Source organism: Streptomyces sp. NPDC097129 (genome assembly GCF_055668065.1).
Genome location: NZ_JBVOQE010000014.1, coordinates 54799 through 112469 on the forward strand (window position 1 = coordinate 54799; position 57671 = coordinate 112469).

Consider the following 57671-nt stretch of genomic DNA (forward strand, 5'->3'; position numbering starts at 1 on the left):
TGGACCAGGTTCCAGCGCTCGGTCGCGGGGTGCTGAAGGTACAGGTGGCCGTTGAGTTGGATCGGGGCGTACGCGTCGACGATCACTTGGTAGTCGGGCGGCAGCCGTATGCCGAGATCGGCGTGGAGGCGGTTCCATGCCGACTGTTCTGCATAGCGGTTCTGGGTCGGTCCGAGCATCGTCATGGTGGCGGCCAGGTAGTCGGTCATGGGATACCTCGTCGGTACGGATCAATGCTGAGTAACAGGCCAGCGACGGGGGGATCGTCTGAAATCTGCGATGGGATCATGTCACTCTGCTGTTCTCGCCGGTCAGGGCCACATCCGGCACCACCAGATCAGGGCGGCTGCGGTCCGTGTGAAGGCCAGGAAGTGGTCGGCCTTGAGTTCCTAGCGACCGCGCAGGCGCCCGCATCCGGCCAGGCGGTGCAGACCGAGGTGGATGCTCACTACCAGGGGGTCTGGCGGTTCCGGACCCCGAACGCTGCCGCGTACAAGGGGCTGGGGCAGGCCTACGTTGACGGCCCGCAGTTTCGTTGGGCCTACGCCACAGTCGCTGCCGGACTGGCCGAGTACCAGCGCGATTCGATGGTCCGCCTACGCCGATGCCCAGCTGAGCTGAACCGACTGCTCACCCCGCCGGGGTCCTGCAGCCCCCGGCCCCTCGGGGGGGGGGGGGGGGGGGGCGGCGTCACACGTCTTCCGCTTCCCGTCCCCCCAGCGAGCGTGCCCATCCTGCCGTCATGCCTGCCCGACCCCCTGTGGGAGCAGTTCCTGGCCAACTCGTGGGCGCACGTGGTGGACGGGGGAGGCTGCGGCGTCGGTGATCTCAGCGAGAAGGGCCGGCACCCTTTGAGAGGGCCGGCCCTTGCTCTCCGCTCCGCGGAGCAGGCGGCGACGGTCATGCTGCCTGCTGTATCACCGGTTCAATCCGTGCCGACTGCCTGGGTGTTCTTGTGCTTGATCAGCAGGCCCAGCATCTTGTCGAACTCTTCGGGCGGCATCCGATGGATCAGGTAGTGTGCTGCGTCCGCACCGTCGTGGTAGGGGAACTTCTTCAACTGCCGGCTTTCCGCCCCAGCCGTTGCTTCGCTGCTGGTGGGCTGTACGGGCACCGACGGTGTGGCCGGCCCTGTTGCGGTGGCTGTCCTCTTCGGTGCCGGGGAAGGTTCCGTGTTCCCCCTGTCGGTGATTACGGCGTAATCACCGACAAGAGGTGGGTCTGACGCGACACTGTCGTGCGCGATGCCACCGCCGGGGGACTGGGTGATTACGCCGTAATCACCAGCGGGACCAGCTTCCGTGCCCTCTGCCCGGCCCTGCGCGGTGTTTTCCTGCTGAGCCTCGACCGGGCGGGTCCTGTTCTCCTCCTTCCTGGCGCGCTCCTTCTTCAGCTCCTTCAGTGCTGCTTCTTGCTGGTCGGCCGGTTTGTTGCCGACCGCGCGCAGAAGGTCGATGGGTTCCTCACCGATGCGCGCCTGCAGTGCGGGAGTCAGATGGAGCAGGGCCAGGCGCTGCGACACCCAGCCCTGCGAGCGGTGAAGGCGCTTGGCCAGGGCTCGCTGACTGCCGTGAATGGCCAGCAGCCGTTGAAGGGCGCGGGCTTCGTCGATCTCGTCGAGATCTTGCCGGTGGATGTTGGCGACGAGGGCGGACTCGAGGAGTTCCTCGGAGGTGGCCCCTTGGTCGTCGCTGACCATCACCTTGATCGTGGCCAGTCCGGCTTCACGAGCGGCGGCGAGGCGACTGCTGCCGTCGACCACGACGTGGGTGGTGTCCGGCTCGAGTGCGTCTTCCTGACGGGGATTGGCTTTGACGTAGGCGTCCCGGTTCATCACCGTGATGGCCTGCTTCTGCCCATGGGTCTTCAGGCTGCCGGCGAGGTCTGTCAGGTCGCCGAGGGTGGAGCGGGGATTGTCGGGGTTGAGGCTGATGCGGTGGACGGGGAGTTCTGTGGGGGCTGCGACGCCTTCGGTGGGGACTCCAGTGGCAGCGGCCACCGCCTGGCGGCGTGCGCTGACCGTGCGTACTGCCCCGCCGAAGCGGCCGGCGCCCAGCTGGTCGGCCTTGCTCACAGGACCTCCCTGGCGAGGGCTCGCATGGCGACGGCCTGCTGCGACTTGGGCGCGTAGGACAGCAGGGGCCTTTTCACCCGTACCGCTTCCTTCTGTTCCTTGAGGTCGCTGATGAGTCCGACAACCCGTGGATCCTTTATGTCGACCCACCCCTGGAGTGAGGAGGTGGCGATGTAGCCGCGGCGGGAGTCGTAGAGGTTGACGACGATGCCGAGGTAGTCGATGTCGACCTGCAGGTCGCTGCGGAGGTCGTCGATCTGTGTGGTGAGCAGTTCGTAGGCGTCTGCGGAGCTGTCCTCGGCCTGGACGACGATCAGGGCACCGGATTGGCCGGGCTTCTCACCGTCGCGACGCCGGCCGTAGTAGGCGGCGGCGTCCATGCTGAGGCCCAGGCTGGGCGGGCAGTCGACAATGATTACGTCGTAATCACCCTCCAGCGGGGCGAGAGCCCGCTCGAGAGCCGCCTCCCGGGCGCGCACCGCGGAGAGGCGAACGTCGAGCAGGAACGCGTCGTTGCAGGCAGGCAGAAGGTGCAGCCTGCCTCCGAAGTTGTCCTCGTCGACGGAGACGATGAGGTCGCGAAGGTCGCCCTTGGGGTCGCCCGCCATGTGGTTGGTAAGGCTGTCGCCGTGCATCGGCAGCGGTGCGGCTCCCAGTTGGTTGGTGAGATGGCACTGCGGGTCGAAGTCGATCAGTAGCACCTTCAGACCCGGACCGGGCAGGTTCTCGACCTCGAGCGGGTCCTCAGCCGAGGACGCTTGTGCTGCCGGCGTTTCGCTGTCCCTCAAGGCCTTGGTCAGTGCCCTTGCCACGCGCACGGGGTGCAGGGCGTCGGGGGACTCGGCCAGCGCCTCGCCGAGCCCCGCGGTGATCGCCGTCTTGCCGACACCGCCCTTCTGGTTGCAGACGATGATGCGGCGGGTGATCTCAGGCCGTTCGACTTCCGGGGCAGGGTTGGCGTCGAGCCACAGCTGGACGGACTGAGCCAGTCCCTGAATGAGCGAGACGCCTCGGTCGGCTGCGATCCGACGGAACTCGTCCCACTGCCCAACAGGCAGGAAAGTAGAGAAGGAATCGGAGCCGACGGTGTCGATGGCGGCCACGGAGGAGGCCAGGCTGCACCAGTCCCTGATGCCCTGCTCCACTGCGGTCTGGATTTCGACGCCGCGTTGGGCGGCTCTGACTTTGAGGTTCTGCCGGAGCCATCCCGGCAGTTTGGAGACGACCTTCTCGCGGTCGTTGGAGGAGGCTGGCGAACTCATGGGGACACCATACTAACGTTCGTGATCATCCGTCTCATCGACGCGTTAGTTAACAAACTCTGATGACCCGTTGGCTCGAGTGCCAGGTGATTACGTCGTAATCACCTGGCACGTCCTGACACTCCGGGACGGGGTGAGAAGGGTGATTGCCGCAGACGCGCCCAAAAGAGACGTCTAGTACGGACCACCGCGGAACAGCATGCTGCCGTGGTGACGCGGGCGGTCGCCTCGTTCGTGGGCTGCGTCGGAGCGGTCCGCGGGGGTCTTGAGCTGGGCAAGGGCCCGGAGGGTTGCCAGGCCGGCCAGTACGTCGTCACGACGCTTGAAGGACTTCATCCAACTCGGCAGTCGGGGGAACATCGCCCTCGTCGGGGAGGCGTAACGCTCACGCAGGCGGGCGCCCACGTAGGCATCGAGGGCGTCGATGTGGTCTGTGTTGTAGGCCCACAGAATCCGCCCCGCGCAGCGGGTCTGAAGCCAGAGCGGCCGCCGGAAGAAGGGGTCCTCGGTGCCGCCGGGTACCGCGCCGACCAAACCGGCGCCCCGCATCTCGGCCGTCCAGTTGTCGACCGCACCGCATCCGTCACAGGCGAGCCGGCGGGGCTGAAAGAGCAGGGCGCTGAAGTACTTCGGTTCCGCGACGCCCGGCAGAGGTACGACGAGCGCGCGGCCACCGCACCTCGGGCAGACAACGAGCACCCGGCCGGTGAACTGGACGAGCCACTGGCCGTGGTCGCGGTGGCGCACCGGATGAGGGTGCGCGGGCTCAGAGTTCATGACGGACACCCTGCCAGGCGCGATCCCGCCCCGTCGGCAGGGCTACTTTCCGTTGCCGCGCAGTGCGCCGCGGGACTCACTTGAGCCCCGGCGACACCATGCCGCGGTGGGCGCCGCTCGGCTCTTTGCGGGCCGGCTGAGCGACCCAGCGATGACTGATGGCGTCGCTCAGCCGATGATGTTCAGTCGGCATGTTCAGGCGGGTCGTCGAACCCTGTGCACAGTCACGGAACGCGGGTTACTCTCAATCCGGGCCCGGCACCGTATCCCCCGTCGGTGCCGGGCCCGAATTCCGAACGACCGGGCGGCACATCCTTGCCGGCCGAGGACTACCCGGCGCGGTTCGATTCCCCTCTCTCGTTCCAGGTCGCCGGGCGTCCTTGCCACACGCGGTGGTCTTCGGGGAACCCCATGGCCACCAGGCAGTTGATCAGCATGCCGTGGGCCATGAACGTGGTTGTCTCATCGATGTCGGCGCCCAGCGCCAGGTGGACCGTGTCCCACAGACGCATCCATCCTGCGCGCACGGCCTCACCGAATTCGTGGTCACCTTCGGCTTCGGCGGCTGCCACGGCGAGATACAACTGCATCTGCATCATCAGCCGCTCGGGCTGCTCGGCGATGACCTTGACATAGGCATCCGTCATCGCCTGCAGGGCCTCGACGCCGTGCAAGCCTTTTGAAGCCTCCTCGAACGTGGTCAGGGTGTCGTCCACGCAACGTTCCGCCACCGCCAGGAAGATGCCGCGCTTGCCGGGGAACAACCGGAAGAGGTACGGCTGGGAAACGCCGACCCGTTTGGCGATCGCTGCCGTCGACGTGCCGTGGTATCCGCCTCGCGCGAATGCGGCGGTCGCCGCACGGATGACGCTCTCGCGCCGCTCTTCTGCACTCATCCTGGCCATAGCGAACAGTTAGTGAGCCTGCTCCTCACAGCGTCAAGGGCTTCCCAGCCCTCCCGCTTCCCCTTCGGTCCGTCGCCGGCGCCGTTCACGCGGTGCCTGGGCCAGGCGGCACATGCCCGGACACGGGCGTGACCGGGCATGTTCGTGCTGCGGAGGAGGGCCTGCCCGGCCGGCCAAGTGAGCACGCAGAAAGAAGCCCGTCAGCGCCGCACTGACAAGTTCGGTAGGAGCAGACGAGTACCGGCTGGGGCACATCGGGGGCGGGGCGTGCGTCCCCAGGGGCGCGGGTCGGCTACGGGATGCGCCGGCTCAGGATGTGGTCGGCGGCCTGAGCGACGTCGGCGGCAGCGTGGTCGTGGTGGGGGAGGGGGACGTCGCCGCACGACGCTTCGTCGCGTATCCATATGGTCCGCAACCCAGCCTTGTGGCCGCCGGTCAGGTCGGTTTCCGGGTCTGCTCCGATCATCCAGCCGCCGGGGCCGAGTTGGGTACCGCACCGTGCGGCGGCGAGTTCGAACAGCCGTGGATCGGGGGCGCGGACGTCGATGTCGCCGGAGACGGCGATGCCGTCGACGAGGTCGGTCACTCCCGCGGCCTGAAGTTTGGTGCGCTGGAGATCGGAGGGACCGTTCGTGACGATCCCGGTTCTCCAGCCGGCGGCCTTCAGCTGTACCAGAGCGTGTAGGACTGTCGGTGAGGGGCGCAGCTGGGCTGCAGTGCGTGCGAGGAACGTGCGCCACAGATATTCGGCGTCCTCGGTGACGGGGAAGGTCGTGCGCAGCCGGTCGAAGTCGTTTCGCTCCGCTTGGTCGGACAGCTCTGTCAGCAGCCACCCCTCGATGTCAGGACCGTAATCGTGGTCGCGGCTGAGCGCCGTCAGGGCCTTGCGGACGAGCCCGCGCTGGACGAGGGTGCCGTCGAGCCCGAAGAGTGCCAGTTTCATGTCGCGGTTCCTCCTGCGGATGGTCGGTGGATCACTGGTGGAGTGCGAAGTTTGAGAGCGCGGTGCTCTTGGGGGCAGCTTGATCGTGCAGAAGGTGTGCCTGCGCCAGGCGTCGCAGGCCGGCGAGGAGTACGTCGCCCAGCACGGTGGTCACGACCAGGGCCTCGTTGGCCTGGCTCGTGGTGTCGCAGGCGGCCCTGAGATCGGCTGCGGTCGAGGCCTCGGCGGCTCGCGCATAGGCATCGATGTGCTCGGCGGTGCCGCCTTGGCCCAGCCCGCGCAGGGCACCGAGCGCCCCAGCCGCTGTGACGACCGCCGGAGTGTCGAGGGAGACGCGCCAGCCCCACCGGCGGGCCAGGGCGACGATCTCCGACAAGGCGGCCTCGTGATCGGCCTCTTGTTCCGAGGGCGTCCCGTAGCCGGCCGGGGGCACGAGGCCGGTGCGTACCAGTTCGCCGGGCGTGAGATCGGAGGTGTCCAGGGCTGTCAGCACGTCCTTGACCACCTCGACGGACAGGCCGCCGACGTGGATCAGCGCGCGGATGAGCCGTAGCCGGTGCAGGTGGTGCTCGCCGTAGCGCATCTGGTTCGTGTGGACACGCTCACCCGGCTTGAGCAGGCCCTCGCGCAGGTAGTACTTGATCGTGGCGGTGGACACGCCGCTTGATTCACTGAGTTGCGCAAGTTTCATGCGCGGTCCCTTCTGTGGGAAGTCAGCATGTGGGAAGTGGTTGCCACCCGGCCGGGATCCCTAGCGTGACGGGAAGCACGCACAGACCTTGACCGGAGTCGGAACCTGCAGGAGAGCTCATGGACCACGGGCACGGAGTACACGGCATGAGCGGAATGGGCGGCATGGGCAGCACAGTGTCGTCCCTGGACACCCTGGGCGCCGTCTTCTTCATCGGCTGGGCCGTCGCGATGTGGGCAGCCGTTGTGGTGCTTGCCTTCGGCAACCGGGGGCAGGTGCGCCCCTGGCTGTACAAGACCGCGATGGCCCTGATCGGGCTCGGAGTGGTCGGGCAGATCGGGCACTTCCAGGAACATGTGGCCCAAGTCGGGTACTGGGTGGCGCATCCGTACTCCCCGGCGTGGATGACTCCCTGGGCGAACGGTCTGTCCCGCGGCATGGGCCAGGTCGACCCCAGCAAGCCCATGCTCGGCATGGAGATCCTCCACCTGGTCGGCAACTTCATCTTCCTGGCAGGGCTCGTCGGCATCGCGCAGATCACCCGACGGGCCGCAGGAGCGCTCAAGTCCCGCAAGTGGGCGAAGATGGGCGTGTGGATGCAGACCATCCACGGTCTGGAGCACGTGGTGCTGACCCTGTCCGTCGCGCTCGGCGCCAGCCGCGCCATCGGGCTGTCCACGTGGTTCGGGCTGATCGAGCCAGGCCCGGCGCTCGTGACGTATCGCGTGTGGTGGCACTTCGTCGCCAACCTGATCGGCACGGCCATCATGGCCATCGCGGTCTACCACCTCTGGAAGGAACGGCGCGCGGTCAAGGCCGGGTACGAGCCCCCTGTGGCCGGGGCGGGCGAAGCGAGTGGAACTGCGCCGGCTTCCCCCGCGGAGGACGCCGGATCCGAGCAGGACCTGGTGCCTGAGCCCATCCCGGCCGGGCGTTTCTGACAGTCCCCGTCCGCGCCGGCCTCCGAGGGGGTGGTGCCCCCCATGTCGGGCAAGGCGCGGCAGCGCCAGCACAGACCGTGCGGGGTGGGGCGGCCGCAGGCGCCGCTCCTTCCCGGGCAGCGGCTCCCGTCCCCCGGCTCGGTGGGAACCGGGCCGGGGCGGCAGTCGCGGCAGAGCCCGAAGTGCCCCGGACGGTGCGGGCGTTCGCACCCGGGGCAGCAGATGCTCATACGGCGCGCGGGGGCCGGTTCTGGGGCGGCGGAGTCGGAGCTGTTCGGTCTGCCGTTGCCCTCGGCCGCCCCCCGGCGCGGGCGAGGGACGCCGCTGCGACGAGCCGCCGCACGCTCCGCCACCACCTCCCGGCAGACAGGGCAACGCGCGCCGGTGGACCACAGGACGCCCGTTTCGCAGTCCGGATGCGCGCAACCCCAGCGGGGGAGTGCGACACCCAACAGCCAACGGCCCACGTCGCGGACATCGGCGAGGACGGTCTGCGCGAGGCGTTGGGTGAGTCTGTCCCGCAGGCGTGCCACGGGCGTGCCGTCGGCGAGCTGCCGGGCGATCTCCTGGCCGATCCGACGCTGAACGTAGGTGTTGACCTCACCGAGCAGGAAGCGGACGGGCTCCAATACGGCGTGCAGCCGGCCGCTGAACGTCAGCAGTGGTCCGCGGTACGGCTTCTTTCGGATGGGGGAGGGGCGGGGTTCGTCATCCGCGCGCAGCGCGAGCACACCTGGTTCCCGCGAGGCAGACCGGTTCTCGAGCGGAGCTTCGACGGGTTCATCCACCGTTACCTCGCCTACGGCGGATGAGACAGGCGCAGCGTCGTTCTCAGGTCGGTCAGTCCTCAGGTCTTCCTCATACGCGAGGGAACGCTCATCAGCGCCGGAACCCGATGAGTCGTCAAGTAAGGCGGAGGCCAAGGCCGGTTGGGCGTTGACGGTGAACCGGTGGCGCCCTTGGAACCCGGCCCGGCGAACCACACCGATCCAGCCCGAGGCCGCCAGTTCGTCGACGATGCGGCCCGCCGCGTCGATGGTGATCGCTTCGCCGGCCCGGGGGCCGGAATGGTGACGCAGGAAGCCTGCGAGGATGCCCTCGGTCAGGGGGATCTTCTGCACGACGGCGTAGGCGATGACGGCGTACGCGCGCAATGCGCGCGGCCGGAGGTGTTCGCTCGCGGCCACGGGCAGCCAGATGAACCGCTCAGTGCGTTGCAGCGGGCGTACCCGGCGGCGGGCGGTGGTACCCCGGCCGCCCGGCAGTGACCGGCGAGTGCTGGAGGGGAGTTCGATGACACCGTCGGGTGCCGGGGCCCGGAGCTGCGCCAGGCTTCGCTGGACCGTCGAGGCCGAGAGACCGAGGTATCGGGCGAGGGTGGCCACGCCTGCTGTGCAGCCTTCCTGACGCAGGCCGAGGGCCTTGACCTTGATGTAGACGCTGAGAGCTGCGTCGGAGTAGTGAGGCGATTCGACGAGCCGCATCGGCACCTTCACCCGTCCACGAGGCAGGGAGACGGCGCCGGAGTGCGGGGAGGCAGCCGGGCAGTCCCTGGGGGAGTCGGTGGCATGGAAATAGCCTCCCGCCAAGCAAAGTTGCTCGGAGGGCTGGTGAATGACGGAACTCTGGTTCATCATGGAGAGGTCTCTGTGCAGAGGCATGCGGAAGCCGTCGTTCGGCGGCTGAAGGGTTCGGGCAGAACCTGGCATCGCGCGTTTCTGGGCTGGCACCCAGAAACGGGCCTTCGCCCGCCGAGTTGGCAGCTCGACGGGCGGTGAGAGAAGACCGCGGACCCCAGCGTCGGCACGCTGGGGGACGGTCAGCGACAGTCCCCTGGCAGGGCACGAGTCGCCGTTCTCGCTCTACATCATTCCCCCAAATGTGAGCGTGGCGTACCTGCGGAAGCGGTGGCCCCGGGCCTCAGACCGAGGCGGCGTCCGCCAGCTCTGCTGTCGCGGTGAAGGCGAAGGAACCTTTCTGTCTGGCATTCACGCGCATCCCGCGGCGCATGCCGGATGCAGTGGACGTGGTCGGTATCTGCTCGGCCTCGATCCAGCAGGGCTCGTCGAACTCGACGTAGCGGTTGAACGAGACATCCAGCGACACGGGCAGTACCGCGCCGGCCTGTGCGGGGTCCATCGCATGGCCGGCCTGCCGGACGGCTTCCAGCAGGAGCATGCCCGGCACGTGGTCCACGGGGTGGTCGAACAGCACGGGATGGCTGGTGTCGACGCGCAGTTGCCAGCAGCTGCTCTGCTCGGTCGGCGACAGGACGATGTCCTGCTGGCGCAGGCGGCCGACGGCGGCCCGCGAGACCGGCTCGAGTGGTCCCGGAACGGCCGCGAAGATCTCCTCGACGTTTCGGCCCGCCCGCAGACGCTGGTAGACCGCGGGGGAGTGGCTGTTGAACCGGATGCTGGCCATGGCCAGCAGGGAACCTGCGCGAACGGCCTCGAGGTGCATGACCATGGTGCGCGGCACTTTGCCCTGGTACTTGATGTCCGAGCAGGTCACGTGCAACTCGACCTCTGCGGGCGTCGGTTCGATGCGCAGCGCCTGCGGGTTGAGCGCGTACTGCAGGCGCGACCAGCTGATCTGGTGGCCGAACGGCATGTGGTAGCCGACATGCATGAGCAGCAGACCGCACTGCCGCACCGTCTCACTCAGCAGAAGCGGGTCGTACAGGCCGTGCTCGGAGCTGTAGAAGCTGTGGCTGCGCGGCCACTGCGCGGTAACCGTGAAGCTGTCGGGCCCCCCCTTGCTCCAGCCGGTCAGGAACACTTCCGACACTGCCGCGCGGTGCACGTACTCCCGTGCAACGGTGGTGGTCAGCACGGGCTGTCTTACCGCGTCGGGTCGTTCCGTGGTCGTGAGCATGCCTCTCCCCCTGCGCTCGTATGCGGAGGCCCCTCTCTACCGATCTAGGGGGGCCGACATGTAAAATAAGGGTGTTCGTTTTTTTTGTCGAGAGAGTCGGGGCAACATGGCCGAGCCAAAGCAAGAGAGGGCAGTACGAACGCGAGAAGCGATCATGACTGCGGCCGCCGAGGTCTTCGACGAGTACGGGTACAGCGGCGCGAGCATCAGCAAGATCATGAATCGCGCCAACGTCACGCAGGGCGGAATGTACTTCCACTTCAAGTCGAAGCGGGAGCTGGCCCTGGCTGTCCTGACCCACCAGCAGGAGTTCGTCGCGCCCCCGTCCGGGGATTACGGCCTCCAATGTCTTGTTGACCTCACCTTCTTCACCGCGCACCAGTTGGTCAACAACGTGCTGTTCCGGGCGAGCGTACGACTCGCCGTCGAACAGGGCGAGTTCGGGCAGCGCGACGACACGGCCTATCAGGAGTGGGTCGAACAGGTGTACGTCCACCTGCGTGCCGCGCGCGAGCAGGGGGAGCTGCTTCCCGACGTCGACGAACGGGAATTCGCCAACGTGCTGGTGGGCGCCTACACCGGAACGCAGATCTTCTCCAACATCTCCAGCGGGTACGCCGACCTTCCCGGACGGCTGGCCTCGTTGTGGCGCTACCTCCTCCCGGCCATCGCAACTGCCCAGGGCCGGGCCCGGGTGAGCCTGCCCGCGGACGCCACGAGGCTCGCCGCATGAGACCCAAGCGCATCGTCCTGACCGGGGCCACCGGCTTCATCGGATCGGCGGTGCTGCGCAGGCTGGCCCGATTACGGGACGACGCCGGCGGGCCCGCGGGCCTTTTCGTCCGTGTGGTCGGCAGACGACTGCCCGCCGGCACCGCCGCGCTGGTCGACGAATGGACGCCTGCCGACCTCGCGGAGCCCGGCAGTCTGCGGGGAGTCTGCGAAGGGGCGGACGTGCTGCTCCACCTCGCGGCCTCGCAGAGCTCCGACGAAGGGCACAGTAGGGCCGTCAACGTCCATGGGTCCGCCGCGCTGATGGGTGAGGCGGCACGCTCCGGGGTCGGGCAGATCGTGCATCTGTCGACAGCGGCCGTCTACGGGCCGGGGCCGCACAGCGGCACGGGCGTGGACGAAGTCGTCCCCGCCCCACTGTCCGTCCCGAGCCGCACCCGGCTGGCCGGTGAGAAGCACGCACTGGCAGCCGGGGCCTGCGTGCTGCGTCCCGGCCTCGTTCTGGGACAAGGAGACCGGTGGGTCGTGCCCGCCGTCGCTGAACTCCTCAGGGCCGTACCGGCCTTGTGGGACGGCGGCCGCGCACGCGTCTCCATGGTCGCCGTGGACGACCTCTCGCGCCTCGTCACGCACATCGCCACGGTGTCCCCCCTGCCCGGACCCCGCGTCTGGCACGCCAGCCACCCCGAACCCGTCGTCACACGCGACCTGCTGGCGGCCCTGTCCCGGCACCTCGGCCTGCCGGCGGTCTCGGCCGATCTCGCCTGGGACGAGTGCCGGGCCCGGCTGCAGCAGTCCGCATGCAAGCTGAGCGAGCGCCAGTTCGCGCTGATAGCGCGCGATCACTGGTACGACAGCCGCGCGATCTGGCGTGCGGCGCGATGCGACCCCGGCCCGGGTCCGCTGACCCGGCTGCCGCAGGCCGCATCATGGTACCGATCGCTACTCGCGCTCGGACCCGAGCACGACGGCTGACGTGCCGAGGCCGGCCGACTCCACCGGGGTCACGCGCACAGGATCGCCAGGCGCGTTCGCCCGGGCGTCGACCGCGACGCCCGCGATGGCCAGCTGCCAGAGCCGCTTGAGCTGAGCCACCGCGCTCTCGAACGCCGCGTCCGAGCCCACACCCCCGCGCAGGTAGGCCTCCGCCCCGCTGGTCAGGTACTCCACCAGCATCGTGACGTCCGCGGGCAGAGCAGCCGCACGAAGTTGACCGGTTTCATGCGCCTCATCCAGGAGTTCGCGCACCGCCGGCAGCCAGACCTCCGACCACGGCACGGCGTGCGGCAGCTCGCGGCTGAGCCGGATCGCGGCGCGGACGGAAGGCTCCCGCTCCATCAACCAGGCCAAAGTCAACGTCAGATCGACCACCGCGCGAAGAGCGGAACGGTACTCGGCCAGGACGCCGTCCACCGCAGCCCGGGTCACCGACCGTCCCACCTGCTGAACCGCGTCCGCCAGTTCACTCTTGGACGCGAAATGAAAGGTGACGGCACCTATGGACACGCCGACCGACTTGCTGACGCGCGACAGTGACGTACCGTCGTAGCCGGCCCGGTCGAACTCCGACGCCGCCGCCTTGACCAGGGCCTCACGCGTTCGCAAGGCCCTCTCCTGCTTCACCATTCCGTCTCCTGAAGAGGGCTGCCGGCCGCCGGGATACGCGCGGGCATGCTCCGCGAGCAGCGCGCCGCTGTGCTGTCCGTGCCCGAGCCGAAGATCGCCTCAGACCACCACCTTTGCGCCATGCGCCGACTTCGGGCAACCCGTAGTTGCCCAAGACGCGTGAGGAGGCGGTCACGCCTGCGGAGTTGACGGCTGTGCAGGTCAGAGCCGCTGCCGCACACGCCGTACCGAAGGCTGGGATGCCGCAGCGGTGCGAGAGCGGCATCCGTGTCGTACGACGCGGCGGGGGCCGACTTGGCGAAGTGCATCCGGGGACTCTCCTTAGTCGCGAAAAAAAGAGGGCGTTCGCTATTATTTTAGCGTGGCCAGCAGTCGCCGGCCGATGTCAGGGAGGGAAATTGCCATGGTCACGCACGCTTTGAAGGCTCCACAGGCCTCACTCCCCGTCTTCGCGGAGAGCGTCTTCGAGTGCCTGCCGCGCAGCGACCAACGACGCTGGGCGCAGACCTACGTGGAGGGCCTGCTCGTCACGGAGGGCAAGAAGTCGGTCCGGCGACTGGCCGCGGCAGTCGCCGGATCACCCGCCGCCGCGCAGTCACTGCACCAGTTCGTCAGCGCCAGCCCCTGGGACTGGATGCCGGTCCGAGCCGAACTCACCCGGTGGGTGGAGCCGCGTCTCGTCCCGCGCGCCTGCGTGGTCAGCCCGGCGATGCTGCGCAAGCGCGGGGAACACTCCTGCGGAGTGCACCGCCGCTTCCTGGCCTCCAGCGGCCGCTCGGTCACCTGCCAGGTGGGCATCGGTATGTTCCTGTCCTCCTACGACCGGGCCATGCCGGTCGACTGGCGCCTGCTACTCCCCGGCTCCTGGGTGAAGGACCAGGAACGCCGCACACGGACGCGGATCCCGGCCGAGGTGGGCCCCCGCTCCGTGGAGCAGCATGCCCTCGACCTCGTGGACACGCTCGCCGGCAACAGCCGTACCGCAGCTTTGCCGGTCGTCGCCGACGTGGAAGCCGCCGGCGGAACCCACGCCACCTCCCTGATCCAGGGACTGGCCCTGCGCGGGCGCGACTTCCTGATCGCCGTCCCGGACCGTCTGCAGGTCGCCGTGGGCCGACGCCTGCGGATGCAGAGCCCGAACGGCGAGGACGGCCAGGGCCTGGTGCTCGCGGCCCGCAGCCTTTTCGAGTTCGACGCCGGCACCCTCACCCGGATGGAGAGCGTGGCCCCCTGGAACGGACGCGGCCGGCACATCACCGTCATGTCCGCCTTCGTACGACTGCCCAGGACAGGCCAGGGCGGCGAGCGCATCGACCGCACCTACCGCCTGTTCGCCGTCCGTCCCGAGGCCGGACGCCGCCCCTTCCACCTGTGGCTGACCAGTCTCACCCACACCCGCATGGAGTCGGTACTGGCACTGACGAGCACACTCGCCCAGGCGGAGAGGTCCGTGCGCGCGATGTCGGACGACTGCGGTCTGCTCGACTTCGAGGGGCGCTCCTACCCCGGCTGGCACCACCACATGACGCTGGTGTCCGCCGCCTACGCCTACAGCCGCCTCGGCCAGCCTCCCACCGACGGCGGACAGCGCATGCGGATGGCGGCCTGAACTCCCCGCAAAAACCCTGACAGTTCGCCAAGTCCAGTACCTTCACACAACCCACCCGTGCCTAGAGTGATCGCATGCTGAGACACACGTACGAGGGACAGGACTGCAGTCTCGCCCGCTCCCTGGAGGTGATCGGGGAACGCTGGACCCTGCTGATCATCCGCTCCGCGCTCCTCGGCACCACGCGCTTCGACGGGTTCCTGTCCCACCTGGACATGGCACGCAACGTGCTCTCCTCCCGGCTGAACCGGCTGGTGGAGCACGGCATCATGGAACGGGTGCCCTACCAGGACAAGCCCGTACGCCACGAATACCGGCTCACCCCGGCAGGCCGGGACCTGACCCGGGCGGTCGTCGCCCTGATGCAGTGGGGGGACCGCAACCTGCCGCAGGAGCTCGGCCCGCCGCGGCGAGCCGACCACCGCGGCTGCCAGGGCACCGTCGAGGTCGAGCTGCACTGCTCACACTGCGGGCGCGCCGTGCACGACGAAGAGGTGAACGTCCGCCCCATCCGCTGACCCGGCGCACAGCGCACGGACGAAGATGCCTGCCTGGAGCCGGGTCGATGACCATGGCAGCCCCGCCGCCGGTAAGGGAGCGCGGCGCTTACGAGGAGGCGTCCGTGCCGGCACTGGGAGCGCTGCGCAGGCTTGTCATGGCTCCGTCCCTGGACGAAGTCGGCTTCGCGCGACGAGGGTTCCGCGTCGAACCCACCGAACGCACACGACAGCTGGAAGCCGTACCACAGGCGGTGGTGACCGGCTTCGAATGGGGCATCGAGGACCGGGACACCGCCACCACCGAGCGCCGTCTGGCGCTTCTCGACCCGCTCAACCGTGGTTTCGCCTACGAGGGCGCCACCATGGCCTGCGCGATCCGCGACGCGATGGGCCTCAGCGGCCACCGCACCGCCGATCTGCTGCGCGGCGGCGGCAGGCCCCACATCTTCCTCAACTACATCGGCATCGGCTTCGCCATGGCCAAGCTGCCCAGGCCGCTGTGGAAGAAGCTCGTGCCGAAGTTCGACGAGCCCGAGCTCTACCCGGCGATGAGCTGGCTGTGCGTCGACGGCTACGGCTTCGACCGCGCCTACTTCGACACCCGCACCTGGGTGGAAGGACAGCGCCTCGACGCCCCCTACGCCTGGGACGGCACCCCCTCCTACTGGCATCGCGCCTTCGACCAGGGCATCGGCCGCGCACTGTGGTTCATCCACGGCGGCCACGTGCGCAACGTGTCCGCGGCCGTACGGGCGTTCGCCGGTGACCGCCGGGCGGACCTGTGGAGCGGCGTCGGCCTCGCCGCCACCTTCGCCGGCGGCACCACGGCGGCCGACCTGAACACACTGCACACAGAGGCGGGCGACCTCGCCGACCACCTCGCACAAGGCGCGGTGTTCGCGGCCAAAGCCCGCGACCACGCCGGCCACGTCCCGGAACACAGCAGTGCCGCCGTCCACGCCTTCACCGGGCGCACGGTCGAGGCCGTCGCGCGCCTCGCCGACGACTGCGCCGCCGCCGCACCACAGGACGGCATCGGGCCCGCCTACGAGGTCTGGCGCCGCAACGTGCGCCGGCAATTGAACACAGCCGTTGTTTGAGCACATCTGGAGTAGACGCCCCTCCGAGCCCCCTGACTACATTCGATTCGCTGGCGGATTTCAGGGATTCGAGAGGGGCGGTTCACTGCGGTGTCCAATTTCTTTGGTGCGTTCAGGCGTCGAATGCTCACACCTCCGGTCTCCGAGACGACCATGGAGGTACGCGGATTTCACGTGAAGAACGCGGAAGCAAAGCAACGCCTCGAGTACATCGGTGAGGTGTTCCTGAAGGGGTACGCCTACGCGGTGGAAGCGGGCTCACCCGCCGAAGCCGAGGAACTGCTGGAGAGCGTCCCGCGGGACATGCGCGGCTTCGCCTACGAAGGCGCCGGCATGGGCGCGGCGGTGTACGACTCACTGCCCGGACACGGCGGCCGCCTCCAGGGACTGCTGGCCGGCCAGGGCCGCCACCACGACTACATGATCTACGTCGGCATCGGCTGGGCGATGGCCCGCCTGCCCAAGCCGCTGTGGCCCGACATCCGCTCCACCGACCCGCTGCTGCGCTGGCTGGCCCTGGACGGTTACGGCTTCCACCAGGCCTACTTCAAGACCGACGCGTACGTGCGCACCCCGAACGGGCAGCACCCCTTCCGCTGGCGCGGCGGCCACAACCACTACACGGCCAACGCCATCGACCAGGGCATCGGCCGCGCCCTGTGGTTCGTCGGCGGCACCGACCCCGACGTCGTCACCGACCTGATCCGCGCCTACCCCGAGCGCCGCCACGCCGACCTGTACGCCGGCGCCGGACTCGCCTGCGCCTACGCCGGGGGCGTCAGCGAGGACGAGCTCGCCCACTTCGTCGAGGGCGCCGGCGAGCACCGCTGGGCGCTCGCCCAGGGATCCGCGTTCGCCACCGAGGCACGCGTCAAGGCCGGCACGGTCATCGACCACACCCACCTCGCGGCCCGCGTCGTATGCGGCACGACGGCCGACGGCGCCGCGCAGGTGTGCCGCGACACCCGGCCCCGGTCGCCGAAGACCCCCGGACCGTTCCCGGCCTACGAGGCCTGGCGCCACGACATCGCCGCGCAACTCGCTTCCTCGTCGCTCGTTTCGAAAGGTGCTGACCAGTGACGGTCGCAAAGAACTGGATTCGCAGAAATTCGCCGGGAATCGTCGCCCTGGCCCTCATGGTCGGCACTTTCTACGGCGTCCGGCTGCCTGAGTCCTCGGCCGCCGAAATCGACAACCTGGCAAAGAACTTCTCGTTCGAGCCGATGTCCATCGCCGAGCCCGCCGGATTCAAGAAGCAGGAGGTCCGACAGGTCAACAAGGCGTACAAGCACATCGAGGCCTGGATATCCTCGGTCGGTGCCGGTATCGCCGTGAACGACCTGGACGGGGACGGCCTGCCCAACGACCTCTGCGTCGTCGACCCGCGCATCGATCAGGCCTTCGTCACCCCGGCGCCGACGCGCAACAACGGGTACGCGCCGTTCGCGCTGAACCCGGCGCCGCTGGGCACCAGCACGACGATGGCCCCGATGGGCTGTGTGCCCGGCGACTACAACGAGGACGGCAAGACCGACCTCCTCGTCTACTACTGGGGCCGCACGCCGGTCATCTTCCTGAACCAGGGCCACAAGGGGCAGCCGCTGACCGCCCACTCCTTCCGGCCCACCGAGCTGCTGCCCGGCAAGTCCGGCACGACGTACACCGGCCCGCTGTGGAACTCCAACGCCGCCGCCGTCGCCGACTTCGACGGTGACGGGCACGACGACATCTTCATCGGCAACTACTTCCCCGACAGCCCCGTCCTGGACCCGACCAAGGACGGCGACGTCACCATGAACGCCTCGCTGTCGCACGCCACCAACGGCGGCGGCGGCCACTTCTTCCGCTGGACGAAGAACGGCTACGAGAAGGTCGACGACGCCATCCCGCAGGGCCTCAACCACGGCTGGACGCTCGGCGCCTCCGCCGCCGACCTGGACGGCGACCACCTGCCGGAGATGTTCCTCGCCCACGACTTCGGCACCTCCGCGCTGCTCTACAACAAGTCCAAGCCGGGCAAGATCAAGTTCGCCGAGGTCAAGGCCGTGCACAGCGGCGCCGTGCCCAAGTCCAAGGAACTGGGCCGCAGCTCGTTCAAGGGCATGGGCGTCGACTTCGGCGACCTGAACCACGACGGCCTGTACGACATGTTCGTCAGCAACATCACGACGTCGTTCGGTATCCAGGAGTCGAACTTCGCCTTCGTCGACCAGGCCAAGAGCAAGGCCGACCTGCGCAAGAGCTTCCAGAACGGCGAAGCGCCGTTCAAGGACAAGTCCTCCGGCCTCAACCTCGCCTGGTCCGGCTGGGGCTGGGACGTGAAGATGGGCGACTTCGACAACAACGGCGACCTGGAGATCACCCAGGCCAACGGCTTCGTCAAGGGCAAGACCAACCGCTGGCCGCAGCTGCAGGAGCTCGCCACCGCCAACGACGCGCTCGTGCCCAACCCGCAGTGGTGGCCCAACGTCCGCCACGGCGACGACCTGGCCGGCAGCCAGCGCATGCGCTTCTACGTCAAGGACCCCTCGACCGGCAAGTACGTCAACCTCTCCGAAGCCCTCGGCATCGGCGAGCCGACCCCCACCCGCGGCCTCGCCACCGCCGACGTCGACGGCGACGGCCGCCTGGACCTGGCGGTGGCCCGACAGTGGGGTGATCCGGTCTTCCTCCACAACGTCAGCCCCCACCCCGGCGCCTCCCTGGGACTGACCCTGACCCACCCCGACGGCGCCCCCGTCGTCGGCGCGGAGGTCTGCGTCCAGCTGCCCGACGGCACCAAGCGGATCGACCGCATCGACGGCGGCGGCGGCCACTCCGGCAAGCGCAGCACCGACATCCACATCGGCCTCGGCAAGGGGATCACGGGCCCGCTGCCCACCCAGATCACCTGGCGCGACCGCAACGGTGACGTCCACGAGCAGGAGCTGACCCTGAAGCCGGGACGGCACACCATCGAACTCGGCGACCTGGCCAAGGAGAAGTGACCATGTCCCCCCAGACCAACGCACCACGCCACAACCCGAAGGTCATCACGGCCCTGCGCCGGTTCGCGATCTCCATCTCCGTCCTGAACATCTTCGGCTACACCGTGCTGGGCTTCGAACAGCCCTGGACCTGGCCGCTGATCGCCCTGGCGACCGCCTACTCGCTCGAGATCGGCCTGGAGATCCTGGGCGCCCGCGCCGAGGGCCGCACCGCACGCTTCCGCGGCAACGGCCCGCGCGGAGTCATGGAGTTCCTCTACCCGGCCCACATCACCGGTCTCGCGGTGAACATGCTGTCGTACGTCAACGACATCGTGTGGGTCATGATGTTCGGCGTCGTCGTCGCCGTCGGCACCAAATGGGTGCTGCGCGCCCCGGTCAAGGGCCGCATGCGGCACTTCATGAACCCCTCGAACTTCGGCATCGCCGTCATCCTGGTGCTCTTCCCCTGGGCGTCGATCGCGCCGCCCTACCAGTTCACCGAATACCTCGACGGCGGCTTCGACTGGCTCGTGCCCGCCATCATCCTCTCCCTCGGCACCATGCTGAACGCCAAGCTCACCGAGCGGATGTGGCTCATCCTCGCCTGGATCGGCGGCTTCGCCCTCCAGGCGGTCGTGCGCGGCCTGCTCTTCGACACCTCCATCCCCGCGGCCCTCGCCATGATGACCGGCGTGGCGTTCGTGCTCTTCACGAACTACATGATCACCGACCCGGGTACGACGCCCTCCTCGAAGTGGGGCCAGATCGCCTTCGGCGCCGGCGTCGCCACCCTCTACGGCGTCGTGACCGCGCTGGGCATCGCCTACGGCCTGTTCTTCGCCACCGCGCTCACCTGCGCCATCCGCGGCGCCTTCCTGTGGACCGCCGACATCGTGGCGCGCAAGCGGGCCGAAGAGGCCCTCGCCCTCGCCGCCGTCACCCGGTCCGTCGAACAGGCCGACGCCGCCCACAAGGACACCGCCCAGGCGGCCGCCGGCACCGCCGCATGCGCCTGCCCCGAGGGCGCCTGCACCTGCCCCGCCCCGGCCGGCGCCGACGCCGCCGCGTGCGCCTGCCCCAAGGACGCCTGCACCTGCCCCACCCCGGCGAACGCCGAGGCCGAGACCCTGAAGACACCGGTGGTCGCATGACCAGAATCGCCATCGTCGGCATGGCCTGCCGCTATCCCGACGCAACCGACCCGAAGGAACTGTGGGACAACGCCGTCGCCGGGCGACGCGCGTTCCGCCGCCTGCCCGACGTCCGGATGAACCTGGACGACTACTGGGACGCGGACCCCACCACCCCCGACGCCTTCTACGCCCGCAACGCCGCGGTCATCGAGGGCTACGAGTTCGACCGGATCGCCCACCGCATCGCGGGCAGCACCTTCCGCTCGACCGACCTGACCCACTGGCTCGCCCTGGACACCGCCGGGCGCGCCCTCGCCGACGCCGGGTTCCCGGCCGGCGAAGGCCTGCCCCGCGCACGCACCGGCGTCATCGTCGGCAACACCCTCACCGGTGAGTTCTCCCGCGCCAACGTCATGCGGCTGCGCTGGCCGTACGTACGGCGGGTCATGGCCGCAGCCCTCAAGGGTGAACAGGACTGGGACGAGGACCGCATCGCGCGCTTCCTCGACGACGTCGAGGCCGCCTACAAGGAACCCTTCCCCGCCATCGACGAGGACACCCTCGCCGGCGGACTCGCCAACACCATCGCCGGCCGGATCTGCAACCACTTCGACCTCAACGGCGGCGGATACACCGTCGACGGCGCCTGCTCCTCCTCGCTGCTGGCGGTCACCACCGCGGGCACCGCGCTGGCCGACGGCGACATCGACGTCGCCGTCGCCGGCGGCGTGGACCTGTCGATCGACCCCTTCGAGATCATCGGCTTCGCCAAGACCGGAGCACTGGCCAAGGGCGAGATGCGGCTGTACGACCGCGGCTCCAACGGCTTCTGGCCGGGCGAGGGCTGCGGCATGATCGTGCTGATGCGGGAGGAGGACGCTCTCGCCGCCGGCCACCGCATCTACGCGACCGTCGCGGGCTGGGGTGTGTCCTCCGACGGCCAGGGCGGCATCACCCGCCCCGAGGTCAGCGGATACCAGCTCGCCCTCAAGCGCGCCTACGAGCGCGCCGGATTCGGCATCGAGACGGTCCGGCTCTTCGAAGGCCACGGCACCGGCACCGCCGTCGGCGACGCCACCGAACTGACCGCCCTCATGGGCGCGCGCCGCGAAGCCGACCCCGACGCCCCTCCCGCCGCCATCACCTCCATCAAGGGCATGATCGGCCACACCAAGGCCGCCGCCGGCGTCGCCGGACTGATCAAGGCCGCCATGGCCGTCAACCACCAGACCCTCCCCCCGGCCATCGGCACCGTCGACCCGCACGAACTGCTCACCGACGACAAGGCCAACCTCAAGGCCCTGCGCAAGGCCGAGGCATGGCCCGAGGACGCGCCCCGCCGGGCCGGCGTCACCGCCATGGGCTTCGGCGGCATCAACACCCACATCGTCCTCGACGAGCCCACCGGCCGACGGCGCACGGCCCGCAGCCGGCGCTCCGGCGCCCTCGCGCACGCCCCGCAGGACTGCGAACTCCTCGTCCTGGACGGCGAGTCCCCGAAGGCGCTGCGCGCCCGGCTCACCGAGGTCGCGGCCTTCGCCGGCCAGGTCTCCTACGGCCAGGTCGCCGACCTCGCCGCCACCCTCCAGCGCGAACTGCGCGGCCTGCCGCACCGCGCGGCCGTCGTCGTCTCCTCCCCGGAAGACGCCGAACGCCGCCTGACCCACCTGGCCGACCTGCTGGAAGCAGGCGAGACGGCGTACACCGCCGCCGACGGCCGCGGCTTCCTCGGCCGGGCCACCGGACGCGCGCGGATCGGCTTCCTCTTCCCGGGCCAGGGATCCGGCCACGGCGCCGACGGAGGAGCGCTGAGCCGCCGCTTCCCCGAGGCCGCCGAGGTCTTCACCCGGGCCGCGCTGCCCACCACCGGCGACATGGTCGCCACCGACGTGGCACAGCCGCGCATCGCCACCGGCTCCGCGGCGGGCCTGCGCGTCCTGGACGCGCTGCGCCTGGAGGCGTCGGTCGCCGTCGGACACAGCCTGGGCGAGCTGTCCGCCCTGCACTGGGCGCAGGTCCTCGACGAGGACACCCTCCTCGAGGCGGCGCGGGTGCGGGGCAAGGCCATGGCCCAGCACGGCGCCGCCGGCGCGATGGCCTCGCTCGGCGCGAACCCCGAGCGGGCCGCGGAACTCCTCAAGGGCCTCGACGCCGTCGTCTCCGGATACAACGGCCCCGAGCAGACGGTGATCGCCGGTTCGCCGGCGGACATCGAGGAGGTGCACCGCCGCGCCGAACGGGCCGATGTCGCCTGCACCCGCCTCAACGTCTCGCACGCCTTCCACTCGCCGCTCGTCGCCGACTCCGCCGCGGCCTTCGGCACCTGGCTGGCCGGCGCCCGCCTGGACACCCCGGCCGGCCGGATCGTCTCCACCGTCACCGGTGAGGCCCTGACCCCGGAGACGGACCTGCCCGCGCTGCTCACCGAGCAGATCACCGGTCCCGTCCGCTTCACCCAGGCGGTCAGCGAGGCCGCCCGCAACGTCGACCTGTTCATCGAGGTCGGACCCGGACGGGTGCTCACCGGCCTCGCCCAGGCCACCACCGGCGTCCCCGCCGTCGCCCTCAACACCGACGACGAGTCGCTGCGCAGCCTGCTGGGCGTCACCGGCGCCGCCTTCGTCGCCGGAGCGCCCGTCGCCCTGGAACGGCTCTTCGAGGACCGGCTCATCCGGCCGCTGGAGATCGGACAGGAGTTCTCCTTCTTCGCGAGCCCCTGCGAGCAGGCGCCCCGCGAGGACGCGCCGGCCGGACGCCGCCCGCGGGCCGCTGCCCCGGCGGCGCAGGCCCCGCGGGGGGAGCGGACGGCGCCGGCCCCCGCGGCCGCCCCGGCAGCCGACGACACGTCCGTCGCCGAGGAGAGGGCAGAGGAGGGCGCCGACGCGCTGGACGTGCTGCGCGCCCTCGTCGCGGAACGCGCCGAACTGCCCGCCGAACTGGTCGACCCCGCAAGCCGGCTGCTGGACGACCTCCACATGAGCTCCATCACCGTGGGCCAGATCGTCAACCATGCAGCCTCCCGCCTCGGGATCGCCGCCGCGCAGGTGCCGACCAACTTCGCCACCGCCACCCTGGCCGAACTGGCCGAGGCACTGGACACCCTGGTCAGCACCGGCGGCGCCGCGGAGCCCGCCGCCCCCGTCGTCGCGGGCGCGGCCGCCTGGGCCCGGCCCTTCGCCGTGGACCTCGACGAGGTGGCCCGGCCGCACGCCACCGCCGACGGCACCGACGGCGACTGGGAACTGTTCACCACCGACAGCCACCCGTACGCCGAACAGCTGCGCCGCAAACTGGAGGGATCCGGCGTCGGCGCCGGCGTTCTCGCCGTACTGGCCAAGGACTGCCCACGCCGCGAGGTGGAGCGCGTGCTGGCCGCCGCGCACAGCGCGCTCGCCGGTGACCGCGCGCGGCGCTTCGTCCTCGTCCAGGACGGCCGCGGCGCCGCCGGCCTGGCCAAGACCCTGTACCTGGAGGCCCCGCACCTGCGCACCACCGTCGTCCACACCCCGGCGTCGCCGGACGTACTGGAGCGGGTCGTGGGCGAGGTCGCGGCGACCACCCGGTTCACCGAGGTCCACTTCGACGACGCCGGGGTGCGCCGCGTGCCGACGCTGCGAGCCCTGCCCGTGGCGCCGAAGCGCACCGTGGCCCCCCTGGACGCCTCCGACGTTCTGCTCGTCACAGGCGGTGGCAAGGGCATCTCCGCCGAGTGCGCGCTGGCCGTGGCCCAGCGCACCGGAGCCGCGCTGGCCGTCCTCGGCCGTTCTGATCCCGCCCAGGACCGCGAACTCGCCGACAACCTGGAGCGGATGCGCGCCGACGGAGTCCGCGTGCACTACGCCCGCGCCGACGTCACCTCCCGCGAGCAGGTCGCGGCGGCCGTCGCCGAACTGACCGGTGAGCTGGGCACGATCACCGGCCTGCTGCACGGCGCCGGCCGCAACGAGCCCAACGCGCTGGCCCGGCTCACCCCGCAGGACTTCGAACAGACCTTTGCCCCCAAGGTCGACGGACTGCGCACCGTCCTGGACGCCGTCGGCGCCGGCGGCCTGAAGCTGCTCGTCACCTTCGGCAGCATCATCGGCCGGGCCGGCCTGCGCGGCGAGGGCCACTACGCCACCGCCAACGAGTGGCTGGCCGACCTCACCGAAGAGGTCGCCCGCACCCACCCGGACCTGCGCGCCCGCTGCATGGAATGGTCGGTGTGGTCCGGCGTCGGCATGGGCGAAAAGCTCTCCGTCGTCGAGTCCCTCTCCCGGGAGGGCATCACCCCGGTCTCCCCGGACCAGGGCGTCGACATCCTGCTGCGCCTGATCGAGGACCCGGACGCACCCGTCGTCACGGTCATCAGCGGCCGTACCGAGGGCATCGACACCGTCCGCCGTGACCTGCCCGCACTGCCGATGCTGCGCTTCACCGGCAACCCGCTGGTGCGCTACCACGGCGTCGAGCTGGTCACCGAGATCGAGCTGAACGCCGGCACCGACCCCTACCTGTCCGACCACCTGCTCGACGGCAACCTGCTGCTGCCCGCCGTCATCGGCATGGAGGCCATGACCCAGGTCGCCTCCGCCGTGACCGGACACACCGGCGCCCCGGTCATCGAGGGCGCGAAGTTCCTGCGGCCCATCGTCGTGCCGCCCACCGGCAGCACCCGGATCCGGATCGCGGCGACCGTCACCGCCACCGACGCCGTCGACGTCGCCATTCACGCCGAGGACACCGGGTTCGTCGCCGAGCACTTCCGCGCCCGTCTGCTCTTCGGCCAGGCCGCAGCGCCGGACGGCCCGCCGCTGCAGGTGCCCGAGGACACCCCCCTCGTGCCCCTGGACCCGGCCGCCGACCTGTACGGCAGCGTCCTGTTCCAGGGCGCGCGCTTCCAGCGGCTGCGCCGCTTCCACCGCGCCGCCGCCCGGCACGTGGACGCCGAAGTCACCGTGCAGCAGCGGCCCGAGGGCTGGTTCGCCGGCTTCCTGCCCGGTGAGCTGCTGCTCGCCGACCCCGGCATGCGTGACGCGCTCATGCACGGCAACCAGGTCTGCGTCCCGGACGCCACCCTGCTGCCGTCCGGCGTGGAGCGCATCCACGCGCTCGGCGCCGGCGACCACGTGCCCGACCGGCTGCGGTACACGGCCGTCGAACGCAGCCGGGACGGCGACACCTATGTGTACGACATCGCGGTGCGCGACGAGCACGGCACCGTCGTCGAACGCTGGGACGGCCTGACCCTGCACGCCGTGCGCAAGACCGACGGCTCCGGACCGTGGGTCGCCCCGCTGCTCGGCCCGTACCTGGAGCGCTCGCTGGAGGACGTGGTCGGCAGCCGCGTCGCCGTCGCCGTCGAGCCACACGGGGACACCCAGGCCGGCTCCGTCGCCCAGCGCCGCAGCTTCACCGCGGACGCCGCGGCCCGGGCCATGGGCAGCCCCGTCGCGGTCCGCCACCGCCCGGACGGCCGGCCGGAACTGGAGCCGCAACGGCACATGTCGATGTCGGCGGCGCACGGCCTGGGGGTCACCCTGAGCGTCGTCGCCGACACAGAAGTGGCCTGCGACATCGAAGCGGTCAGCATGCGCTCGGCCGACGAATGGCACGGCCTGCTCGGGGAGCACGCGGCCGTCGCCGCGCTGGTCGCCCAGGAGACGGGCGAGGCACCCGACACCGCGGCCACGCGCGTGTGGGGCGCCGTGGAATGCCTGCGCAAGGCCGGCATCATGGCCGGCGCCCCGCTGACGGTGCTTCCGCGCCGCAAGGACGCCTGGGTGGTCTTCGCCGCCGGCGACCTGCGCATCGCAACCTTCGTCACCGCGCTGCGCGACGCCCTGGAGCCGGCCGTCTTCGCGTTCCTCACGCACGACACGCACCTCACCGAAGGGAGGGCCTGAGCCATGGCGGACGACTACTTCGAGTACCGGCACACGGTCGGATTCGAGGAGACCAACCTCGTCGGCAATGTGTACTACGTGAACTACCTGCGCTGGCAGGGCCGGTGCCGGGAACTGTTCCTGAAGGAGAAGGCACCGGCGGTACTGGCCGAGGTGCAGGACGATCTGAAGCTGTTCACGCTGAAGGTGGACTGCGAGTTCTTCGCGGAGATCACCGCCTTCGACGAGCTGTCCATCCGGATGCGGTTGTCCGAACTGGGACAGACACAACTGGAGTTCACCTTCGACTACGTCAAGGTCACCGACGGTGCGGAGGTGCTGGTCGCGCGTGGCAGGCAGCGGATCGCGTGCATGCGCGGCCCCAACACCAACACCGTGCCCTCGCTCATCCCCGACGCCCTCGCCCACGCCCTGGAGCCGTACGCGGTCCACGGCCGGGCACTGACGGGGCGGGCGGCATGAGCACCCTGGCCACCGCGCCGCCGCGGGACGCCGTCAACGGCGACGCCGCGCGGCTGCGGCGGGCCCTGGGATCCTTCGCCACCGGGGTGACCGTGGTAACCGTCGGCGGGGCCGCCCCGCGCGGCATGACCGCCAACTCCTTCACCTCGGTGTCGCTGGATCCCGCCCTGGTGCTGCTGTGCGTCGGCAACGACGCCGTCATGAACCGGGTCCTCGCCGAGGCCGACACCTTCGCGGTGTCGGTGCTCGGCGCCGGGCAGGAGGACGTGGCCCGCCACTTCGCCGACCGCTCCCGGCCGCCGGGCGCCGCCCAGTTCGACGCCGTGGACTGGCTGCCCGGAGCGGCCGGCGGCGCCCCCCTGATCGCGGGGGCGGCCGCCCACTTCGAGTGCGCCCGGTGGCGGGCGTACGACGGCGGCGACCACACCATCCACCTCGGCCGCGTGCTCGCTCTGGACGATCTGCCCGGCCGGGAACCGCTCGTCTTCCACAAGGGCCGCTTCCGGCATCTGGCCGCAACCGAGGACGGAGAGCGCACATGAGCGTCCATCCACCCGGCCCGCCGGTGTGGGCCCTGCCCGGCCTGCTGCGCAAGCTCGCAGTCGACCGGCTCGGCATGATGCGGGACGCGGCCGACCTCTCCGACGCCGTCCGCGTCTCCATGGGCCCGAAGAAGCTGTACATCTTCAACCGGCCGGACTACGCCAAGCACGTGCTGGCCGACAACGCGGCCAACTACCACAAGGGCATCGGCCTGGTGGAGTCCCGCAAGGTGCTCGGCGACGGCCTGCTCACCAGCGAGGGCGAGCTGTGGCGCACCCAGCGCCGCAACGTGCAGCCCGCGTTCAAGCCCGGGCGGATCGCCGCCCAGGCGGGGGCCGTGGCCGAAGAGGCCGCGGCCCTGGTGGAACTGCTGCGCCGGCGTGCCGGGGACACGCCCGTCGACCTCCTGAGCGAAGTCACCGGGCTCACCCTCGGCGTGCTGGGGCGCACCCTCATGGACACCTCCCTGGACGGGCACGACGGCATCGCGCACGCCTTCGAGGCCGTCCAGGACCAGGCGATGTTCGACATGGTCACCCAGGGCCTGGTGCCCACGTGGGTGCCCTTCGCCCCACAGCGGCGGTTCCGCCGCGCTCGCCGCGAACTCACCCGGATCGTCGACGAACTGGTCGCCGACCGCAGCGCCCGCCTCGCCGACGGGGAAAGCGCCGACGACGCGTTCGCCCGGATGATCCTCGCCGCACGCGAGCGCCAGGACGCGGCACAGGGCCGCCGGCTGCTGCAGGAGGAGCTGGTCACGCTGCTGCTGGCCGGCCACGAGACAACCGCCAGCACGCTCGGCTGGACCCTGCTGCTGCTCGCCCGCCATCCGCACGTGCGCGACGTGGTGCGCGAGGAGGCGCGTGCCGTGCTGGCCGGCGGCCGCCTGCCGGACGCCGAGGACCTGCACAAGCTGACGTACACCACACAGGTCGTACAGGAGGCCATGCGGCTGTACCCGCCGGTGTGGATCCTGCCGCGCATCGCCCAGGGGCCCGACCAGGTCGGCGGATTCGACGTGCCGGCCAAGGCCGACGTGCTGGTGTGCCCGTACACCCTGCACCGTCATCCGGACCTGTGGGACGACCCCGAGCGGTTCGACCCGGGCCGCTTCGATCCGGCGCGCGTCGCGCACCGGCACCGCTACGCGTACATCCCGTTCGGCGCGGGGCCGCGGTTCTGCGTGGGCAGCAACCTGGGGATGATGGAGGCGGTGTTCGTCACCGCCCTCGTCACCCGGGACCTGGACCTGGCCGTGCTGCCCGGGCACCACGGCGTCCCCGAGCCGATGATGTCGCTGCGTATGCGCGGCGGGTTGCCGGTGACCGTCCGCGCAGCGGACTGAGCAGCCGCAGGCCACAGCACGCCGAAGGGGCGGGCACGGAAATCCGTGCCCGCCCCTTCGGCGTGCTGTGGGTGGTCAGCCGGCGATGCGGTCCAGGGCGTCGGTGCGCAGGTCGAGCAGCGCCATGAGCACCGGCGGGTCCAGGGCGTCCAGCGGACGCAGGACGATCTCGGCCGGCATCAAAAGGGTGTCGTCATGAGCGGTCACCGGACCGTACGTGCCGACGGAGACGACGTCCTGGCCACCGGTGCCGGACGGCATGTGCTCATAGCCGTACGGGACGGAATGCACGAGCACGTACCAGGTGCCGTCCGGGACGTCGCGCAGCTCGAAGGATCCGGGACCGTCCAGCACGGTGCAGCGCGCCGGTTGCCCCTGCGGGACGGGCGTGGGGAACAGACCCACGAAGCATTGGCCGGGGGCGCGGTCCTCGGGCAGGTGCACACGGCCACGCAGTGTCCCGCGCGCATGGTCGGCCGCCGGTTTTTCCGCCTCACCCGGACCGATTCCCGGCGTGAATCCTTCCAATTCCCGGAACATGCTCGGAGAGACGCCGACACAGGACTTGAAACGGGAACTGAAGGTGCCGACGCTGCTGTACCCGACCTGACTGCTGATGTCGGCGACGCTGAAATCCGTCTGAATCAGCAGACGCTTCGCCTCCTGAAGGCGCAGGGCGGAGAGAAATCGTCCGGGAGACGTGCCGGTCACATCCCGGAAAACACGCGTGAAGTGGAACTTGCTGAACATGGCGGTGCGTGCCATGTCGTCGATGGTCAGTTCCTGACCGAGATTCGCGTGCATTTCGTCGATGACCCGAAGGACAGCGGCTTCGACTGTGGTGGTGGTCACCCTTTCTCCCTGTCTGTGCGTCATGCTCCCTGCCTGGACGCGGAGGCCGCGTGCCGTGCTGGAGCGGGGGTCGTCTGGGTCAGCCGCCGGCGGTCGAGGTCTTCGGCGAACCGCTGCCAGGCGCCGGCGCACTGGAGGGCCAGATCCGCGACGGTGCCCGCGCAGTGGGCGGGCACCGCGTCGGCCTGCTGCCGCCAGGCCTCGTCGACCACGAAATGGACATGCAGCCAGCGCAGGAACTGGCGACCGGACTCGGAGTGCCGCAGTGACGGGTCGCCGGCCAGTCGCCGCAACGTCTCCAGCGCACCGCGCGTGCGGTTGGAACTCGCCGGGGCCTGCTGGTCGGAAGGGCCGGGGGAGCCGGCGGCCTGGGGGGCGGCGAACGGGCCGGGAGGGCTGGTCGCGGTTGCCGCCTCCGGCCGGGCGGACAGCCGGCGCCCGGTGGGTACCGGGGCTTCGCCGCGCAGCAGCCGCTGACGCACGTCGTGGGCCGTACCCAGCGAAAGGCCCGTCTCCTTGACGATCGCCCGCAGCGGCAGGTCCGGCCTGCTGGTCATGATTTCGGCGGCCCTGATCCGTTCGGCCGTGCGGTCGAGCGGATGGGGCCTCCCGTCGGCTCCGGTGCGGATGTTCGACTGAGGAGAATCCGCGGTTGAACGCGGACGCAGCGCAGCGACGGTCTTGGCGTCGAGGCCGGTATAGGCGGCGACGGCCCGGTCCGACCGGTCGGGACGTGCGCGCAGGATGCGCTCGGCGGCCGCCTTGCGATCCCCGACGGACAGGGGGAGGCCGTGGGCGACGTTGGCCGTCACCGATCGCAGAAACGCTTCCTCGTCAGCGCCGTCGAAATACTGCACTTCTACGGTGGTGAGTCCGTTCGCGGCGGCCGCGGCCACGCGGTGCATCCCGTCGACCACCCGCATGCTGCGACGGTGGACGAGGATCGGGGGCAGCGTGGTGTAAATGTCTGCGAGTCGTCGCACGTGATTCTCGTCAACGCCGTTCAGGCGGGGCGAATCGGCGGGCTGGAGCGCCTCGATCCGCACCCTGTGAGTAAAACTGGCGGGCAGCGTCAGAGATCTGTCTTTGCTGTTCACCTCTCACTTTCCCCCTCGGCGAGATCCAGGCGTGCCGGAATCACCTCACACAGCGCGAGATGGGCCCGGGTGCCACGGAGAACAACGCGTCCGAAGAGAGCATAGTGAACGACCTCTTTTTTTCTGGAACCGGTCACCGGGGATATCGCGACTTTGGCTGGTCGAGTGTGCGGACGCGTGTTCGGGCGAACACCCGCCGGTTGGTTGTTTGAAAAGACCCAGCACTTCTAGCTTTCTCTCACACCACCAGGAACCTCAAAGACCTGACCGGAGGCCCCAGTTGCCTGCAGTGAGAAGAATCCCTGAGCGCAGGGTCGACATCGGGCCCGACGCCACCCTGACCCTCGAGGCCTACGCGGACACCATCGTCCCGGGCGAGAAGCGATCACCCGCAGACCGGGCGATCGCCGGAGTCAGCACCGGCGGCGGCGCGGTCGCCTGCGGCGCCATCGACCTGCTCCGCTGGGACGCCACCGGCATCCACGACGGCCTGGAGGACCTCGCCGACCGAGTCAACGACCACGCCCGGACCTACGCCGAAAAGGCCGGCCTCACCCTCGATGCGACGGTGCCGCCGTTCGTCTCCCTCGACTACGACGACCGGGTCCGCCTCATCCAGGAACTGACCACGCCCGGCCATCCCGAGAAGGACTTCTGGGTCCTGCTCTCCCTCTTCTGCAACATGGCCTACGACTCGGCCGCCCATCTGCACACCGCCCAGGCGCTGGCGGACGGCCACCCGGGTCTGACCGCCATGGGCATCACCCAGCCCGACGCCGACGGACTGTGGCGCTTCGAGAACTCCGGCTACGGCCGGCAACTGGCCGAACCCCACCCCGACACCACCCCCACCGGGAGCCCCGCATGAGCAACGCGACCGAGAAGACCGACGTACTGGTCGTCGGCAGCGGCTTCGGCGGCGCGATCGCCGCCTACCACCTGGCCGCCGGCGGTGCCAAGGTCACCGTCCTGGAGCGCGGCCCCTGGCTGAAGAACGACGAGTTCGAGCACGACTACAAACTCGGCTCCTCCTACACACGCATCTTCGACTTCGTCGTCGGCGACGGCATGAGCGTGCTGGGCGGCAACTGCGTCGGCGGCGGCAGCGTCGTCTACTTCGCGGCCATGCCCCGGGCCCCCCGCTTCGTCTTCGACCGGCACGGCAGCATCGGCCGCAGGATGTGGCCGCAGGCCGTGAGCCGCGACGCGCTCGACCCCTGGTACGACCGGATCGAGGAGTCCTTGTCGGTCAGCAAGCCGGACTGGAACGAGGCCTCCTACGCGGGCGGCCTGTGGGCCGCCGCCTGCGACCACGCCGGGCGCACCGCCAACCCGCTCGCTGCGTCCGTCGACAACACCAAGTGCGTCAACTGCAACTTCATGATGGCCGGCTGCCGGTTCGAGGCCAAGCAGTCCCTCACCGTCAACTACCTGCCCGCCGCCCTCGCCCATGGCGCGGAGATCCGCCCCCTGCACGAGGTGCAGTACCTGGAGCGGACCGCCGACGGCGACTACCGCGTCCACTACAACATCGTCCACGACGAGGACTATCGCCTGCAGGCCGGCTCCGGCGTCATCGAAGCCAAGATCATCGTGCTGGCGGCCGGCGCCGGCGCCACTCCGGTCATCCTCCAGCGCAGTGAAGCCCACCTCGGCACGATGCCGCACGCGGTCGGCCGCTACTTCTCCGGCAACGGCGAGCGTCTCAACACGGCCATCCTCAACGAGGACAAGGTCGCCGAGATCCTCGGACTGACCCGTGGCGAGGGCCAACTGCCCTACGGAGCCAACGCGATCGGCAAGGGCCCGACCGTGGCCAGCTGGGACAAGCTCGACGGCTCACTTCCCGAGTATTCCCGCTACTCCCTGGAGCAGCTCTACTTCCCTCCGGGCCTCGGCACCATCCTCGCCCAGGTGCCCGACGCCACCGGGCCGACCTGGTTCGGCAAGGAGAAGAAGGAGATCCTGAAGAACTGGAAGTCCTGGCTGACGATCTTCTGCATGACCGAGGACGACAACGAAGGGGTCTTCGGACCACCGCCCGCCACCGGCAACTCCCACCGCATCTCCCAGCAGATGCTCGGCCGCGGCAATCTGTCGTACAAGCCGACGAAGAACACCTGGCACGGCTGGAACCAGGCCGACGCCGACGTCAAGGAGATCCTGGAGAAGGACGGCCTCGCCAAGGTCATGCCCTGGACCAACGACCTGGTCGGCGCCTACACCGTCCATCCACTGGCCTCCTGCCGCATGGGCGACGACCCGGCCACCTCGGCCCTCGACGACACCAACGAACTGCGCGGCCACTCCGGCATCTTCGTCACCGACGGCTCCGCCGTCCCCGGTGCCCTGACCGTCAACCCGGCCATGACCATCGCCGCGCTCGCCGAGCGGGCCGTGCCGCACATCGTGGCCGCCGCCCGCGACAGGGGAGTGCAGGTCACCTACGGCGCACCGGCCCCCACGGGCTACAAGAGCGGACGCGCGGGCGTGCTGCCGCTGCTGAAGCAGAAGCGCCTGATCACCGTGTGAGCTGCGAGCGGCTTTTCACGGCCGGTGAGTTGCTTCAAAAAACCATCCATCCGTCCAGTGGGTTGCTTCACGCGACCCGGACCGGGAACCAGGAGGCGGCGGTGCGACCGCTCGTAAGAATCCTGCTGAAGGGCTCACTCCAGCAGATCCGGCACATCACGGCCGTCCGGCAAGGAGCGGCCCATGGTCCGGTGGCCGAGGTCTACGCCCAAGCCCGACGGGAGTTCGGCCTCGTCGCCCCGCCCCTCGCCCTGCACTCCCCGGCCCCGCAAACCCTCGCCGCCGCGTGGATGCTGCTGCGCGAGACCCTCCTCGCCGAGGGCCGGGTCGAGCGCGCCGCCAAGGAGGCGGTGGCCACCGCCGTGTCCCGGGCCAACGACTGCCTCTACTGCGTCGAGGTCCACGAGGCCACACTCGCCACCCTGGACGACGCCGACGACCACGCACCACTCGCCGACTGGGCACGCGATGCGGGCACGAGCACCACCACCGCCCGGCAGACGCCGCCCCCCTTCGACGCACAGGAAGCACCCGAGGTCCTCGGCACCGCCGTCACCTTCCACTACCTCAACCGGATGGTCCGGCTCTTCCTGCCCGACTCGCCCGTCCCCACCACCGCGCCGGCCGCCGGCCGCGGACCGGCGATGCGGATGGTCGCCCGCGCCCTGCGCCCCGACCGGGGCCACACCGTGGTGCCCGGAGCCTCGCTCGGCCTGCTCCCCGCCGCCCCGCTGCCGGCCGGACTCGACTGGGCAAGGACCAACCCGGCCGTCGCCGGCGCCCTCTCCCGAGCCGTCGCCTCCGTCGACGCCGCCGCCGAGCGCTGGATCCCCGACGCCGTGCGCGACCTGGTGCACACCGAACTCGCCGTCCGCGACGGCGCGGTACCCGGCCCGAGCCGCGCCTGGCTGACGCAGACCACCGCCGGCCTGCCGCAGGCACACCTGCCCACCGCCCGGCTGGCCCTCCTCATCGCCCTCAACCCCCACCAGATCACCCAAGCGGACATCGACACCTTCCGCACGGCCCACCCCGGCGACCGGGAACTGGTGGAGCTCGCCTCATGGGCGGCGCTCACCGCCGCCGTCCACACCGGCGCCCGCCTCGGCGGGGCCGTCCGCCCTACCTCGTCCACCGCCCACTGACCGGCAGCACCCGCCCGTACCCGAGATCCACACCCGACCGAGGAGATACATCATGAGCACGCTGAACGACGTCGTGAAGGCCCTCGCCACCGACATCGAGGAGACCGCCCGTCTCGTCGAGGGCCTCGACGAGCAGGCCTGGCACACCGCGACCCCCGCCCCGGGCTGGACCATCGCCGACCAGATCGCCCATCTGACCTTCATCTTCCACCTGGCCGGCACCGCCGCGTCCGACCCCGCGGCCTTCGCCGAGCTCGCCGCCGGCGCCGCCGGCGACTTCGACGCCGCGGTCAACGCCGCCCTGCTGCAGTTCAACTCCTTCCCGCCCGCCCAACTCCTGGCCCGCTTCCGCGCCCTCGGCCGCACCTCCGTCGACGCCCTCGCCGCCGTCCCCGAGGACCAGGTCGTGCCCTGGCTGGTCAACCCCCTGCCGCCCGCCGTCCTCGCCTCCGCCGGGATCATGGAGATCTTCGGCCACGGCCAGGACATCGCCGACGCGCTCGGCGTGCGCCGCGAGCCCACCGAGCGGCTGCGCCACCTGGTCTTCTTCGCCTTCCTCACCCGGGACTTCGGCTACCTCTCCCGCGGTCTGACGCCGCCGGCCGAGCCGTTCCGCATCGAGGTGACCGCCCCCAACGGAGAGCTGTGGGCCTACGGCCCCGAGGACGCCGCGAACAAGATCACCGGGCTCGCCGAAGACTTCTGCCTCCTGGTCACCCGCCGCCGCCACCGCAACGACCTCGCCCTCGTCGCCACCGGTACCGAGGCCAACCGCTGGCTCGACATCGCACAGGCCTACCGGGGCCCGGCCGGTGAGGGCCGCCGACCGGGGCAGTTCACCCACCCCGGCTGCGACCACTGAGCGGCCACCCGATCACCCGCGCCCCCAACGCACCCGCAGCCCACCGGCACGGCGCCCCACCGCCGCGCCGCAAGGAGCCCCCATGACCACCACCCTGCGCACCGCCGTCGTCATCGGCTGCGGCACCACCGGCACCTCCGTCGCCCTCGCCCTCGGCCTCGCCGGCGTCCGGGTCACCCTCATCGACGAGGACGCGCGGGCACTGCACGAGGCCGTCGCCCTGGGCGCCGGGACCGCCTGGACCCCGCACCTGCCTCCCGCCGACCTGGTCGTCGTCGCCACCGCCCCCTCGGCCGTCGCCGACGTCCTGCACGACGCGCAGAGCCGGGGCCTCGGGCACGTCTACACCGACACCGCCGGCACGAAGGACATCGTCAGCGCCGAGGCGGAGCTGCGCGGTTGCGACCTCAAGGGATACGTGCCCGGACACCCCATGGCCGGCACGGACGCCGCCGGACGGGACGCCGCCGCGGCCGGCCGCTTCACCGGCCGACCGTGGGTGGTGTGCCCGTACGAGACCACACCCGGATGGGCATTGGAGACGGTGGACGCCCTGATCCGGGCATGCGGGGCGTACCGGATCGACCTCGCGCCGCATGTGCACGACCGGATCGCGGCCGAACTGTCCCACGGCCCGCACCTGATCGCGGCCGCCCTCGCCACCCGGTTCGCCGACAGCTCCGAGGCGTTCCTCGGGCTCGCCGAAGAGGGACTGCACGACTCGGTCCGCACGGCGGGCGGCGACCCATGGCTGTGGAGCGACGTCCTGGCGCACAACGCCGGCCCGGTGGCCGACGTCCTCGAACGGGTCGCCGGCCAGCTCGCCCGCGCCGCCGCCATCCTGCGCGAGGGCGACCCCTGCGCACCCGTGGAACTCGCCGCGACCCTGGAGGAGGGCCGCCGCGGACACAGAGCGCTCCACCAGGCCCGTGAGCGGCGCACGGTGCGAGATGCGCCGGCCGAGGACCGAGTGTGACCGTCGGCCCGTGACCACCTCCGCGACTCCCTCCCCCCACCCCGCCGAAGACCGGCGGCCCGCCGTCCTGGACCTGGCCCGACGGCTGCTGCGCTGCGCCTACTGGTCCCTGTCCGACTTCGGCTGGATATGGATCGGCTCCGTGCCGGACGTGTCCGGCACGGAGCACGGGCCCGCGCCCGGTCACCCGGAACGGCTCACCGGCCTGCCGCTGACACCGCTGGAGCGCGCCCTGCAGCGGGAACTGGCGGGCTGACGGCCCCGCACCAGCGCCGGGACCGCCCGGCACGGCGCACAGCAACGTCAGAGATGCCCCTTTGCATCGCCCGCTTGAAGCATGGAGCGAAGGGCGACGAACCCGTGGACCCTCCCAAGGACGAGGTGCTGAGCAGTGACTGTTGACATCGCACAGGGCAACGCGCGCGGCATTGCCTCCATCTACAACTCCGCCGTGGCGGCCTGGGCGATCGCCGCCGCCTGGGAGGTCGGCGCCCTGGACGAACTGCACCGGGCGCGGACCCTGGACAGCGCGGACTTCGCCGAGCGCGCCGGCCTCGACCCGCTGTCGACGACCGGCCTGTTCCGCGCCCTTGCCGCGGTCGGACTCGTACGGCGCGACGGAACGGTCGTGCACACCCTCGACGGCTTCGACGACATGTACCGCAACAAGTCGTTCTTCCACTGGCTGGCCCGGGGCAGCGCCGAACTGTTCCGGCAGATGCCCGACGTGCTGCGCACCGAGAACCGCACCGGCGACTACTACCACCGTGACGCCGCCGCCATCGCCTACGCCTGCCGCGAGATCGACCAGGTCACCTACGCGCCCACCTTCTGGGCGGCCATGGACCGCGTGGACTTCCCCTTCACGCGCGTCGCCGACCTCGGCTGCGGCAGCGGCGCCCGGCTCATGCAGATCCTCGACCGTCACCCGGGCGCGACGGGCATCGGCGTCGACATCGCCCGCCCGTCCCTCGAGGTGGCCCGCAAGGAGGCGGCCGAGGCCGGGTTCGCCGACCGCGCCGACTTCGTGCAGGGCGACGTGCTGCGCCTGGAACCCCGGCCCGAGTACGCCGACATCGAACTGCTCACCTGTTTCATGATGGGCCACGACTTCTGGCCCCGGGAGAACTGCGTGGCCACCCTGCGCCGGCTGCGCGAGGTCTTTCCCGCGGCGCGGCGCCTGCTGATCGGCGATGCCACCCGCACCGCGCTGCCCGACACCGAACTGCCCGTCTTCACCCTCGGCTTCGAGCTGGGCCACGACCTGATGGGCACCTTCCTTCCGACCGTCGAGGACTGGGAGTCGGTCTTCGAGGAGGGCGGCTGGGAACTGGTGCGCACCAACCGCATCGACATCACCGTCGGCGAGGTCATCTTCGAACTCGCCTGATCCGCAGGGCACGCCGGACCCCGGGCCACGGCGACACCGCCGACGCCCGGGGACGCGCCGGCCGGTGCGCCCCCGCTCCGCATGACCGGCAAGTTGTTTCACGCGACCCAGGAGTCACGCATGACCACACTCGCGCAGGCCGTCGGGCAGACCCTCGCCGACAGCGGCATCCGGCACGCGTTCGGGGTGGTGGGCGGCGGCAACATCCTGGCCACCGCCGCGCTCACCGCCGCCGGGGTGCGGTACACGGCCGCCCGGCACGAGGGCGGGGCCATGGCGATGGCCGACGCCTACTTCCGCACGACCGGCGACGTCGCGATCTGCACCACCACCCACGGACCCGGAATCGCCAACACGATCACCGCGCTGGCGGACGCGGCCAAGAACCGCAGTGGGGTCGTCCTGCTGTGCGGCGACGCCCCGGTGAGCGGCCAACGGCCGCACGACATCGACCAGAGCGCGCTCCTGGCCGCACTCGGTGTCCGCGTCGTGCGGCTCACCGAGCCGCGAACAGCCCGCGCGGACACCACCGACGCCGTACGCACAGCCCGCGAGGGCCGCTGCCCCGTCGCCCTGCTCCTGCCGGGCGACCTGCTGAGCCTCCCGCTCCCCGACCAGCGCCCACCCGCCGCGCCCGGCACGGCGAACCTGCCGCCCACCGTGGCCGACCGGACCCTGGAACCGGTCCTCGACGCCCTGGCCGGGGCACGCCGCCCGCTGCTCCTCGCCGGGCTCGGCGCCTGGCACAGCGGCGCCGGCAAGATCCTGCGCGAGCTGGGCGACCGCCTCGGCGCACTGCTGGCGACCACCGTCATGGCGGGCGGACTCTTCCACGACAGCCCCTGGGCGCTCGGGGTATGCGGTGGTTTCGCAGCACCGGAGGCGGCCGCGCTGATGGGCGAGGCCGACGTGGTCGTCGCCTTCGGCGCAAGCCTGGACACCTTCACTCTGCACGGCGGACGGATCCTCGACCCGGCGGCCACCGTCGTCCAGATCGACATCGCCGAGCACAGGCGGGCGCAGCGGACCGACCTCATGGTGCCCGGCGACGCCCACTCCGTCGCGGTTCGGCTCCTCGACGCGGTGGAGGAGCGGGCGTTGCCCGTCACGCACTGGCGTCGGCGGATCGCCGGGCGGGTCGCCCGGGCACGCGCCGGATGGGCGGCCCTCGCCTACGAGGACCTCTCCACCGCCGACCGGATCGACCCGCGCACCCTGACCCGCTCCCTGGCCGCGCTGCTGCCCGCGGAACGCACGGTGGTGCTGGACGGCGGGCACTTCATCGCCTGGCCGGGCATGTACTGGACGGTCCCCGATCCGGCCGGCCTCGCCTTCACCGGAGCCGCCTTCCAGAGCATCGGCCTGGGCCTGGCCGGCGCGGTCGGCGCGGCGGTGGGCCGCCCCGACCGGCTGACCGTGGCGGCGGTGGGCGACGGCGGCGCGCTGATGGGCCTGCCCGAACTGGAGACGCTGGTGCGCTCCGGCCGGCCCGCGCTCGTCGTCGTCTACGACGACGCGGCCTACGGCTTCGAGGAGCACATGTACGCACCGCAGGGCGCCGATAGGGCGACGCTGTCCTTCACCGACACCGACTTCGCCGCGGTGGCCCGAGGGCTGGGCGCCACCGCGGTCACCGTACGCCGCCCGGACGACCTCGACGCCGTACGGCGGTGGCGGACGGCGGGCTGCCCCGGAACCCTCCTGCTGGACTGCAAGGTGGTCCCCGGCGTCGTCGCGCCGTTCCTGGCGGATCTCCTCCACCGGGCCTGAACGCCAGGCCCGCCCACCCTCGCGCGCCGCACGCTCAGCCGCCGAGCAGTTTCTCCCGCGCCTCGCGCAGCCCGGTGAACGAATCCAGATCCGGAACCGTCCAGCCGTCCAGGTCGTACTCGGACAGGCACTGGTCGACGAACGCCTTGTAGCCGTCGAGCTGCCCGCTCGCCGTCTGCGCGAACAGCAGCTCGGTGCGGACGTTCTCGTGGTTGCCCGAGTAGTTGCGCTCGTACAGCTCGTGCCGCCCGCCGAACTCGGTACCCACCGCGTCCCACAGCAGCTTCAGGACCTTCACACGCTCGACGGCGTCGATGCCGCCCGAACCGCGCACGTACTTGTCGAGGTAGGGCCGGATCTGCGGGTTCTTGAAGTCCTCGGCACTGGAGTTCAGATAGATCAGACCACTGGCCACGTCCTGCTGGATGATCTCCTTGATCCGGGGATAGCCGATCTGCATGAACCACCGGTAGGCCATGCCGTACTCCGGGTTGGGCAGCACCGCCCCGTTGCGCCACTTCACCGGGTTGCGCGCGGCCGCGTCCGACAGCCCCCAGAACAGGTTCCGCCAGGCGAGCACCTCGCCGAGCCGGGTCTGCACGCCACGGAAATCCTGCGTCCCCGTGATCTCCAGCGCCTTGGCCAGCGCCCCCGCGAGGAACTCCAGCTTCACGGCAAGGCGGATGCAGCCGTGGAAGGTGAAGCGCTCCAGGAAGCCCGACTGTCCCGAGAACATCTGGATCTTGGCCATGTCGCCGTAGACGAAGACGTCCTCCCACGGGATCAGGACCTTGTCCAGGACGAGGATGGTGTCGTTCTCGTCCAGCCGCGACGACAGCGGGTAGTCGAAGGGACTGCCCATGACGGCGGACATCGCGGTGTAGGACGGGCGGCAGATCAGCTTCACCCCCGGCGCGCCCGTCGGCACCGTGGCGACCAGCGCGAACTCCTTCTTGCGCACCGGCAGACCGTAGTGCGCGATGAAGTTGTGATGGGTGAGCGCCGAACCGGTGGCGACCACCTTCGCGCCGCTGACGACCAGGCCCGCGTCGGTCTCCTTCTCCACGTGGACGAAGACGTCCGAGACCTCGTCCGCCGGGCGGCTGCGGTCGACCGGCGGGTGCACGATCGCGTGGTTCCAGTACAGGACCTTCTCCTGCGACTCGCGGTACCAGCGTCGCGCGTTGTCCGAGAAGGGCGCGTAGAAGTCGGCGTTGGCGCCGAGCGTGCCGAGGAAGGCGGCCTTGTAGTCGGGGCTGCGCCCCATCCAGCCGTAGCTCATCCGCGACCAGGCGGCGATCGCCTGCTGGTCGGCCACCAGGTCGTCGGCGCTGTGCGGGGTGGTGAAGAACCGATGGGTGTAGCCGCCGCTGCCGGTGTCGGTGGAGGTGGTCAGCACCTCCCGGTGGGCCGGGTCGTGCAGCGCGTCGTACAGGCGGGCCGTCATCCGCACCGGGTTGCGGAAGGCGGGGTGCGCGGTGACGTCCTTGACGCGCTCCCCGTACAGGTACACCTCGCGGTCGTCCCGCAGACTCTCGATGTACTCCTCGCCCGTCAACGGACGGGCGGCAGAAGCTTTTTCGCGGCCTGCTCCGGCGTGCTGCTGATCGGTCATGCGCCTCATCGTGGCAGTCACCGGCCGGCCGGGGCTTCTTGCTGCGTGCGGGAGCCGGCGCGTACCCGCGCCGACGTGCCGAAGTCGCGCCGAGCAGGGCAACTGCGCACGGACAAAGGTGCCGCCGGGGCCGCCGCGGTGTGAGCGTCGGTGCGCGACACGGTCCCGCTTCGACGACCGACACCTGTGTACCTTCCGGGAGGAACCACGATGCTCACCGCCGACATCCCCACGCGAGCGCACCTGGTGCAGCGTGCCGGCGAACTCGCACCGCTTCTGAAGAAGAACGCCGCGCAGGCCGAGGAGGACCGGCGGCTCCAGGACGAGACGATCGAGGCGCTGGCCGGGGCGGGACTGTTCAAACTGCGCGTGCCCAAGCGCTACGGCGGCTACGAGGCCGACACCCGCACCCTCGTGGAGGTGGCCGCCGAACTCGGCCGCGCCGACGGCGCCGCCTCCTGGACGACGTCGGTCTACTGGATCCCCACCTTCATGGCGTGCCTGTTCCCCGACAGCGTCCAGGACGAGGTGTTCTCCACCCCCGACGTGCGCATTTGCGGCACGCTCAGCCCCTCCGCGCTGGCCGCCCCCACCGAGGGCGGCATCGTCGTCAACGGCAAGTGGGGCTTCGTCAGCGGCGCCCGCCACGCCCACTGGCAGGAGATCATCGCCGTCCAGCCGACGCCCGACGGCCAGCACCTGCCGGTGATGGCCCTCGTCCCGATGTCGGACCTCCAGATCATCGACGACTGGGACACCTCCGGCCTGCGCGGCACCGGCAGCGTCAGCACCGTCGCCCAGGACGTCTTCGTGCCCCAGGAGCGGGTGATCCCCCTCCCGGCGATCCTGCAGGGCCAGTACGCGTCCGAACTGAACGCCGCGAGCCCGGTCTACCGCGTTCCGCTGCTGCCGGTCGCCGCCGCCTCCTCGGTCGGCACCGTCCTCGGCCTCGCCCGCGCCGCCCGCGACGTCTTCTTCGAGCGGCTCCCCGGCCGCACCCTCACCTACACCGCGTACCAGACCCAGGCCGAGGCGCCGCTGACCCACCACCAGGTCGCCACGGCCACCCTCAAGATCGACCAGGCCGAGTTCCACGCCTACCGCCTCGCCGACCTCGTCGACGCCAAGGGCCTGAGCGGCGAGGAGTTCACGCTCGAGGAGCGCGCCCGCGCCCGCGCCGACATGGGCGCCGTGGTCCGCCTCGCCAAGGAGGCCGTCGACATCCTCGCCGCCGCCTCCGGCGGCTCCTCGATCTACCGCGACGTCCCGATCCAGCGGATCAGCCGCGACATCCAGGCCGTCACCCTCCACGCGCTGATGAACCCGGACACCAACAACGAGCTGTACGGCCGGGTCCTGTGCGGCCTGGAGCCCAACACCCTCTACATCTGAAGCCCCTCACCTCACGAACACACCAGGAGCAGCACATGACCGCGCAGACCACCGAATCCGCCATCACCGTCACCGACGAGGACAAGGCCGCCATCGCCGCGCTGCCCCAGCGCATCGTCGAGGCATGGGCCGCGCACGACGCCGACGCCTTCGCCGGTGTCTTCACGCCCGACGGCTCGATGATCATCCCGGGCGTCCTCCAGAAGGGCCGGGACGCCATCCGCGCCTTCATGGCCCAGGCGTTCGCCGGCCCGTTCAAGGGCACCCGCGTCACCGGCACCCCCGTCGACCTGCGTTTCGCCGACAGCCAGTCCGGCATCCTGATCACCCGGGGCGGCGTCCTCGCCCCTGGTGAGAGCGAGCCGAGCGACGAGCGCGCCGTCCACGCCTCCTGGGTCGTCGTCAAGCGTGAGGGACAGTGGTTCCTCGCCGCGTACCAGAACACTCCGCGCCACGCCGCCTGACGGCTCCCGCATCGCAGAAGAGGTGAGGTTCATGACCGACAGGGTGGGCGAGCGCGCGGTGGTGCTCGGTGCCAGCATGGCGGGGCTCCTGGCCGCGCGGGTGCTCGCGGACTCCTACGACGAGGTGCTCGTCGTGGAGCGCGACACGATCAGCGCGACGACCACGGCCCGCAAGGGCGTGGGGCAGGGACGTCATGTCCACGGACTGCTCGCACGAGGGCAGCAGATCCTCGACGAGCTGTTCCCCGGGTTCACCCGCGACGCCGTCGAGGCCGGTGTTCCCACCGGCGACCTGGGCGAGCTGCGCTGGTTCTTCAACGGCCGCCGGCTCAGCCCCGGTACGACCGGGCTGATCTGCGTCTCGGCCACGCGCCCGGTGCTGGAGAGCCGGGTGCGCGAGCGGGTCGCGGCGCTGCCGGGTGTGACCCTGCTGGAGCGGCACGACATCGTCGGGCTCATCACCGACGACTCCCGCGACACCGTCACCGGTGTGCGCGTGCAGTCCGTCGAACCGGGCACGGGAGAGCGGACGATCGAGGCGGACCTCGTCGTCGACGCGACCGGGCGCGGCTCACGCACCCCGCTGTGGCTGGAGGAGTTCGGTTACGAGCGCCCCGAGGAGGAGCGCATCCGCATCGACCTCAGCTACACCACGCGCAAGTTCCGGTTGCGCGACGACGCGGTGCTCGCCGGTGATCTGTCGATCAACCCGGTCTCCTCGCCGAGCCACCGGCGCGGCGCGTTCCTCTCCCGGATCGAGGACGGCCTCGTCGTGGTCTCCCTCACCGGAGTGCTCGGCGACAGCGCCCCCGCCGACCTGCCCGGCTTCCTTCAGTGGACGCGCACCCTGCCGGTGTCCGACATCCACGACGTCATCCACGACGCCGAACCGGTCGACGACGGGGCGGTCTTCCGCTACCCGGCCAGCCAGCGCCGCCACTACGAGCGGCTGTCCCGCTTCCCGAACCGCTTCGTGGTGCTCGGCGACGCCGCGTGCAGCTTCAACCCGGTGTACGGGCAGGGCATGACCGTCGCCGCGCTGGAGGCGCTGGTACTGCGCGACCATCTGAGCCGCGGCGAGGTCGACCCGAAGGCGTTCCTGGCGGACATCGCGCAGGTCATCGAGGTGCCCTGGCAGTTCTCCGCCGGCGCCGACCTCGGCTACCCCGAGGTCGAGGGCGAGCGCACTCCCGAATGGGAGGCGTCCGGCGCCTTCATGGCCGCGCTGCACGCCGCGGCCGTCGTGGACGGCGAGGTCACGGCCACGTTCATGCGGGTCGCGGGCCTGGTCGCCACACCTGACGCGCTCATGAGTCCGGACATGCTGAGACGGGTCGAGGAGGGCGCGCGCAAGGCCACGGCCTCCCTCGCCGCGTAACCACCGGCCATCTCGTGCCGGCTCCCGCCCGGAGCCGCGAGCCCGTCCCGCGTCGGCGCGGGACGGGCTCACCCGTGTCCGGCCGCGATCCCCCTGTGGCCGGCAGGGGGATCGCGGCCGCGGCGGACAGCGCGAAGGGCCGTCCCGGACCTTCGTCCCGGACGGCCCTTCGCGCGCGGGCCTAGCGGGCGGCCGCGCCGGCCGGCACCTTCGCGGTCAGCCGCACCGGCAGGCTGCGGTGGCCGTTCATGATGAACGTCGGCAGCGGCTGGAGCTCGTCGCGGCCGACCGCCAGCTCCAGATCCGGGAAGCGCTCGAAGAGCCGGGACAGACCGGTCGTGGCCACCAGGCGGGCGATGCCCGCGCCCAGGCAGTAGTGCGGCCCGAACCCGAACGACAGGTGGGACTTGTCGCTCCGCGTGAGGTCGAAGGCCTCGGGCGCGACGGCGTGCAGCTCGGGGTCACGTCCCACGGCGGCGTAGTTGACCAGGATCGGGTCGCCCTTCGGTATGGTCACCCCGTCCAGCTCGATGTCCTGCGCCGCGTACCGCAGCGGCAGATGGGCCAGCGGCGACTCCACGCGCAGCGTCTCGTCGATCACGTCGTCCCAGGTGGCGCGCCCGGAACGGACCAGCTCCAGCTGGGAACGGTCGCTCAGCAGCGCGGTGATGGCATTGTCGAAGAAGTTGATCGTGGTCTCCGAACCGGCCCCGAGGATCGCGAAGATCGTGTCGGTCAGTTCGTCCTCGGACAGCCGCGAGCCGTCCTCGTCGCGGGCAGCGACCAGATCGCTGGTGATGTCCTCGCCCGGCTCGCGCCGCTTGTCCGCGATCAGGTCGGCCATCGCGCCGCGCCAGCCCGACAGAACGGCCTGCGCCTGCTCCGGGGTGATCGTGGTGTCCACCATCGCGTCGATGACCTTGGCGGTCTTGGCGCGGGCCTCCTCCGGCATGCCGATCAGGTCGGCCACCAGCCGGGCCGGCAGCGGGTAGGCGAACCGCTCGCGCAGGTCCACGATCTCGCCCGGCTCGGCCTGCTCCAGCGCGTCGAGCAGCTGGTCGGTCAGCTCCTCCACGCGAGGACGGAACGCCTCGGCGCGGCGCGGGGTGAACGCCTTGCCGACCAGCTTGCGCAGCCGCACGTGGTTCTTTCCGTACGCCGTCACCATGTTGTCCATCGCGACCCAGCTGATCAGCTCCCAGTCCGGCGGCACCTCGCCGTTGACGAAGGCCGGCCAGTGGTTGCGGGCGCTCTTGGTCACGCGCGGGTCGGCGAGCACCTGCTTGATCACGGCGTGGCCGTTCAGCGACCAGGCGAGGACACCGCCCGGCAGCTCCACCCGGGTCGCCGGGCCCTGGGCCCGCAGGTGCGCGGCCTCGGCGTGGATGTCGCGGCCGGTGGTGTCGAGGGCGAAGGGGCAGCCTTGTTCCATGGGATCATCCCGATCTGTCAAAAAGGGGGGCGTGGGCAGGGGCGGTGTCCAGGGGCGCAGCGCGGCGGCACTCACCGGCCGGCCGTCGCGAAATGCGCCTGGGCCAGCTCGCGGTTGGCGAGCGAGGAGAGGAAGACGCCGTTGCCGGCGTGGCTGTGCAGCGTGGACAGATCGCGCCACACCCGCTCGATGCGCTCGCCGGCCCGCACCGAGCTGGAGCCCGCGGTCGGGAACAACTGCCCCTCCACGGCCCGCCAGGCCAGCCGCACGGCCTCCCGGCTGATGGTGGCCAGCCGCAGCTCCTCCTCACGCGTGAAGGCCGCCGCTTCCCTGCGGCACAGGTCCTGCCACTGCTGCGTGGCGTGCAGCACCGCCGCCTCGGCAGCGGCGATCATTCCGGTGGCCTCGCCGTAGCGGAACTGGAAGTCGGGGTCCTCGGTGCGCGGGACGATGGGGAAGAACGTCGTCGTACGGCTGCGCATCAGCTGCTCGTACGCGTCCAGGGCGCCCTTGGCCATGCCGACGGCGAGGACGCCGAGCTCCAGCAGCATGAAGCTGAGCGGACCGCCGCCGTACTCGGGGCCGTGCAGGCCGCGTCCGGGCGTCTGCTCCGTGACCGCCATCTGGCTCAGGTGCCCGCCGAGCGTGTGGCGCCCGGGTATGCGGCCGCCCTCGATGCGGATGCTGTGCGAGCCACTGCCCTTGAGCCCGAGCTGGGCTCCCCAGTCGTCCAGGCGCTCGAACTGCGCGCGCGGGGCGACGAACAGCATCGGCGCGGGGGGCTCGCCCTCGCCCTGGGCGACCAGGGTGTGGCCGATGAAGTGGGTGGCGTAGGGGGCGCCGGAGCAGTAGTTCCAGGTGCCGTCGATCACCCAGCCGCCCTCGCCGTCGGGCCGCGCCGAGCCCGACGGGGCGACCGTCGCGGGACAGATGAAGTCGCCGCCGGCGAACAGTTCCGCCTGCGTGGCCTCGTCGAACAGGGTGCCCACCACCAGCGCGTGCGCGGCACCGAACAGGTACATCCAGCCGGTCGAGGGGCAGCCGCGGGCCAGCGCCATGGAGACCTTCATGAAGGTCTCAGGGCCGAACTCGTAGCCGCCGTAACGGCGCGGCACGAGGATGCGGTAGAAGCCCGCGCGGGCGAAGGCCTCGTGGGTGTCCTCGGCGTAGAAGCCGCGCCGCTCGGTCTCGGCCTGCCGCTCGACCAGGGTCGCGGCGAGGGCCTCGGCCCGGGCGACGACCTCCTCGGCGGTCAGTGCGGGCTCCGGGGGAGCCACAGGGGCGAAGGGGGCCAGGGTTGTCATCGCGATGGGTCCTCTTGGCGTCGGAAGGTGCTCGGCTCCCGTGGATCAGTCCAGCGGGGTGTGGGGCGCGTCGGCCAGCATGCTCAGCAGTTCGCGGAAGCGGGCCACCAGCTCCGTGGCGGTTGCCTCGTCGAAACGGTGGTGGTCGAACTTCAGGCTTCCGGCGAGCTGCCCGTTCGGCAGTACGTCCATCGCCCACAGCCCGCCGTCCGGGATCGCCGAACTGACCCGCTGCGACAGGGTCCTGTGCCGGATCTCCGCGAACCGCAGCCCGCCGACCGGCGTCCCTTCCATCGGGAACGCGCTCTGGAGCACCTCGAACGCGATGACGGCGAGGGATCCGTCGGCGAACGGGGCGAGCAGCGCGGGGCTGTCCTCGGCGATCCGCGCGAAGGGGATCTCGTGCTGGTAGGCGCCGACACAGGCGGTGCGCGCTCGCTCCAGCACATCGGCCAGGCTCTCGCAGCCGGTGGTGTCGATCCGCAGCGGCACGAAGTTGTAGAACGGGCCGACCGCTTCCATGAACCGCTCCTCGCTGCGGCCCGAGGAGAAGGTCGGGAAGACCACGTCAGGGATACCGGTGCGCTCGCGCAGCAGCACGCTGTACGCGGCGGCCATCACCATGAACGGCGTGCAGCGCGCGTTCCTGGCGGTCCTCAGAACCGCCGAGGACAGCTGCACGTCGAAGACGAACCGGTGCACGCCGTACGCGCTCGCCAGGTCCTCCTCCCGCGGCCGGTCCGAGGTGATCCCGGTGATCTGCGCCCCCGCCAGCCGCTCGCGCCAGTAGCCGCGCCCACGTTCCACGCGCGGGCTCGCGGCGGTGTCCTGCTGCCAGCGGGCGAACTCCTGGTACTGCGCGGGCACGGTCTGCCGGACCGGCTCGCCCGCCACGCGGGCCGCGTAGGCTGCGGCCAGGTCACGCATGATCACCTGCAGCGACCAGGCGTCGGTGGAAGTGTGGTGGGTGGCCAGCACCAGGACCGCGTCCGTGGCGTCGAAGCGGCCCACGGTGGCGCGCAGGTGCGGCAGTTCGCGCACCAGGAACGGGCGGGCGTCCAGCTCGTTCAGGAACTCCTCGGCGCGTACGTCGCGCGGTGTGCCCGCCTCGGAGCCCAGCTCCAGCACCTCCAGCGGGACCCGCGACGGCGGCTCGACCACCTGATGGCCGCCCTGCTCGTCACCGCGCACGGAGGTACGCAGCACCTCGTGGGCGATCACCACGTCGTCCAGCGCCAGCTGGAGGGCGGTGAGGTCGAGCTCGCCGGTGACCCGCCAGCCGCACACCAGGGTGTGGCGGTGACCGAAGGCACCTTCCGTCTCACCCTTGTCGAACGCGCGCAGGAACTCCTGGTTGTACGACAGCGGGATGCGCTGGGCGGTACCCTCCGCCTCTGGCGGTACGGCGGTGATGCTCACGGTGATCCAGTCCTCTCCGGGTGGTGGGCCGGTGCGCCCGCGGGCGCAGCCGGCGGGGTCAGGCGGCGCTCGCCGCGGCGGGGTGGCGGCTCGAGGCCCGGTCGATGAAGTCGAGGCACTGCGGGCGGGCGGCCGGACCGTAAGCGATCGGCCAGCCGGCGGGGGTCTCCAGGTCGGCGGCCCACAGCGAGAGCCGGCCCAGGGTGTTGACGAGGACGACGCAGTCGCCCCCGGCGGTGCCGTCGGTGGCCGGCCGGCCGGTCATCGCGCGGCCCCCGCGAGTGCGGCCTCCTCGGCAAGTTCCTCCAGGCGGCGGTCCAGTTCGGCGACCGTCGGGTGGTTGAGCACATCGCCGACGGAGATCTCGTACCCCAGCTCGGCCTCGACGCGGGAGGCCAGACGCACGGCCTGCAGCGACTCACCGCCCAGCGCGAAGAAGCTGTCGTCCACGCCCACCCCCGGCACTCCGAGCACACGGGAGAACAGCGCGCACAGGGCGTCCTGCCGCTCGCTGCGCGCCCGGGCGGAGTCGGCGCCGTGCCGCGGGGCGGGCGCGGGCAGCGCCGCGCGGTCCAGCTTCCCGTTGGCCGTCAGCGGCAGCTCCGCGAGCTCGACGAACGCGGCGGGCACCATGTAGTCGGGCAGCACCCCGGCGACAGCGCTGCGCAGCGCCGCCAGATCCAGGCCCGGGTCCCTGGGCACGAGGTAGGCGACCAGGCGCCGCTCGCCGCCCTCCTGCTCCAGGGCGACGACGGCCGCGTGGGCCACGTCCTCGCGCCCCGCCAGTACGTGCTCCACCTCGGCCGGCTCCACGCGGTAACCCCGGATCTTGACCTGGTCGCCGACGCGGCCGGCGAACTCCAGCCCGAGCGGGCCGCGCCGCATGAGGTCGCCGGTGCGGTACATCCGCGCCCCCGGAGTACCGGGGTCCTCGACGAAGCGTTCGGCCGTCAGGTCCGGCCGCCGGTAGTAGCCGAGGGCGAGCCGCTCGCCCGCGACGTACAGCTCCCCGGTCTCGCCGTCCGCCACCGGACGCAGCCGTTCGTCCAGCAGGCGCGCGTCGACGGTGTCCAGTGGCCGGCCGACGGGTATCACCGCGGTCGGCTCGTAGGGCGCGGTCAGCGTCGCGCAGGCGGCGAACGAGGACACCTCGGTGGCGCCGTACATCGCGCGCACCACCAGGTCCGGGCAGGCCTCGAGGACGCGCCCGACGGCGGTGGGGGAGATGACGTCCCCTCCGGTCAGGACCTCGCGCACGGTGGCGAAGCTGTCCGGCGCCTCGTCGGCGAAGAGCCGGAACAGACCCGCGGTGACGTGCAGCGCGGTGATGCCGTGCGCCGTGATGAGCCGGCGCACCGCGCGTACGTCCAGGTCGCCGGCCGGCGGCAGCACGATCTCACCGCCGCGCAGCAGCGGCACCCACACCTCGTAAGTGGAGACGCCGAAGGCGTACGGGGCCAGGGCCAGAATCCGCCGGTGCGCGTCACCGTCCCAGCAGGAGTCGTCGACCAGGCCGAGCACACCGCGGTGGGGGACCACGACACCCTTCGGCTCACCGGTGGAGCCCGAGGTGTGGATGACGTACGCCGGCGCGTCCGGCTCCGCCGGGACGCCCGGGTCGGTGGCGGGCGCCTTGGCCATGGCGTCGTCAGCGGCGGGCAGGACGACCTGGCGGGTGCGGGGCAGTCCGCGTGCCTGGCTCACCCGGTCGGTGAGCAGCACGGGGGAGCCGGCCCGGTCCATGATCTCCTGCATCCGCGGCAGCGGGTGGGCGCTGTGCAGCGGCAGGTAGAAGGCACCGGCCTTGAGGGCGGCGAGGAGGGCGACCACTACATCTGCGGAGCGCTCCATCAGCACCGCGACCGGATCCTGCGGCTCGACGCCCGCACCGAGCAGCCGGTGGGCGAGCCGGTTGGCCCGCTCGTCGAGCTGACGGTAGGTCAGTTGCTCGCCGCCCGCCGACACCGCCACCGCCTCCGGCGTCCGGCGCGCCTGCGCGGCGAAGCGTTCGTGAATCGAGGTGGGGACCATCGCATACGTCCAATCGCTCGTCCCTGCCGAGGGCAGCCCGCACGCAGGCGGCCTGACGGGTCAGCCGGAACGGTCACACAGCGCCGCCGGGCGCTGCATCTCCTGGATTGCCGTGCGGCACACGGGCGCCTGCGCCTCGTCGCTGCCTCGCGGCGGCCCCTTTGCAACACAGCACGGCAGAAGATGGCACCGCATTCACGCCATGCCCATGCTGAACAAGCCATCCAGACGCAGAGGAGCTCTGTCGCAGTGAATGACAAGAGGGCCGCGGCACCGGCCCATCAGACCAAGCGTGTCGGGGGACTCGACGGTGTCCGCGCGCTGTGTGCCCTCGGAGTGGCGGCCGTCCACACGTCCTTCGCCGCCGGAGTCATGGGCGCCTACACCGCCAAGCCGGGCAACCCCGCACTGGCGGACCTGCTGGCCGGTATGCGGCCGCTGGCGCTCGGCCCGTTCTTCGTCCTCTCCGGCATGCTGCTCTACCGGCCCTTCGCCCGCTGGAGCCTCGGCGCCGCCGAGCGCCCCAAGATCGGGCCGTTCCTCGCCAAGCGCGCGGCGCGGCTGTGGCCCGCCTACATCCTGCTCTCCCTTGTCTGCGTGTTCCTGCTCAACTTCGACGCCGTGCACAGCGCCTGGTACGTGCTGCGGCCGATCCTGATGCTCCAGGTGTACGACTACACGTGGATCGCCGGCATGGACCCGGCATGGACCGTCCCGGCCGAGATGCAGTACTACCTCGCCCTGCCCCTGCTCGCCCTGCTGATGCACTGGCTGGCCCGCGGCACGGACGACCCGGTGCGCAAGGTTCGCCGCATGGCGGTCCCGCTCGTGCTCATCACGGCCGGATCGGCGGTGTGGACCTGGTACATCCACCGTCCGCAGATGGGCATCTACCCCAACGAGTACTGGTGGCCGCTGGGCGTGGGCGGAGCCTTCGCCCTCGGCATGGGGATGGCCCTCCTGCACGTCCTCGCCGAGCTGCGGCCCCACCGCAAGCCCGCCCTGTACCGGATCGCCGCCGGCCACCCGCTGCTGTTCTGGATCGGCGCGGCAGCCGTGTACGCCTACAACTGCACCCAGCCCTTCGGCCGCCCCGGCTACGGAGACTACGAGGGTGTCGGCCTCGCCCTGACCCAGTACTTCCTGCTCCTGGTCTTCTCCTACCTCATGGTGATGCCGCTCTCCATCCCCGGCACCAAGTCCCGGGTCGTCGACGCCATCGTCGCCAATCCCGTCTCGCGCTACCTGGGCCGCATCTCCTACGGCATCTACCTGTGGCACTTCGCGATCATGTACTTCTGGTTCCAAACGGGCAGCGTCTTCGGCACCCAGCCGGGCCTGATGAACCAGCTGCGCGGCACGATCGGCTTCCCCGAGCTGATGACCGCCGTGCTCGTCGGCAGCATCCTCGCGGCCACCGCGAGCCACTACCTCATCGAACGCCCCATCGTGAACGCCGTCAGCCGCTGGGCCGCCCGCAGGAACGGAGCCACCCCGACCGCCGTCACCGCGCAGGACGCCTACACCGTCGCCGGACCGCGCTGACCAGCGCACGAGCCCGGACCACCCGCCCCGGAGGCCCGCCGGCCTCCGGGGCCGCGTGCGCCACCGGTGCGGACGCAGCAATTCCGAAGATGCGCCGAACCCCTCGCCATCCGCAGGCTGGGTGGGCACACCACCCGACATCCGCCTGCGCAGCCCGGCGCCCCATGTCTTCAGGAGAACAATGAACACAGTTCAGTCCGCCGACGGCACCACGATCGCCTACGACCGCTCCGGCGAGGGCGAGCCGCTGATCCTCATCGGCGGTTCGTTCAGCGAGCGGGCGCATCCGACCATGACGCAGCTGGCCGAGGAACTGGCCCCCCACTTCACCGTCTTCAACTACGACCGCCGCGGCCGAGGCGACAGCGGCGACGCCGCCGAGTACGCCGTGGAACGCGAGATCGAGGACCTCGCGGCACTGATCGCCGAGGCGGGCGGTTCGGCCCGCGTGTTCGGTCTGTCCGTGGGCGGTGCCCTGGCGTTCAAGGCCGCGGCCGCGGGCCTGGGCATCACCCAGATCGCCGTCTACGACCCGCCGTACGTCGTCGACGAGTCCGGCCCGCGCCCGCCGGCCGGCTTCACCGCCCGCCTTGCGGAGCTGAGCGCCTCCGGTCAGCGGGCCGAGGCCGTCGAGTTCTTCATGACCCAGGGCATGGGGGCACCGGCCGAGGCCGTCGCCGGTATGAAGTTCGCCCCGTTCTGGCCGGGCCTCGAGGCCCTGGCCCACACCCTGCCGTACGACACGACCATCGTCGGCGACGACTTCGCCCTGCCGAAGGAGGAACTGGCATCCGTCACCGCGCCGGTGCTGGTCGTGCACGGCGGTGAGGCGGACGCGTGGCTGAAGGCCTCCGCGCAGGCGGTGACCGACGCGCTGCCCGCCGCCCGCCGCCACTCCCTGCCCGGCCAGGGCATCGCCGTGGAACCGGCCGTTCTCGCGCCCGAACTGACGGACTTCTTCACCGCCTGAGGACGTGGACCGCGGGGCCACCAGGCCCGCCGCGCAGCACCCGTGGAGTGCGGCTCCACGGGTGCTGCCGTGTGCGCGCTTTCAGCAATACGGAAGATGCGGCCCCGATTGAACGCCGGGACGATGAAACGTCCCCGCCGTGCGGCCGCAGCGCGCTCAGCCGCGGAACGCCCCCCTGAAGGAGAAATATCCATGCGAGCATGGTTCGAGCGAGCCGCCGGCGTGCCCGGCGGCCGTCGCGGAAAATGGCTCGTCCTCGTGACCTGGCTGATCGCGGTGATGGCGCTCGGCGCGCTCGCCGGAAAACTCGGCGAGGTCCAGGACACCAGCGCCAACGCCTTCCTGCCGCGCGGCGCCGAATCGGCCCGGGTGAACACGGAACTGGAGAAGTTCCGCACCGACGAGCTGACCTCGGCCGTGGTGGTCTACAGCAGCCCCGGCAGGCTGAGCGACCAGGCCCGTGCCAAGGTCCAGGCCGACCACGACGCCTTCGCGAAGGTCGCCGCCGAGGGACGGCAAGTGCCGCCGGTCGTCGAGTCGCAGGACGGCAAGGCCCTCATGGTCGTCGTGCCGCTGCCCGGCAAGGAACAGTCCGTCGTCGCCGACAAGATCGCCGAGCTGCGCCGGATCGCTGACGACCACGCACCGCCCGGACTCGACACCAAGGTCGGCGGCCCCGCCGGCTCTCTCGCCGACGCCTTCACCGTCTTCGACAGCCTCGACGGCACGCTGATGATGGCCACCGGCCTCATCGTGGTCGTCCTGCTGCTGCTCACCTACCGCAGCCCCGTGCTGTGGCTCTTCCCCGCGCTCGCCGTCGGCTTCGCCTCCGTGCTGACCCAGGCCGGCACCTATCTCCTCGCCAAGGGCGCGGGCCTGCAGGTCGACCCGCAGAGCTCGGGCGTGCTGATGGTCCTCGTGTTCGGCGTCGGAACCGATTACGCGTTGCTGCTCATCGCCCGTTACCGCGAGGAGCTGCACCGCCACGCGGACCGGCACACGGCCATGCAGGCCGCCCTGCGCCGCAGCGGACCCGCCGTGCTCGCCTCCGCGGGCACTGTCGCGATCGGTCTCGCCTGCCTCGCCTTCGCCGACATCAACTCCTCCCGCTCCATGGGCCTGGTCGGGGTGATCGGTGTCCTGTGCGGCTACCTCGCGATGGTCACGATCCTGCCCGCCCTGCTCGTCATCGCCGGCCGCTGGGTGTTCTGGCCGCTGGTGCCGCGCGAGGGTGCGCCCGCGCGCGCCGCTCGCCCGGTGTGGGAGCGCGTCGGCCAGGCCGTCGCGGCCCGTCCCCGCACCTCGTGGATCACCTCGCTGGCGGTCACCGCAGCCCTCGCCCTGGGCGCCCTGGGTCTGAACATGGGGCTCAGCCAGACCGACTGGTTCGCGAACAAGCCCGAGTCGGTCGTCGCCCAGGAGAAGCTCTCCCAGCACTTCCCGTCCGGCTCCGCCGACCCGGCGACGATCGTCGTCAAGACGCCGGACGCGGCCGAGGCCGCCCGCGCCGCCCGCGGCACGAAGGGCGTCGTCGCGGTCACCACCGTCGGCCGCACCCCGGACGGCACCCTCACCCAGCTGGCCGCCGTACTCCCCGGCACCCCCGACAGCGCCGCCGCCAAGCACACCGTCGAAGCCCTGCGGGAACGGGTCGACGGGCTCGTCGGCGGCACCGCGGCCCAGGCCCTGGACAAGGAGAACGCCGCCGCACGCGACCTCGACGTCGTGGTGCCGCTGGTCCTGCTCGTCGTCCTGCTCGTGCTGGTGTGGCTGCTGCGCGCGCTGGTCGCGCCGCTCGTTCTGCTGGCGACGGTCGTCGTGTCCTACTTCGCCGCCCTCGGTGCCTCAAACCTCCTGTTCGACCACGTCATGGGCTATCCCGGCGTCGACTGGACGGTGCCGCTGCTGGGCTTCGTCTTCCTCGTCGCGCTCGGCATCGACTACAACATCTTCCTGATGCACCGGGTCAAGCAGGAGACCGCCCTGCACGGTCACACCAAGGGCATCCTGATCGGCCTGAGCAGCACCGGCGGCGTCATCAGCTCGGCCGGCCTCGTACTCGCCGCGACGTTCGCCGTGTTCGCCGGCCTGCCGCTGGTGGCGATGGCCCAGATGGGCTTCGTCGTCTGCATCGGCGTCCTGATCGACACCTTCCTGGTCCGCACGGTGCTGGTGCCGGCGCTCGCCCTGGACCTCGGCCCGCGTTTTTGGGCACCGCGCCGGCTGTCCGCGCACCGTGCGGACCCCGCGACGGCGTCCGAGCCGCAGCGTCACCAGACGCTCGAGAACGTCTGACGCCACACCACTCGATCCGTCTTTGGCCCCAAGTCAGCACCGCAACAAGGGAGATGGCCCTCCGCCGCCCGTGCGCGACGATGAAGACCACGGGCTCCGTCAGGGGGCCGTAGACCGAGGGAGGACATGCCGTGTTGGGTGACGGGGACGGATCGGCCGCCAAGCTGTGGGCCATGGCGAGCCTGGGCACGCCGATGGCCGTGCGCGTGGCGGCGACGCTGCGGATCGCCGACCACATCGCCGCGGGACGCCGCACGGCGGCCGAGCTGGCAGAGGCCGCGGGCGCGCACACCGAGGCGCTCGAGCGGTTGCTGCGCTACCTCGCGGTCCGCGGCGTCCTGCAGCGCGACGAGGACGGGCGCTACTCCCTGACGCCCCTGGGCGAACCCTTGCGCGAGGAGCACCCGGCCGGCATCCGGGCCTGGTTCGACATCGACGGCGCGGGCCGCGGCGAACTGTCGTTCGTCGAGCTGCTGCACAGCGTCCGCACCGGCGAAGCCGCCTTCCCCGTCCGCTACGGGCGCGAGTACTGGGAGGACCTGACCGCCGACCCCGGCCGCGTCGCCTCCTTCAACAAGCTGCTCGGCGCCGACGTCGCCGAGCGCGCCCCGGGCGTCGTCACCGGTTTCGACTGGGCGTCCCTGGGCCACGTCATCGACGTCGGCGGCGGCGACGGCTCCCTGCTGGCCGAACTGCTGCAAGCCAACCCGGCCCTGCGGGGCACGCTCGTCGACCTGCCCGAGGCAGCCCACACCGCCAAAGAACGGTTCGCCGCCGCCGGGCTGGGGGACCGCGCCGACACCGTCGCCGGCAGCTTCTTCGACGCGCTGCCCCCGGGCGCGGGCGGCTACGTGCTCTCCCTGGTCCTGCACGACTGGGACGACGAGCACGCCACCGCCATTCTGCGGCGCTGCGCGCAGGCGGCCGGCGACAACGGCTCCGTCTTCGTCATCGAGACGGTCGGCTCCGCAGGGCACGCTCCGCACACCGGCATGGACCTGCGCATGCTGTGCGTGTACGGCGCCAAGGAACGGGGCGTCGCCGAGTTCTCCGCGCTGGGAGCCGCCGCCGGACTCGACGTCGTGGCGGTCCACCCCGCCGGTCCTTCGGTGATCATCGAGCTGGCCGCGGCCCGATGAGGCCGCAGCCGGACGCCGGGACGACGGCCCAGGAGGCCTGGGCCGCCCTGGCCACGGTCAGCGGCCGTCAGGACCCCTACCCCCTGTACGAGGCGATCCGGGCCCACGGCCAGTCCGTTGCGCTCGGGCCCGGAAAACTCGTCGTCGTCGGATACGACGAATGCGACCGCGCGCTGCGCGACCCCCGCCTCCACGTCCAGGACGCCGCGCGGTACGACACCTCGGCACCGGGCTGGCGGGACCACTCCTCGTTGCGCGCCTTCACCAGCTCGATGCTGTACAGCAACCCGCCCGACCACACGCGGCTGCGTGCGGTGGCCGGCTTCGCCTTCACCCCGCCGCGGATCCGCCGACTGCGCTCGGTGATCGAGGAGATGACCGAGCGGCTGCTCGACCGCATGGCCGGCCTCGGCGCCGCGGGGTCCTCAGTCGACCTCATCGCCGAGTTCGCCTCCCGGCTGCCCGTCGCCGTCATCAGCGCCATGCTCGGCTTCCCCGAGCGGGACCAGGTGTGGTTCCGCGACATGGCCTCGACCATCGCCGTGTCCACGGACGGCTTCCGTGACGCCGCAGCCCTGGAACGCGCCGACCGCGCGATGGACGAGATGACCGCCTACTTCACCGACCTCGCCGGACGGCGCCGCAGCGAGCCCCGCGACGACCTCGTCACCCACCTCGTGAACACCCACGACGAGGACCCGCACCGCCTCGGCCACGACGAACTGATGGGCACCTTGATGGTGCTGCTGACAGCCGGGTTCGAGACGACGAGCTTCCTCATCGGTCATGGCGCGCTGCTCGCCCTGCGACAGCCCGGCTTCGCCGAGCGGCTGTGCACGCAACCGGACTTCGTCACGGGGTACGTCGAGGAAATTCTGCGCTTCGAGCCCCCCGTGCACGTCACCAGCCGCTGGGCGGCCGCCGACACCGAGCTGCCCGGCGTCGACGTGCCCGCCGGAACCCGGCTGACCCTGATCCTGGCCGCCGCCAACCGCGACGCGCGGCGCTTCGCCGACCCGGGCCGCTTCGATCCCGACCGACGCGACAACCGGCCGCTGAGTTTCGGCGCCGGCGGCCACTTCTGTCTGGGCGCCCCGCTCGCCCGGCTGGAGGCTCAGATCGCGCTGCCCCGCCTCTTCGCCCGGTTCCCCCACCTGGCCGCGACGCAACCGCCCGTCTACCGCGACCGCTGGGTCGTGCGCGGCCTGGACACCTTCGCCGTCGCCGTGACGGCTTGAAGCAACTGCGACCCACCGGCGGACGGTGCTCGCCCTGCACGTCCGACGTGACACGGCACCCCTCGACGGCCCCGATCCTTTACCAGGTTCGGGGCCGTCGGGCTATCCAGCATTTACGAAGATGCCCCGATCTGCGCACAGACACGACGATTCAAGGAAGTCAACGGGCCGAGAACGGCAGGGAATGTGCTCGCCGGCACCGGCGCCGGCCGGATCCTTCAAAGGAGACATCTCGTGACAGCACGTCTGAAGATCCTCGCCATCAACGGATCGGAGCGCGACGGCAACACCGCCGATGTCCTCAGGCACGCGGCCTCGATCGCCGAGCAGCGTGGTGTCGACTTCGAGACCGTCGACCTGCGCGACCTCTGGATGGAGCGCTGCGGCCCCTGCGGCAACTGCAACGACCGTCCCGTCCCCTGCGCCCTGCCCGACGGAGTGCCCGGCGTCG

At 71.0% G+C, this 57671-nt stretch carries 50 protein-coding genes (2 of these 50 only partly in view); 33 read left to right on the plus strand and 17 right to left on the minus strand.

What is annotated here, in order from left to right:
- Nucleotides 1–209 carry the start of an OrsD domain-containing protein gene (locus AC0B9F_RS32520; protein ID WP_472008607.1) on the minus strand. 214 nt of this gene lie to the left of the window's left edge, so only the first 209 of its 423 coding nucleotides appear in the window; it begins with the start codon at nucleotides 207–209; its stop codon lies beyond the left edge, outside the window.
- Between the two features lie 78 nt (nucleotides 210–287).
- On the opposite strand from AC0B9F_RS32520, the gene AC0B9F_RS32525 reads away from it, so the two are divergent.
- Nucleotides 288–1019 (plus strand): TipAS antibiotic-recognition domain-containing protein, encoded by a 732-nt coding sequence (locus tag AC0B9F_RS32525; RefSeq protein WP_472008609.1) that lies wholly within the window; start codon nucleotides 288–290, stop codon nucleotides 1017–1019.
- Here AC0B9F_RS32525 and AC0B9F_RS32530 read toward each other — a convergent pair.
- From AC0B9F_RS32530 to AC0B9F_RS32555, 6 genes are all read right to left on the minus strand, one after another.
- A complete protein-coding gene (locus tag AC0B9F_RS32530) occupies nucleotides 926–2074 on the minus strand; it encodes a ParB/RepB/Spo0J family partition protein (protein WP_472008611.1) in 1149 nt (382 codons plus the stop codon). The two genes, AC0B9F_RS32525 and AC0B9F_RS32530, sit on opposite strands and share 94 nt — an antisense overlap.
- Nucleotides 2071–3336, minus strand: coding sequence for a ParA family protein (locus tag AC0B9F_RS32535; protein WP_472008612.1), 1266 nt, complete (start codon nucleotides 3334–3336; stop codon nucleotides 2071–2073). Before AC0B9F_RS32535 ends, AC0B9F_RS32530 begins: the two co-directional genes overlap by 4 nt.
- Before the next feature lie 174 nt (nucleotides 3337–3510).
- The gene (locus AC0B9F_RS32540; protein WP_472008614.1) at nucleotides 3511–4113 is read right to left on the minus strand and encodes a hypothetical protein; all 603 of its coding nucleotides are present in this window, start codon (nucleotides 4111–4113) and stop codon (nucleotides 3511–3513) included.
- Between the two features lie 329 nt (nucleotides 4114–4442).
- Nucleotides 4443–5018 carry a TetR/AcrR family transcriptional regulator gene (locus AC0B9F_RS32545; RefSeq protein WP_472008616.1) on the minus strand — a complete coding sequence of 192 codons (576 nt, stop codon included), beginning with the start codon at nucleotides 5016–5018 and terminating at the stop codon, nucleotides 4443–4445.
- A gap of 292 nt (nucleotides 5019–5310) precedes the next feature.
- Nucleotides 5311–5961: an HAD family hydrolase gene (locus AC0B9F_RS32550; RefSeq protein WP_472008618.1), complete on the minus strand. Its 651-nt coding sequence runs from the start codon at nucleotides 5959–5961 to the stop codon at nucleotides 5311–5313.
- A 31-nt stretch (nucleotides 5962–5992) separates the two neighbouring features.
- The gene (locus tag AC0B9F_RS32555) at nucleotides 5993–6652 is read right to left on the minus strand and encodes a MerR family transcriptional regulator (protein WP_472008619.1); all 660 of its coding nucleotides are present in this window, start codon (nucleotides 6650–6652) and stop codon (nucleotides 5993–5995) included.
- Between the two features lie 119 nt (nucleotides 6653–6771).
- Here AC0B9F_RS32555 and AC0B9F_RS32560 point away from each other — a divergent pair, with 119 nt between their 5' ends.
- From AC0B9F_RS32560 to AC0B9F_RS32570, 3 genes are all read left to right on the plus strand, one after another.
- Nucleotides 6772–7593, plus strand: a complete 822-nt coding sequence (locus tag AC0B9F_RS32560; protein ID WP_472008621.1) for a DUF6008 family protein — start codon at nucleotides 6772–6774, stop codon at nucleotides 7591–7593.
- A 416-nt stretch (nucleotides 7594–8009) separates the two neighbouring features.
- Nucleotides 8010–8405, plus strand: coding sequence for a hypothetical protein (locus AC0B9F_RS32565; protein WP_472008623.1), 396 nt, complete (start codon nucleotides 8010–8012; stop codon nucleotides 8403–8405).
- 138 nt (nucleotides 8406–8543) lie between these two features.
- Entirely contained in the window at nucleotides 8544–8861 is a 318-nt protein-coding gene (locus tag AC0B9F_RS32570; protein ID WP_472008625.1) for a hypothetical protein, read from the plus strand.
- Between the two features lie 652 nt (nucleotides 8862–9513).
- Here AC0B9F_RS32570 and AC0B9F_RS32575 read toward each other — a convergent pair.
- Complete coding sequence (locus AC0B9F_RS32575; RefSeq protein ID WP_472008626.1) at nucleotides 9514–10428, minus strand: ScbA/BarX family gamma-butyrolactone biosynthesis protein; 915 nt, start codon at nucleotides 10426–10428, stop codon at nucleotides 9514–9516.
- 148 nt (nucleotides 10429–10576) lie between these two features.
- Between AC0B9F_RS32575 and AC0B9F_RS32580 the strand changes: the two genes are divergently transcribed.
- The gene (locus AC0B9F_RS32580) at nucleotides 10577–11203 is read left to right on the plus strand and encodes a ScbR family autoregulator-binding transcription factor (protein WP_472008628.1); all 627 of its coding nucleotides are present in this window, start codon (nucleotides 10577–10579) and stop codon (nucleotides 11201–11203) included.
- The gene (locus AC0B9F_RS32585) at nucleotides 11200–12177 is read left to right on the plus strand and encodes an NAD-dependent epimerase/dehydratase family protein (RefSeq protein WP_472008630.1); all 978 of its coding nucleotides are present in this window, start codon (nucleotides 11200–11202) and stop codon (nucleotides 12175–12177) included. The genes AC0B9F_RS32580 and AC0B9F_RS32585 overlap by 4 nt, the downstream gene beginning before the upstream one ends.
- On the opposite strand, the gene AC0B9F_RS32590 is transcribed toward AC0B9F_RS32585, so the two are convergent.
- Entirely contained in the window at nucleotides 12145–12828 is a 684-nt protein-coding gene (locus AC0B9F_RS32590; RefSeq protein WP_472008631.1) for a TetR family transcriptional regulator, read from the minus strand. The genes AC0B9F_RS32585 and AC0B9F_RS32590 overlap by 33 nt on opposite strands.
- 403 nt (nucleotides 12829–13231) lie before the next feature.
- Here AC0B9F_RS32590 and AC0B9F_RS32595 point away from each other — a divergent pair, with 403 nt between their 5' ends.
- The 10 genes from AC0B9F_RS32595 (at nucleotide 13232) to AC0B9F_RS32640 (ending at nucleotide 28374) form a co-directional block, all read left to right on the plus strand.
- Nucleotides 13232–14437 (plus strand): IS701 family transposase, encoded by a 1206-nt coding sequence (locus AC0B9F_RS32595; RefSeq protein ID WP_472008632.1) that lies wholly within the window; start codon nucleotides 13232–13234, stop codon nucleotides 14435–14437.
- A gap of 74 nt (nucleotides 14438–14511) precedes the next feature.
- Nucleotides 14512–14955 (plus strand): winged helix-turn-helix transcriptional regulator, encoded by a 444-nt coding sequence (locus AC0B9F_RS32600; RefSeq protein ID WP_472008634.1) that lies wholly within the window; start codon nucleotides 14512–14514, stop codon nucleotides 14953–14955.
- A 104-nt stretch (nucleotides 14956–15059) separates the two neighbouring features.
- Nucleotides 15060–16037: a DUF1702 family protein gene (locus AC0B9F_RS32605; RefSeq protein WP_472008635.1), complete on the plus strand. Its 978-nt coding sequence runs from the start codon at nucleotides 15060–15062 to the stop codon at nucleotides 16035–16037.
- A 90-nt stretch (nucleotides 16038–16127) separates the two neighbouring features.
- On the plus strand, nucleotides 16128–17117 hold the full coding sequence (locus AC0B9F_RS32610; RefSeq protein WP_472008637.1) for a DUF1702 family protein: 990 nt from the start codon (nucleotides 16128–16130) through the stop codon (nucleotides 17115–17117).
- A gap of 56 nt (nucleotides 17118–17173) precedes the next feature.
- A complete protein-coding gene (locus tag AC0B9F_RS32615; protein ID WP_472008743.1) occupies nucleotides 17174–19024 on the plus strand; it encodes a CRTAC1 family protein in 1851 nt (616 codons plus the stop codon).
- Nucleotides 19025–19026: 2 nt separating this feature from the next.
- Complete coding sequence (locus AC0B9F_RS32620) at nucleotides 19027–20157, plus strand: enediyne biosynthesis protein (RefSeq protein WP_472008640.1); 1131 nt, start codon at nucleotides 19027–19029, stop codon at nucleotides 20155–20157.
- Entirely contained in the window at nucleotides 20154–26024 is a 5871-nt protein-coding gene (locus tag AC0B9F_RS32625; protein ID WP_472008643.1) for an SDR family NAD(P)-dependent oxidoreductase, read from the plus strand. The genes AC0B9F_RS32620 and AC0B9F_RS32625 overlap by 4 nt, the downstream gene beginning before the upstream one ends.
- A gap of 3 nt (nucleotides 26025–26027) precedes the next feature.
- On the plus strand, nucleotides 26028–26486 hold the full coding sequence (locus tag AC0B9F_RS32630) for an acyl-CoA thioesterase (RefSeq protein ID WP_472008645.1): 459 nt from the start codon (nucleotides 26028–26030) through the stop codon (nucleotides 26484–26486).
- Entirely contained in the window at nucleotides 26483–27028 is a 546-nt protein-coding gene (locus AC0B9F_RS32635; protein WP_472008646.1) for a flavin reductase family protein, read from the plus strand. The genes AC0B9F_RS32630 and AC0B9F_RS32635 overlap by 4 nt, the downstream gene beginning before the upstream one ends.
- On the plus strand, nucleotides 27025–28374 hold the full coding sequence (locus tag AC0B9F_RS32640; RefSeq protein WP_472008647.1) for a cytochrome P450: 1350 nt from the start codon (nucleotides 27025–27027) through the stop codon (nucleotides 28372–28374). Before AC0B9F_RS32635 ends, AC0B9F_RS32640 begins: the two co-directional genes overlap by 4 nt.
- Nucleotides 28375–28449: 75 nt before the next feature.
- On the opposite strand, the gene AC0B9F_RS32645 is transcribed toward AC0B9F_RS32640, so the two are convergent.
- Nucleotides 28450–29226, minus strand: a complete 777-nt coding sequence (locus AC0B9F_RS32645; RefSeq protein WP_472008648.1) for a helix-turn-helix domain-containing protein — start codon at nucleotides 29224–29226, stop codon at nucleotides 28450–28452.
- A 20-nt stretch (nucleotides 29227–29246) separates the two neighbouring features.
- Entirely contained in the window at nucleotides 29247–30323 is a 1077-nt protein-coding gene (locus AC0B9F_RS32650; protein WP_472008649.1) for a ParB/RepB/Spo0J family partition protein, read from the minus strand.
- 289 nt (nucleotides 30324–30612) lie between these two features.
- Here AC0B9F_RS32650 and AC0B9F_RS32655 point away from each other — a divergent pair, with 289 nt between their 5' ends.
- The 8 genes from AC0B9F_RS32655 to AC0B9F_RS32690 all read left to right on the plus strand — a co-directional run bounded on the left by AC0B9F_RS32655 (nucleotide 30613) and on the right by AC0B9F_RS32690 (nucleotide 38998).
- Complete coding sequence (locus tag AC0B9F_RS32655; protein WP_472008650.1) at nucleotides 30613–31191, plus strand: DUF5987 family protein; 579 nt, start codon at nucleotides 30613–30615, stop codon at nucleotides 31189–31191.
- Nucleotides 31188–32855 carry an FAD-dependent oxidoreductase gene (locus AC0B9F_RS32660; RefSeq protein ID WP_472008651.1) on the plus strand — a complete coding sequence of 556 codons (1668 nt, stop codon included), beginning with the start codon at nucleotides 31188–31190 and terminating at the stop codon, nucleotides 32853–32855. The genes AC0B9F_RS32655 and AC0B9F_RS32660 overlap by 4 nt, the downstream gene beginning before the upstream one ends.
- Nucleotides 32856–32956: 101 nt before the next feature.
- Nucleotides 32957–34000: a carboxymuconolactone decarboxylase family protein gene (locus AC0B9F_RS32665; RefSeq protein WP_472008652.1), complete on the plus strand. Its 1044-nt coding sequence runs from the start codon at nucleotides 32957–32959 to the stop codon at nucleotides 33998–34000.
- Between the two features lie 52 nt (nucleotides 34001–34052).
- Nucleotides 34053–34862 carry a TIGR03084 family metal-binding protein gene (locus AC0B9F_RS32670; RefSeq protein ID WP_472008653.1) on the plus strand — a complete coding sequence of 270 codons (810 nt, stop codon included), beginning with the start codon at nucleotides 34053–34055 and terminating at the stop codon, nucleotides 34860–34862.
- A gap of 82 nt (nucleotides 34863–34944) precedes the next feature.
- Nucleotides 34945–35838 (plus strand): prephenate dehydrogenase/arogenate dehydrogenase family protein, encoded by an 894-nt coding sequence (locus AC0B9F_RS32675; RefSeq protein ID WP_472008654.1) that lies wholly within the window; start codon nucleotides 34945–34947, stop codon nucleotides 35836–35838.
- Between the two features lie 10 nt (nucleotides 35839–35848).
- Nucleotides 35849–36094 carry a DUF6059 family protein gene (locus tag AC0B9F_RS32680; protein WP_472008655.1) on the plus strand — a complete coding sequence of 82 codons (246 nt, stop codon included), beginning with the start codon at nucleotides 35849–35851 and terminating at the stop codon, nucleotides 36092–36094.
- 135 nt (nucleotides 36095–36229) lie between these two features.
- On the plus strand, nucleotides 36230–37228 hold the full coding sequence (locus tag AC0B9F_RS32685) for a class I SAM-dependent methyltransferase (protein WP_472008656.1): 999 nt from the start codon (nucleotides 36230–36232) through the stop codon (nucleotides 37226–37228).
- 120 nt (nucleotides 37229–37348) lie between these two features.
- Nucleotides 37349–38998 carry a thiamine pyrophosphate-binding protein gene (locus AC0B9F_RS32690; protein WP_472008657.1) on the plus strand — a complete coding sequence of 550 codons (1650 nt, stop codon included), beginning with the start codon at nucleotides 37349–37351 and terminating at the stop codon, nucleotides 38996–38998.
- A gap of 34 nt (nucleotides 38999–39032) precedes the next feature.
- On the opposite strand, the gene AC0B9F_RS32695 is transcribed toward AC0B9F_RS32690, so the two are convergent.
- A complete protein-coding gene (locus AC0B9F_RS32695) occupies nucleotides 39033–40613 on the minus strand; it encodes a 4-hydroxyphenylacetate 3-hydroxylase family protein (protein WP_472008659.1) in 1581 nt (526 codons plus the stop codon).
- Between the two features lie 210 nt (nucleotides 40614–40823).
- Here AC0B9F_RS32695 and AC0B9F_RS32700 point away from each other — a divergent pair, with 210 nt between their 5' ends.
- The 3 genes from AC0B9F_RS32700 to AC0B9F_RS32710 are packed head-to-tail and all read left to right on the plus strand — an operon-like array spanning nucleotide 40824 to nucleotide 43847.
- The gene (locus tag AC0B9F_RS32700) at nucleotides 40824–42005 is read left to right on the plus strand and encodes an acyl-CoA dehydrogenase family protein (RefSeq protein WP_472008660.1); all 1182 of its coding nucleotides are present in this window, start codon (nucleotides 40824–40826) and stop codon (nucleotides 42003–42005) included.
- A 35-nt stretch (nucleotides 42006–42040) separates the two neighbouring features.
- Nucleotides 42041–42469, plus strand: a complete 429-nt coding sequence (locus AC0B9F_RS32705; protein ID WP_472008661.1) for an SgcJ/EcaC family oxidoreductase — start codon at nucleotides 42041–42043, stop codon at nucleotides 42467–42469.
- Nucleotides 42470–42500: 31 nt separating this feature from the next.
- Entirely contained in the window at nucleotides 42501–43847 is a 1347-nt protein-coding gene (locus tag AC0B9F_RS32710; protein WP_472008662.1) for an FAD-dependent oxidoreductase, read from the plus strand.
- A 181-nt stretch (nucleotides 43848–44028) separates the two neighbouring features.
- Here the strand turns inward: AC0B9F_RS32710 and AC0B9F_RS32715 are convergent, their stop codons facing one another.
- From AC0B9F_RS32715 to AC0B9F_RS32735, 5 genes are all read right to left on the minus strand, one after another.
- Nucleotides 44029–45279, minus strand: coding sequence for a cytochrome P450 family protein (locus AC0B9F_RS32715; protein WP_472008664.1), 1251 nt, complete (start codon nucleotides 45277–45279; stop codon nucleotides 44029–44031).
- Nucleotides 45280–45350: 71 nt separating this feature from the next.
- Complete coding sequence (locus AC0B9F_RS32720) at nucleotides 45351–46583, minus strand: acyl-CoA dehydrogenase family protein (RefSeq protein ID WP_472008666.1); 1233 nt, start codon at nucleotides 46581–46583, stop codon at nucleotides 45351–45353.
- Between the two features lie 45 nt (nucleotides 46584–46628).
- Nucleotides 46629–48002, minus strand: coding sequence for a condensation domain-containing protein (locus tag AC0B9F_RS32725; RefSeq protein WP_472008668.1), 1374 nt, complete (start codon nucleotides 48000–48002; stop codon nucleotides 46629–46631).
- Nucleotides 48003–48060: 58 nt separating this feature from the next.
- Complete coding sequence (locus AC0B9F_RS32730) at nucleotides 48061–48267, minus strand: MbtH family NRPS accessory protein (RefSeq protein ID WP_472008670.1); 207 nt, start codon at nucleotides 48265–48267, stop codon at nucleotides 48061–48063.
- The gene (locus tag AC0B9F_RS32735) at nucleotides 48264–50033 is read right to left on the minus strand and encodes a non-ribosomal peptide synthetase (RefSeq protein ID WP_472008671.1); all 1770 of its coding nucleotides are present in this window, start codon (nucleotides 50031–50033) and stop codon (nucleotides 48264–48266) included. Before AC0B9F_RS32735 ends, AC0B9F_RS32730 begins: the two co-directional genes overlap by 4 nt.
- A 249-nt stretch (nucleotides 50034–50282) precedes the next feature.
- Here AC0B9F_RS32735 and AC0B9F_RS32740 point away from each other — a divergent pair, with 249 nt between their 5' ends.
- The 6 genes from AC0B9F_RS32740 to AC0B9F_RS32765 form a co-directional block, all read left to right on the plus strand.
- On the plus strand, nucleotides 50283–51578 hold the full coding sequence (locus AC0B9F_RS32740; RefSeq protein WP_472008673.1) for an acyltransferase family protein: 1296 nt from the start codon (nucleotides 50283–50285) through the stop codon (nucleotides 51576–51578).
- A 181-nt stretch (nucleotides 51579–51759) separates the two neighbouring features.
- Nucleotides 51760–52548, plus strand: a complete 789-nt coding sequence (locus AC0B9F_RS32745; RefSeq protein WP_472008675.1) for an alpha/beta fold hydrolase — start codon at nucleotides 51760–51762, stop codon at nucleotides 52546–52548.
- Between the two features lie 192 nt (nucleotides 52549–52740).
- Nucleotides 52741–54843, plus strand: coding sequence for an MMPL family transporter (locus tag AC0B9F_RS32750; RefSeq protein WP_472008677.1), 2103 nt, complete (start codon nucleotides 52741–52743; stop codon nucleotides 54841–54843).
- Nucleotides 54844–54977: 134 nt separating this feature from the next.
- Entirely contained in the window at nucleotides 54978–55982 is a 1005-nt protein-coding gene (locus AC0B9F_RS32755; RefSeq protein ID WP_472008744.1) for a methyltransferase, read from the plus strand.
- Nucleotides 55979–57220, plus strand: coding sequence for a cytochrome P450 (locus AC0B9F_RS32760; protein WP_472008678.1), 1242 nt, complete (start codon nucleotides 55979–55981; stop codon nucleotides 57218–57220). The genes AC0B9F_RS32755 and AC0B9F_RS32760 overlap by 4 nt, the downstream gene beginning before the upstream one ends.
- Nucleotides 57221–57454: 234 nt before the next feature.
- A protein-coding gene (locus AC0B9F_RS32765; RefSeq protein WP_472008680.1) for a flavodoxin family protein crosses the window boundary here: on the plus strand, nucleotides 57455–57671 show its 5' portion. It continues 455 nt past the right edge of the window; 217 of the gene's 672 nt are visible here — the first part of the coding sequence; the start codon lies at nucleotides 57455–57457; the stop codon falls past the right edge of the window.

Coding starts and splice junctions, on each gene's coding strand:
- AC0B9F_RS32640 (WP_472008647.1), top strand. CDS start 27,025: ATGAGCGTCCATCCACCCGGCCCGCCGGTGTGGGCCCTGCCCGGCCTG.
- AC0B9F_RS32705 (WP_472008661.1), top strand. CDS start 42,041: ATGACCGCGCAGACCACCGAATCCGCCATCACCGTCACCGACGAGGAC.
- AC0B9F_RS32700 (WP_472008660.1), top strand. CDS start 40,824: ATGCTCACCGCCGACATCCCCACGCGAGCGCACCTGGTGCAGCGTGCC.
- AC0B9F_RS32750 (WP_472008677.1), top strand. CDS start 52,741: ATGCGAGCATGGTTCGAGCGAGCCGCCGGCGTGCCCGGCGGCCGTCGC.
- AC0B9F_RS32600 (WP_472008634.1), top strand. CDS start 14,512: ATGCTGAGACACACGTACGAGGGACAGGACTGCAGTCTCGCCCGCTCC.
- AC0B9F_RS32760 (WP_472008678.1), top strand. CDS start 55,979: ATGAGGCCGCAGCCGGACGCCGGGACGACGGCCCAGGAGGCCTGGGCC.
- AC0B9F_RS32690 (WP_472008657.1), top strand. CDS start 37,349: ATGACCACACTCGCGCAGGCCGTCGGGCAGACCCTCGCCGACAGCGGC.
- AC0B9F_RS32710 (WP_472008662.1), top strand. CDS start 42,501: ATGACCGACAGGGTGGGCGAGCGCGCGGTGGTGCTCGGTGCCAGCATG.
- AC0B9F_RS32545 (WP_472008616.1), bottom strand. CDS start 5,018: ATGGCCAGGATGAGTGCAGAAGAGCGGCGCGAGAGCGTCATCCGTGCG.
- AC0B9F_RS32560 (WP_472008621.1), top strand. CDS start 6,772: ATGGACCACGGGCACGGAGTACACGGCATGAGCGGAATGGGCGGCATG.
- AC0B9F_RS32660 (WP_472008651.1), top strand. CDS start 31,188: ATGAGCAACGCGACCGAGAAGACCGACGTACTGGTCGTCGGCAGCGGC.
- AC0B9F_RS32535 (WP_472008612.1), bottom strand. CDS start 3,336: ATGAGTTCGCCAGCCTCCTCCAACGACCGCGAGAAGGTCGTCTCCAAA.
- AC0B9F_RS32720 (WP_472008666.1), bottom strand. CDS start 46,583: ATGACAACCCTGGCCCCCTTCGCCCCTGTGGCTCCCCCGGAGCCCGCA.
- AC0B9F_RS32745 (WP_472008675.1), top strand. CDS start 51,760: ATGAACACAGTTCAGTCCGCCGACGGCACCACGATCGCCTACGACCGC.
- AC0B9F_RS32635 (WP_472008646.1), top strand. CDS start 26,483: ATGAGCACCCTGGCCACCGCGCCGCCGCGGGACGCCGTCAACGGCGAC.
- AC0B9F_RS32595 (WP_472008632.1), top strand. CDS start 13,232: ATGGTCACGCACGCTTTGAAGGCTCCACAGGCCTCACTCCCCGTCTTC.
- AC0B9F_RS32625 (WP_472008643.1), top strand. CDS start 20,154: ATGACCAGAATCGCCATCGTCGGCATGGCCTGCCGCTATCCCGACGCA.
- AC0B9F_RS32590 (WP_472008631.1), bottom strand. CDS start 12,828: ATGGTGAAGCAGGAGAGGGCCTTGCGAACGCGTGAGGCCCTGGTCAAG.
- AC0B9F_RS32715 (WP_472008664.1), bottom strand. CDS start 45,279: ATGGAACAAGGCTGCCCCTTCGCCCTCGACACCACCGGCCGCGACATC.
- AC0B9F_RS32565 (WP_472008623.1), top strand. CDS start 8,010: ATGCGCGCAACCCCAGCGGGGGAGTGCGACACCCAACAGCCAACGGCC.
- AC0B9F_RS32525 (WP_472008609.1), top strand. CDS start 288: ATGTCACTCTGCTGTTCTCGCCGGTCAGGGCCACATCCGGCACCACCA.
- AC0B9F_RS32675 (WP_472008654.1), top strand. CDS start 34,945: ATGACCACCACCCTGCGCACCGCCGTCGTCATCGGCTGCGGCACCACC.
- AC0B9F_RS32735 (WP_472008671.1), bottom strand. CDS start 50,033: ATGGTCCCCACCTCGATTCACGAACGCTTCGCCGCGCAGGCGCGCCGG.
- AC0B9F_RS32630 (WP_472008645.1), top strand. CDS start 26,028: ATGGCGGACGACTACTTCGAGTACCGGCACACGGTCGGATTCGAGGAG.
- AC0B9F_RS32550 (WP_472008618.1), bottom strand. CDS start 5,961: ATGAAACTGGCACTCTTCGGGCTCGACGGCACCCTCGTCCAGCGCGGG.
- AC0B9F_RS32585 (WP_472008630.1), top strand. CDS start 11,200: ATGAGACCCAAGCGCATCGTCCTGACCGGGGCCACCGGCTTCATCGGA.
- AC0B9F_RS32730 (WP_472008670.1), bottom strand. CDS start 48,267: ATGACCGGCCGGCCGGCCACCGACGGCACCGCCGGGGGCGACTGCGTC.
- AC0B9F_RS32670 (WP_472008653.1), top strand. CDS start 34,053: ATGAGCACGCTGAACGACGTCGTGAAGGCCCTCGCCACCGACATCGAG.
- AC0B9F_RS32580 (WP_472008628.1), top strand. CDS start 10,577: ATGGCCGAGCCAAAGCAAGAGAGGGCAGTACGAACGCGAGAAGCGATC.
- AC0B9F_RS32695 (WP_472008659.1), bottom strand. CDS start 40,613: ATGACCGATCAGCAGCACGCCGGAGCAGGCCGCGAAAAAGCTTCTGCC.
- AC0B9F_RS32555 (WP_472008619.1), bottom strand. CDS start 6,652: ATGAAACTTGCGCAACTCAGTGAATCAAGCGGCGTGTCCACCGCCACG.
- AC0B9F_RS32615 (WP_472008743.1), top strand. CDS start 17,174: ATGGTCGGCACTTTCTACGGCGTCCGGCTGCCTGAGTCCTCGGCCGCC.
- AC0B9F_RS32540 (WP_472008614.1), bottom strand. CDS start 4,113: ATGAACTCTGAGCCCGCGCACCCTCATCCGGTGCGCCACCGCGACCAC.
- AC0B9F_RS32620 (WP_472008640.1), top strand. CDS start 19,027: ATGTCCCCCCAGACCAACGCACCACGCCACAACCCGAAGGTCATCACG.